Raw genomic sequence first — 57,671 nt, 5'->3', positions numbered from 1 at the left:
TCGGGAATTTGAAGATTGTGTGTTTAAAAATTGTGATTTTTCCAACAGCAATTTCAATTCTAATACTTTCCTTGACTGCGAATTTATTGACTGCAATTTATCTATGACCAGTTTGGCTGGAACGAGCTTAAAAAATGTAACCTTTAAAAACTGTAAACTTCTCGGAATCGCTTTTAATGAATGTGACGATTTTTTATTTCAAGTATATTTTGAAGATTGTGTTCTGGATTATGCTCTTTTTTCGAATAAAAAAATGCCTAAAACCAAGTTCATCAATTCTTCTGTGCGCGAAGTAACTTTCATCGGAACCAATTTAACGAGTTCTGTCTTTGACAATTGCAATCTTGACGGTGCTATTTTTAACGAAACTCAACTAGCTGGAGTTAACTTTAAAACCGCATACAATTACAAAATTGATCCTGAGTTTAATCCGATGAAAAAAGCACAATTTTCTACTGAAGGAATTGTTGGATTATTAGATAAATATGACATTAAAATCATTTGATTATGAATGCAGATCAATCTTACCTAGAAAGTGTCAAAAAGCAATTTTTATATTATAAAATGCTTGGAGAAAAAGCCATAGATCAACTCGAACCATCACAGCTTTTTGTTTCTTTTAATGACGACACCAACAGTATAGCGACAATCATAAAACATATTTCTGGCAATATGCTTTCTCGTTGGACAGATTTTTTAACTTCTGACGGCGAGAAAGAATGGCGAAACCGTGATTCCGAATTTGAAAACGATTTACAATCTAAAGAAGAAGTTTTGGAAGTTTGGAATAAAGGCTGGAATTGTCTTGAAAATGCTTTGGAAAGCTTAAAACCCGAACAGCTTTCAAATATCATTTACATTAGAAATGAAGGTCATACGGTTATTGAAGCCATAAATCGTCAATTAGCACACTATCCTTATCATGTCGGACAGATTGTTTTTTATGCTAAACAATTGAAAAACAGCGAATGGAATAGCTTATCGATTCCGAAGAATAAATCGAGAAATTATAATGCCGAAAAGTTTGCCAAAGAAAAAGAAATCAAGAACTTTACTGATGATGAATTAAAGAAATTGAAATGATAAAAGCTATAGGCTTAAAGCATAAAAAAATGAAAAAAATACTATTCTTATTACCGATTCTGGCTTTAGTGTCTTGTTATAATACCGAACACAATTGCAAGGATTTTAAAACTGGAAAATTCAAATTTGAAACAGAAGTCAATGGCGTAAAAAAAACAACTTATTTTGAGCGCAAAGACGATATTGAAATCGAAACATTTGAAGGAAAAACAGATACCGCGACCATTCGCTGGGTAAGTGACTGCGAATATGTGCTGCAGAAAAAGCATCCAAAAAATATGGCTGAAGAAAAAGCTATCAGCATGAAGATTCTAACAACTTCTAAAGATTCTTATACTTTTGAATTTGGCTTGGTTGGTTCTGAAGAAAAACAGCGAGGCACAGTTTATAAAGTAGATTAAAATAATTAAACTTTTTTGCCGCAAAGGCACAAAGACTCCAAGGACTTATTTCTTTGCGACTTTGTGCCTTTGTGGCAAATTATTATAATGTGTTTCTTTTACATTTCTATTTTAAATAGTACATTAGGGCTTTAATCTAACCAAATGAAAAATACCATTTCGCAAAGAGTAGCTGACTTTTTAAAAGGATATCCGCCGTTTAATTTTTTGCATCAGAGAGATTTAGAAAAACTGTCTGAGCAGATTTCAATTATATATAAAGAAAAAGATGCTGTGATTTTTGCTGAAAATGACAAAACTCACGACTCTTTTTATGTGGTTCATAAAGGTGCAGTAGCTTTGAAAAAAAGCACTAAAAATACGGTTTTAGACATGTGTGATGAAGGGGATATTTTTGGACTTCGTCCGCTTTTGGCGCAAGAAAATTATATTATGGAAGCTGTGGCGCATGAAGAAACCATTCTATATGCCATTCCGATTGCCATTTTTAAACCCTATGCGCTTGAGAATAGAAATGTTGGTAATTTCCTGATTGAGAGTTATGCTTCGAATACTCGAAATCCGTATTCAGATATCCATAAAGATAAATTATATGGTGATGATCAGCTGAATGAAAATTTGCATTCCAGCAATCATTCTTTCGATTTAGCCCCTATCAAATATTCTAAAAAAATCGTAACCTGCAGTCCGTCAACAACTGTTAAGGACATTGCGAAAATCATGAATAAGAAAAAAGTCGGTGCCATTTTGATTGTAGATGAAATGCTTCCGATTGGTATTTTGACGGATAAAGATCTTCGAAACAAAATTGTTACTGGAGATTTTCCTATAACGACAACTGCAGAAACGATAATGACAAAACCGGTTATTACGTATCCGAAAAAAATGACGGTTACCGAGGCGCAAATGGCGATGATGAAAAGCAATATCAGCCATTTATGTTTAACAAAAGACGGAACTGTAAACACCAAAGCGGTTGGAATTTTGTCAAAACACGACGTTATGGTGGCGCTCGGAAATAATCCAGCCGTTTTAATAAAAGCGTTGAAACGTGCTAAAAAAGTCAAAGAAATAAAGCCAATCCGAAACCGAATTATGCAATTGCTACAGGGTTATTTGGATCAAAACATTCCGATGACTCTGATTACCAAAATCATAACTGAATTGAATGAAGCGTGCATAACTCGAGTTATCGAAATTTGTATCGAAAAAATGAGCAGTCCCCCACCTGTAAAATTTGCTTGGCTGGCACTTGGAAGTCAGGGACGTGGTGAACAGATGCTGCATACGGATCAGGATAATGCTATTGTATACGAAAATGTCAATGAAGTTTTCAGAGATGAAACTAAAATCTATTTCTTAAAATTTGCTGGGCTTGTCAATAAAGGTCTTTTTGAAATTGGTTACGATTATTGTCCTGCCGAAATGATGGCTTCGAATCCAAAATGGTGCATGAGTTTGGATGAATGGAAAAGTCATGTGCACCATTGGATTACCAATCCTGGTAAAAATGAGGTCTTATTGTCGTTTATTTTCTTTGATTACAGCTTAACTTACGGAGATAGCGAAGTGGCAAATCAATTGTCCGATTATATTTTTGAAGATTTAAAAGCAAATCCGATTTTTTATATGCATTTGGTGAGTGGTGCTTTGCAAAGTCCTTCTCCTACTGGTTTCTTTAGACAGTTTTTAGTAGAGCAAGACGGAGCTAACAAGGATAACTTTGACATTAAACGAAGAGCTTTAATGCCTTTAACCGACGCAGCACGTGTTTTAATTTTATCTCATTCGGTAAAAGGAATCAGTAATACGGCAGAGCGTTTTGAGAAACTGGCAGAATTGGAACCAAACAATAGAGAGCTATATTTATCATGTTCGTATTCGTTTAAAGCGTTATTAAAATTCAGAACGAAACAAGGATTGTTGCATCATGATTCGGGTCAGTTTATCGAATTGGAATCTTTAACCAAAATGGAAAAAATTAAACTGAAACGTACTTTTAAAACTATAAAAGAACTTCAGGAACTTATTTCAGTACGTTTTAACATCTCAAATCTGGTATAATAATGAGTTTATTCAATTTTTGGAAGAAAGAAGAAAACAATTTATTCGACGAAAATATTACGATCGAAGAAACTCGTTTTGTGGTTTTAGATACCGAAACTACTGGATTTGATTATGATAATGACCGTATTTTGTGTATTGGTGCACTGGTTCTTCAAAACGGAATTATTAATGTTCAGGAAAGTTTTGAGGTTTATTTGGAACAAGACCATTATGATAAATCGACCGCTCAGATTCATGGTATTTTAAAAGATCTGCTTGTTAAACGCCCGACTGAACTAGAAGCTTTACAACAGTTTTTAGATTTTTTAGGAGATTCTATAATTATTGCACATCATACCATTTTTGATGTTACGATGATCAATAGAGCTTTAGAGCGCAATGAACTTCCGCAATTGCAAAACAAAACTTTAGATACGGCTTATTTGTATAAAAAGACTTTGATTCAGTCGCATTTATTTGAACGAAAAGATCATTATACCTTAGATGATTTAGCCGATAAATTTGATATTTCAAAAAAAGATCGACATACCGCTTTGGGAGATGCTTATATAACAGCGATTGCTTTTCTTAAGATTGTGAAGAAGTTAAGAGAAAAAAAAGAGGTCAGCTTAAATCAGCTTTTTAAATATTAATTTTTTTTTATCAATCTTAAATTTACATTCAAAACCTTCAATTTACCATTTCATAATACAAGACTTAGATTTATTAGCATTAAGAAAAAATTAACATAACGTGTACTTTGTTTTAGAGAGATAGCTTTGCCTTAATCAAAAAAATAAAAAACACTTTATGAAAGCTAACTTTTTAAAATCAATTACCTTGCTTGGACTTGCAGGTTTTTCTGCAATAAGCTGTCAAAATGATGACAAAGATTCAAAAAACGATGTAAACGCAAGTATCGATTTTACTTCACATTCAAAAGTATCTCCTTTTGTGTATGCTCAAACAGGTTTTGAAAACTTAAAAATCAGTACTTTACTTACAAGTGCAGATGCACTTCCAAATTCACCTTCTTTTGTTTACGGAGCGCAGCCAGACGGAGCTGGATTAATGAAAGATCCAAATGGTGATGGATACATTATGATTACCAACCACGAAATTATACAATCTGTATCAAGAGTATATCTAGATAAAACATTCAAACCTGTAAAAGGAGATTATATTGTTGATGGCGTTGGAGGTCTTACTCGTTTATGTTCTGCTACTCTAGCAACTCCAGAAATCCATGGGTTCGGACCAATCTTTTTAACTGCTGGAGAAAGCGGACAAGAAAGTATGGTTCACGGAATTAATCCTCTTGGATTGTCTACTGATAAAGCAAGAACTGACAGAGTGTTGCCAGCTTTAGGAAAAGCAAGTATGGAAAACGCGGTTCCACTTCCTAAAGAAGCTTATCCTGGAAAAACAGTTATTTTAATCGGTGAAGATCAGTCTTATGCAACTTCTCATGTAAGCGCCGGCCAGCTGATTATGTATGTAAGTACAGTTGGTGATTTATCTAACGGAAAATTATACGCTTTAAAAAGAACTGATGGAAATCAAGTTGAAACTACTATGACTTTAAACAATTCATACCCAGTTGAATTTGTTGAAATTCCAAATGCTAAAAACTTAACTGGTGCTGTAATCAATACAACGGTTAATGATTTAAAAGCAATTCGTTTTTCAAGAGTTGAAGACGTAGATTACAGAAAAGGAAGCGCAAGCAACAATAGAGAAATCTATTTTACTGCAACTGGTCAGGCAACTAACAATGCTCCTGTTGAAGGATATACCATGTGGGGAAGAGTTTATAAAGTGAAATTAGACGCAACAAACCCATTAAAAGGAACTTTAGAATTGGCTGTTGAAGGTGATAGTACTCCTGGAACTGGAATAATCAATCCTGATAATTTATGTGTGACTGAAAACTATGTATACATTCAGGAAGATGGCGACAGCTATTATGCAGATGCAAAACACGATTCATACATTTGGCAATACAATATTGCTACAAAACAAAATAAACCGTGGTTAAACATGAATCACAAAAGAACAGATACAGCTTGGAACACACTTTATAACCAAACCGGCGAAATGAGATTTGGAAGCTGGGAATTTGGAGCCATGCAAGACATTTCAGATATCATTGGTGTTCCAGATACTTTCACGATAAATATTCACCCTCATACTTGGCAGAGCGATGCATTTAAAAATGCAGACGGTTCAGGAACTCAAACTAACAAAGAAGGAGGGCAAACTGTAATTATTAGAAACGTGCAGCGCTAATAATTTCTAACAAAATCTTATTGACAACCCTTATTTTCCGATAAGGGTTGTTTCTATTACAACGCCACTATGAAATTAAAATATTTTACTTTTCTATTCCTAATGCTTTCTTTTTTCTTCTCATGTAAAAAAAGCGAAACATCAAAACCAACTGTTAAACAAGAACTGCTTGTCGATTTAAGTAAACTTAGCAATGAAATTACTCATTTTCAAAAGCTTGTAAAAAGCAATTCTTCACAGAAAGAAATTGTCGAACAATTTAAAAAATCACGTCTGGCATACAAAAAAGTCGAATGGGCAATTGAATATTTCATTCCTGAAACTGCCCGATTTATGAATGGTCCCGCTCTTGACGAAATGGAGTTGGAAGAAAACCGCTCTTTTGAACCTCATGGCTTTCAGGTTATGGAAGAAATGATTTATCCTGAATATAATCCCGAAAGTAAAGAAGATTTAGCGAGAGAATTGAATATTTTTCAATCGAATATAAAACAATTAGAAAGTACATTTGAAGCTATAACTGTAAGTGATGATTACGTTTTAGATGCTATACAGCAGAATGTTTTTAGAGTGATTGCCTTAGGAATTACGGGTTTTGATAGTCCGATTTTGCAATCTTCAATTCCAGAAGCCAGCCAGAGTTTAATCTCAATTCCAGAAACACTTGAAAAGATTGATGCTGATAACAAATCGGTATCTGAATTAAGAGAATTAACCAAAAACGCACAAAAGTACTGCACTGAAAATAATAACTTCAATTCTTTCAACCGTGCTGTTTTTATAACTGAATATTTGAATCCTATTTCGAAAAAACTGAAAACTTTTCAGAAAGAAGAAAACATTAAGAATGTAAAGAAAAGCAGTCCGCTAAAACCAACAATTGAAACTTTATTTGACAAAGATGCCTTTGATGTAAATGCTTTTGTGCTTTCTAAAGAATATAATTTTACTAAAGAAAAAGCGATTTTAGGCGAAAAATTGTTTTATGACACAAGTCTTTCCAAAAATAATGACAGAAGCTGTGCAACTTGCCATAATCCAGAAAAAGCTTTTACAGATGGTTTAAAAACTAATGTTTCATTAACGGGAAAGAATTTACCCCGAAACACTCCTACTCTAACCTATGCCTCTCTGCAAAATGCTCAATTTTGGGATATGCGTCAATTAGATTTAGAAAAACAAAGTGTAGATGTGATCCAGAATAAAGATGAAATGCACGGGTCTATGGAAAATATTCATGCTAAAATTCAGCTTGATAAAGAATATGTAAAACTATTCAAAAAATCCTTTCCAAAAACCTCAAAACCTGAAGCTTGGCAGATTCAAAATGCTATTGCGAGCTATGTGCGTTCTTTAAATTCTTTTGATTCTCGATTTGATGAATACATGAGAGGAAATAAAAATGTTCTGAACAATGAGGAAATCGAAGGAATGAACCTATTTATGGGAAAAGCAAAATGTGCCACCTGCCATTTTACACCTTTATTTAACGGAACGGTTCCGCCAAGTTATTCCAAAACAGAACATGAAGTTATCGGAACTCCAAATGAGCCTTCGGGAAAATCTTTAAGTTCAGATAAAGGCCGTTACATATACAATAAAATGCCACAATTGGTTGGTGCTTTTAAAACACCAACGGTTAGAAATTCGGCTGTTACAGCTCCGTACATGCATAACGGAGTTTTTAAAACGCTGGAAGAAGTGGTTTCTTTTTACAATAAAGGCGGCGGAATTGGTTTAGGCTATGAAGTAGAAAACCAGACACTTCCTTTTGACAAACTGAATTTAACTGTAAAAGAGGAAAAAGCTCTTGTTGCTTTTATGAAAACGCTCACGGACAAGAAATACCAGTAAAACCAAAATAAAACCCCAATTAAACAAAACCGCCGAAAAAGATTTTTTTCGGCGGTTTTTATTTTTTTATTCTTCAATGAAAAGTCGGTAAGGAAATACGTTTGATGATCTATTTTTTAAGTTCTTTATAAAACTTTCGCATAAATAATCCCATTCTGTAGCTGATAGATAATTTCTTTCTGTTGCATTTATTTTTAAATAAATATCTACCGTTCTACTAAAACCTGCTTTTACAGAAATTTCTTTTCGTGTTCCTTTCTCTATTCTAATATCTATTAGACAACTTTTAAAATGATTAAATCCAAACGCTTTTATATCCGCAAATGTTACAATTCTGCCACGAGTAAGTAAAGCATTTCTATAAGCCAAAATACGGTCTTTATTATTCTGCTTATTCATTCCGCCCACAGTATTAGTAACCAAAACTGCCTCTTTACTCACAAATAGCAAATCGTCTTTCGATTCTAAAACAGTTCCTGCTTTGATATCATTTCCTTCTTCTGCACAAGTTGACCAATAATGTATAGCAAAGGACTTTCCTAAAGATTCGTCAAACTTTGGCTTAATCATTATGTAAGGATCATTGTTTTTAGAAAAACTGCTTTCTCTTGCCTGTTGCTCTACAGAAGCTAAAAGCTGATTTATTTCACTGGCATTCCTGCAGGAAAACTTAAAGAAGAAGAGAAACAAAAACTAAATACTATTGAAGACGTTTTGAGAAAAAGGGTAATTGGCCAGGATCATTGTATTGCAACTGTTTCAGGATCTATTCTCGAATCACGTTCGGGATTAAGCAAAGCTGGACAGCCAATTGCATCATTTTTCTTTTTAGGACCAACAGGAACTGGAAAAACAGAATTAGCAAAAAGCTTAGCGGAATTTCTTTTTCAAGATGAAAATGCTATTATTCGTTTTGACATGTCTGAATTTAAAGAAGAACATTCTGCGGCTTTGTTGTACGGGGCACCTCCAGGCTATGTCGGGTATGAAGAGGGAGGTTTGTTAGTCAATAAAATTAGGCAAAAGCCCTACTCTATTGTTTTATTTGATGAAATTGAAAAAGCACATCCTTCTGTTTTTGATGTTTTTCTTCAGATTATGGACGAAGGAAAACTGCATGACCGTTTAGGCAAAGAAGGCGATTTTTCAAATGCCATTATTCTTTTTACCTCAAATATTGGTGCAGATCATATCGTCACTACTTTTAATAATGGTGAAATTCCTACTTCAAATTCTCTAATGGAAATTATGGCAAATTATTTCAGACCAGAATTTTTAGGACGTTTAACCGAAATTATACCTTTTGCGCCTATCAGCAAAGAAAATGCATTAAAGATTTTCGAGATACACCTCAAAAAAGAATTTACAGACTTATTGAAAAACATTAATATTAAAGTCGAAATTCCGATAGAAGCAAAACTCTATCTTGCAGAAAACGGCTATAATGCCAAATATGGAGCAAGACCAATTAAAACCATTATCAGAACGCATTTAAGAAGGCCTCTAGCTAAGAAAATAATTTCCGGAGAAGTCAAAGATGGTGATACTATTTCAGTAGTTATTGAAAACAACGAAGTAAAATGGATTAAAGAAGAAGCCCTTTCAATTTAAAATTAGATCTCAATAATTTATATAAAAAACGCTAAGAAATTAAGTAATCTCAGCGTTTTTTTTATTTTTATTCTAAAACTAGGCCTATTTGTCCATCGTCGTCTAATTCTGTTTCAACAGGATCATCTTCTGGAATTTCCGGTTTTTCCGGAACTTCTTCAATTGGTTCTTCATAAGGAAGCGGCTCTAATAAATTTACTTGTCTTAATTTATCAGTCGTCAATTGGTTTCCAAGAGCTTTGAAACCTTTTACGGCTATAAAGTCTTCTACATCAATATGAAGATCGTCTTTTTGAACACCTTTTACTTTGGCGAAAACCAATTGTGCCACTGGACGATAATCAGTCGAAACGATTTCTAACTGCGAATTTGGATGATCAGTAATGAAACTTTCTTCTTTTCCTTCATTTTCTACCAAGAAACGTTTCAAGAAATAACGTTCTTTTTCTCCATCATAATAGATTGCTGAAATTGGTTTTTTAGGATTCCATTTTTCCAATACAATCATATCTTCATCAAAATGTGTAGATAATTCTGGAATGATTACTTTCAATTTCCCTGATTGACTAATGACTAAGATTTTATCTGTTGGTTTAAACTCTCCTAATAATTCTCCTCTTGCATCAACATTTAAACGTTTTACGGTATCATCAAACCAAACTTTTCTTGGCAGTAAAGTCGAAATTCCTTTTTCTTTTAATTCGATTTTTTTGATTGGATATTTGGTTACTAAATTTCCTTTAGAACCACGCCCTTTAATAGCTAACTTAGCGAAATCAATATCGAATTTCAGTTTCTTAATCGTTCCAACCTGACGAAGCAAAATAGTCACAACCTCGGCTTCTCCATTAGGATTATGCGAAAAATACACTACCTGAGAACCGTTTGTTCCATTCGTTAAATCGTAGGCTTTATCACGGGTAACACCTGTAACATTAAAACGTTTTATATAAGACGGACCTGACTTACCATCACGATACATCATATTATAAATTGTACGTTTATCGTTTTTATCAAATACCGCTGCGTGTATAATATCTTTTCCGATAAAAGTCTTGGCATCAACTTTTGTAATCATCATGGTTCCATCTCGTAAAAACACGATAACATCGTCAATATCAGAACAGTCGCCTACGTATTCATCTTTCTTTAAACTAGTTCCTACGAAACCTTCTTCGCGGTTTACGTATAGTTTTGTGTTTCTTAAAACTACTTTTGTAGCTTCAACGTTATCAAATACGCGAAGTTCTGTTTTACGCTCTCGCCCTTTTCCATATTTCTCTTTCAGTTTGGTAAAGTAAGCAATGGCAAAATCGGTAAGATGCTCCAAATTGTATTCTACCTCTTTCATTTCCTCTTCTAATCTAGAGATTAATTCATCTGCTTTATCAGAGTCGAAACGAGTAATACGAATCATCGGAATTTGAGTCAGTCTTTGTAAATCGTCATCGTTGATTTCTCTAACAAATGATTTTTTGAAAGGCTCAAAACGGTCGTATAAATATTTGTAAAGTGATTCTCTATCTCCATATAATTTGAAGTCAATATACATTTCTTCACGAATGAAGATTTTTTCTAAAGTAGAGAAATGCCACTTATTTTTTAATTCTTCTAATTGAATTTCAAGTTCTTGTTTAAGCAAATCAACCGTTCTTTCAGTTGAAATCTTCAACATTTGTGAAACGCCAATAAATAACGGCTTATTATCTTCAATTACGCATCCTAAAGGTGCAATTGAAGTCTCACAGGCTGTAAACGCAAATAAAGCATCGATTGTTTTGTCTGGCGAAACTCCTGGGAAAAGATGAATTAAAATCTCAACATCAGCGGCGGTGTTATCCTCAATTTTCTTGATTTTGATTTTACCTTTTTCATTGGCTTTCAAAATACTATCAATCAAACTCGATGTATTGGTAGAAAACGGAATCTGCGTAATTACCAAAGTATTTTTGTCTAATTGCGAAATTTTAGCACGCACACGCACACGTCCGCCACGCATTCCGTCGTTGTAATTCGAAACGTCGGCAATACCAGCTGTGGCAAAATCTGGATAAAGCGTAAATGACTTCCCCTTTAAGATTTTAATCGACGCGTCAATTAATTCGTTAAAATTATGAGGAAGCACTTTTGTAGAAAGTCCAACCGCAATACCTTCTGCTCCTTGTGCTAAAAGCAATGGGAATTTTACAGGAAGATTAATTGGTTCAGCTTTTCTACCGTCATAAGATAGTCCCCATTCTGTAATTTTTGGAGAATATAAAACCTCCAAAGCAAATTTGGATAAACGTGCTTCAATATAACGGGGTGCTGCTGCACCATCACCGGTTAAGATATTTCCCCAGTTTCCTTGACAGTCAATCAATAAATCTTTCTGACCGATTTGTACCATGGCATCACCAATACTCGCATCTCCGTGTGGGTGATACTGCATGGTGTGACCAACAACATTGGCAACTTTATTATAACGACCATCATCCAACTCTTTTAAAGAGTGCATAATACGACGCTGAACAGGCTTGAATCCGTCTTCGATAGCAGGAACTGCACGTTCCAAAATTACGTACGAAGCATAATCCAAGAACCAGTCTTTATACATTCCCGTTACTTTAGTAATAACGTCTTCGCCTTCTTCTTCTTGATTTTCGTAAAAATGTGCACCTTCGAAATGTTTTCCTTCACCATCAATCACATCATCATCGCCATCCTGAATGTTATCCAGATTTTCCTCTGAATTATTCTCGTCGTCGTTTGGAATTATGTTATCGTCTTCTTCGTCTTTCATATATTTTGTTCAGTATAAATACTAAAAAATTCTTCTGTAATTCTTTTCTTTTTAAACCTCTTCAAGCTCATCAATCTCCACCTTAAGATTTTTGATAATAAAATCTTGTCTGTCTGGGGTATTTTTACCCATATAGAAAGATAACAGCTGCTCAATCGAAGTATGTTTATCCATCATAACTGGATCAAGGCGAATGGTGTCTCCGATAAAGTTTTTGAACTCATCTGGAGAAATCTCTCCTAAACCTTTGAATCGCGTGATTTCTGGTTTTGGCTTTAATTTCTCGATGGCATCTTTTCTTTCTTCTTCAGAATAACAATAAATGGTTTCTTTTTTATTTCGAACCCTGAAAAGTGGTGTCTGTAAGATATACAAATGCCCTTCTTTGATTAATTCAGGGAAAAACTGCAAAAAGAAAGTAATTAAAAGTAAACGAATGTGCATTCCGTCGACATCGGCATCGGTTGCGATTACGATGTTGTTGTAACGCAATTTTTCTAGTCCGTCTTCGATATCAAGCGCTGCTTGCAATAAGTTGAATTCTTCATTTTCATACACAATCTTTTTAGACATTCCGTATGAATTCAGAGGTTTACCACGTAAACTGAAAACTGCTTGTGTATTTACGTCGCGTGACTTTGTAATCGATCCAGAAGCCGAATCTCCCTCAGTAATAAAAAGCGTACTTTCTAAGTTTCTAGGGTTTTTGGTATCTGGAAGATGCGCTCGGCAGTCTCTTAATTTCTTATTGTGAAGATTGGCTTTTTTAGCACGATCTGTTGCTAATTTTCTAATTCCTGACAATTCTTTTCGCTCGCGTTCTGCCTGAAGAATTTTACGCAATAAAGCTTCGGCTGTTGGCGGATTTTTATGCAGGTAATTATCCAGTTTCGTTTTGATGAAATCGTTAACGAAAGTACGAACAGAAACCGCTGGTGTTCCGTCATCAGAACCCATATCGGTAGAACCTAATTTTGTTTTGGTCTGAGACTCAAAAACCGGTTCCATTACTTTAATGCTAATCGCACTTACAATCGATTTTCGAACATCTGACGCATCAAAATTCTTATTGTAAAACTCTCGAATTGTTTTTACAACCGCTTCACGATACGCCGCTAAGTGCGTTCCTCCTTGTGTTGTGTTCTGACCGTTTACAAAAGAGTGATATTCTTCGCTATATTGGGTTTTACTATGGGTCAATGCCACCTCAATATCGTGGTCTTTCAAATGGATAATTGGATATTCTAAATCTTCTTCACTGATAGTCTCTTCCAACAAATCGCGAAGTCCGTTTTCTGAATAGTATTTTTCTCCGTTGAAAATAATCGTCAAACCATTGTTTAGATAACAATAGTTTTTAACCATTTTCACTACATATTCTAAACGGAATTTAAAGTTTTTGAAAATCGTTTCGTCTGGCGTAAAAGTTACTTTCGTTCCTTTACGTTTTGTTGTTTCTATAATATCTTCTTCGGAAACTAAATTACCAGCTGAAAACTCTGCCGCTTTTTGTTTGTCATCACGAACCGATTCTACGCGGAAATAAGTCGAAAGTGCATTTACTGCTTTTGTTCCAACTCCATTCAAACCTACTGATTTCTGGAAAGCTTTTGTATCATACTTTCCTCCCGTATTCATCTTCGAAACTACATCGACCACTTTTCCTAAGGGAATACCTCGTCCGTAGTCACGAACGGTAACCGTCTTTTCTTTGATACTTACCTCAATAGTTTTTCCAGAGCCCATTACGAACTCATCGATACAGTTGTCTAAAACCTCTTTTAGAAGAATGTAAATACCATCATCCGGCGCAGATCCGTCTCCAAGTTTTCCGATATACATCCCAGGACGCATACGGATATGTTCTTTCCAATCAAGCGAACGAATATTATCTTCGGTATATTGATTTTGCTCTAGCATATATGATTTTGGGATTTTTTGCTAATGTACCATTTCTTAGCAAAAAATGAAAGCGTATTTTCTTTTTGTTATGAATAATAACAGTTTAAAATCTATTTAAATTGATTTTAAAGTAAAAAGGGCGCTGCAAGGATCTAAAAATTGCTTTTTCAGTAAAAATTATCATTTGATTCCTAGCACTTCTTTTGCTAAAGCAATCATTTCGGGTGTTCCCGTATTTTTATTTTTCTCGTCAGAAAGTTTCACAACACCCTGCCAATGTAGATTATCGGGTTTTGTATCGGTCAATTTTATAACCATATTCATTGCAGGAAGCCCAACATCATTAGTAAAATTTGTTCCGATTCCAAACGACATTTTTATTTTGTCCTGACAGAAATCGACAATCTTTTTTACTTTATCATAATTTAAGGAATCAGAAAAAACAATAGCTTTTGATTTTGGGTCAATTCCCATTTTTACGTAATGCGAAATCACTTTTTGAGCAAATTCAATCGGGTCACCACTATCATGTCGGACGCCATCAAAAAGTTTAGAATATTTTTTATCAAACTGATTGAAAAATATTTCGGTAGTATAAGTGTCTGTTAAAGCTATTCCGAGATCGCCGCCGTAAACTTGTGTCCAATGTTCCAAGCTTATCGAATTTGCCATTTTAAAGCCATATTGCGCAGCATGAAACATAAACCATTCGTGAGCATGCGTCCCTAGAGGTCTCCGATTATTGACCATTGCAAAATGTACATTGCTGGTTCCAATGAAACTTTGCCCACCATAAGTACGCAAAGTCTCATTTACAAGATTCTGCACATCATAAGAGTGGCGTCGTCTGGTTCCAAACTCTAAAATAGAAACTCCAAGTTTATTATAATTCTCTATTTTTTCTTTCGTAAGACTTTTTACCGCTTCATCATTTAAACGAATTAAGTGGTTGGATTTATAAAAAAGTTCCGAAATCAAAGCCATTAACGGTACTTCCCACAAAATGGTTCTGTACCAAAATCCTTCAACAGTAACTTTTATTTCTGATCCTTCTTGACTAATCTGAACTTCAGACGGATCAAAGCTATATCCTTGCAGAAAATCTAAATACGTAGGATCGAGATAGGGACAATAATGGGCAAGATAGTTCTTTTCTTCTTTTGTTAAACGAAGATCTGCCATTGCATCGACAGAATTTCGAAGTAAATCGGCAAAACCTTCCGGAAAAATATGTTTTCCGCGGTTTATAAAACCATACCGAACTTTTGCTTTTGGAAAAAGTTTAATTACAGCATGCTGCATTGTAAATTTGTAGAAATCATTGTCTAAGATTGATTTCAGAAAAGTTGTTTCCATAGCATTCAAATTCGGATCATTCTTGCTAAGATACGTCAATTTTAACAAAAGAAGAAAGATCTAAATCTAATCTTTTATTTTTAAACTATTTTAAAAGAAACGACACTATTTCCATCTACAAAAACAGTAATATAATCACCTATGTTACTATCTATTGGAATCTGAAATTCTAAACCTCCTCGCTTCTCTTTCGGATTTTGAACCTTAACAGCTTTATTGTATTTATTCAAATAAAAAACCTGATTCGATTTCGAAAGATTTTTGATTTCTACTGTAATTCTATCCCCATTTCGTGCTTCAATTATCCCAGAATCTGGAGATTTAATTTTATAATCTTTTTCGATTGTCGTATTATAAATCAAAGGTCCATTAAGAAAATCTTCTTTGCTTAATCTGTTTCCTAAATAAGAACCTGAATCTGGAAAGTGCTTCGCAAAAAAATAATCTGGATCAGTATCAAAATAAGCAGGATTAAAATCATTGACCATTCTGCCTTTACTGCTGTCATAATAGCCTTGTCCCCATGTTACATCTAGAAGACGCCATTTTTTATCAATCAAAACCATATTCCAAGCATGATTGGATGAAGTGGTTTTTCTTCCAATATCTCTTACTGAAATTTTAGAATCGCCACGAATGATTTCGCATTTAATTCCCATCAAGGAAGCCAAATGCTGATACAAAGCCGTAAAGCCTTCACAAACTGCTTTTTTAGATTTAAAAGCTTTCTGAATCAGGTTATCATTCAATTGTTTTATTTTTCGCTGTTTCTCTGCTTCTGACGAATAACTGAAACCCTGCACTCTTGGCGGATTCAAATAGGCATTGTAATCGTATCTTATATTGAAAGCAATCCAACTGTAAATAGCACGCGCACGATCATAATCCGAATCAAAATCTTTTTCGATTCTGTCGGCTAATTTTTCAGTGCTATCAAAGCTTTTTGGGTATTTTGCAACTATTTTATCAACTTCACTAATCTTTTGAGCAAAAGTAAAATTGATGAAAATACTATTTAATAAAAGGAAAACAAGGGCAATCTTTTTTTTTGGCATTTAAAAATTTGATTTAATAATATCTTTCAGTTCTTGATCTAATTCAGGATTAGAGATTTTATTTTCTTGTAAATCAAAATTCGAGCCAAATGCTGGTAATGAGAAACTTCCTTTGATTTCTGCACCATAACGAGGAAAAAGATTCTGTGCAATTCCTAAAACAGATGCACCACCTCTACCGCCAGGAGAAGTTGCCAACAATAACATTGGTTTGTGTTGAAAAACATCTTTTTCAATTCTAGAACTCCAATCGAAAACATTTTTGAAAGCAACAGAATAATTTCCGTTATTTTCCGCCATTGAAACCACTAGAATATCAGCTTCTTTAAGTTTGTTCAAGAATGCTTGCGCCACTTCATGCTGACCAATTTCTTTTTCAAGATCGACGCTAAAAACCGGCATTGCAAAATCATTAAGATCTAAAACTTCAACATCTGCATTTTCAAATAAACTAGATGCATAAGTTGCTAAATGTTTATTGATTGACTGCTTGCTGTTACTTCCTCCAAAAGCTACTATTTTCATATTTGTGGTATTTGTTGTTTTATAATTGGTTTAAGATTCTATTTCAAAAATCTCTTTTTGTATTTCTACAGAATAATCATTTGGTGAAATACTTCCGCCGAAAGCTTTTGCATAGACTTTAGTAAATTCTGCTCCAAAATATAAAATAATGGCCGAATAATATACCCAAACCAAAATTATAATTACAGAACCCGCCGCACCGTAAACGCTTGCAACAGTTGAATTTCCAAGGTAAACCCCAATCGCAAATTTACCTATCATAAACAAAATCGCAGTGCTTGAGGCTCCAATAAAAGCATCTTTCCATTTGATGATTCCATCAGGTAAAGTTCGGAATATAATAGCAAAAAGCAATGTTATACTGGCAAAAACAATTACCAAATTAACCACATAAAAAAAGTAAACTGTTGTGTCTGGAAAATACAGTTTTAAACGTGCATTTAAAACGTCGAGTGTAGCATTGACTATTAAACTGACCAGCATTAAAAATCCAACTGAAACAATCATGGAAAAAGACATCAATCTGTTTTGAATGAATTTTTTCAAACCTTTATTAGGTTTTGCGCGAAGCCCCCAAATATAATTGATAGAGCTCTGAATTTCTGCAAAAACCCCAGATGCCCCAATTAAAAGCATTACAATCCCAAATACGGTAACAAAGACATTACTGTCTGATAATTGAACATTCTTGATTGCCTCCTGAATCTGTACTGCAGCATTATTTCCAACCAATCGATTTATCTGACCATATAACTGACCTGTGACTGCCTCTTCCCCAAAAAAGAAGCCACAAATGGTAATTATAATAATCAATAAAGGAGGCAAAGCAAAAATGGTATAATAAGATAACGCCGCGCTTAACTTTATAGCATTGTCATCGTTGAATTCTAAAAATGTTGTTTTTAATAAATACCAAGTTTTTGAAAAGATATTATGATTTTTCATTTGCTGATTTTTTGATATTCACTCAAATTTAAGCATTAATGAAAATTGCGTACTTCTTGGATTTTTGTTGAGTTTTACATTTTTCCCATATTTTGATTTGGCACTTTCGCATATTCTTGATCATAACCTAACTTTTTAATTTTCAGAATATTTTTAAATTCTTTTTTAGTTGGTTTTATCAAATAAGAAAGTGAATCGAGCATTTTTGCCTTTATAGCAGTCACAGAATCTAATTTTCTTAAGTCTTCTGGTAAATAAATATTTTTAATTTTAAGAACATCATTTTCTAATGAAATGGTTTTTATATTCCAAAAAACAGAATCTCTTGTACTTAAAACTAACTGCCCGTTAATTCGTTTTAATTTCTGATTATATGACAATCTGAATAATGTGTCTGTATCTCTTTGAGACAATTCAATCGAGTCTCCTTTTTTAAGTATATCAAATGTTTCCTTTCTGTCTTTAGTAATTAATTTTCCATCAATGAGGTCGTATTCAGATTTTAAAGAATCTAATTTTTGCCTATCTACCTTGAATTTAAAATAATATTCTCTAAAAACTCCATTATCATCTATTCTTAAAAAAGTAGGATCTGAACTCATATACAACCCCCTAAATTTAGAAGGAAAACTGTTTAACTCAGAATCATCAATTGGTTGAGGATTTTCAAAGAAAAACATCAAACCTCCAAATTCTGCAGGTGCGTTTGCTTTTTTACAGGAAATAAAAAATACTATTATTGCCAAAATTAAAATCAGCTTTTTCATTTCACAAACTATTTATAGTGACAGAAAATCCCTTTATCATAAACCGTCCATAAACTTGCTTTTTGATTGGCTGCTTTTAAAGCATTATTTGCCCAAGTATTGCATGTATAAAAAAGACTGTAACTTCCTTTGGCTTCATAAAAAGCATCTTTTTTCCCGTAGCTGTGACCTTCAATCCATTGTGGATGAATTGGATCACTAAAACTATTGGAAATATAATTGACTAAGTTTTGATAATTTTCTTTTGAAACTAAAATTCGCTTACAATCTTCTCCTTCTCTTAATTGTTTAAAAAACGTTGCATGCACAGCAGAAGAACTAATTCCAAATGCGGCTTTGAACGCTGTACTTGCTTTTAAATCTGACCATTCTGGTGTTTCCAAATAAAAGCCCTTGTCTCCCCAACCAAAAGCAATATAATTCATCAACGAATCTTTTGATTGCGTCTGATTGAATTGAATTTCGTTTCTCCAATCTTTTATTTCATTTTTTACGGGAACTACAATATCGGTATGAACTCCATTTGAAAGAATGTAAATTGGAATTGCGTCTTGTTCTTCGACTTTTGCGATATCTGAGTTGACTGTAATTTTAGAAATAATCAAAACAGAAGAGATATAAAGGGCAAGAAAACTGAAAATTCCGAAAAGTGTCCAGCCCAGAATTTTGAATGATTTTTTTAGCATTTTAATTGGTTGATTTTAGATTAGTAATTGGTTATTTTTTCTGTAACCAATTTTTGAGCCAAAAAATTTACTTGCTAAAAATAGCACGCGGATTTTACTGATTCGCTTTCGCGAAAGCGCGGATTTAAACGGATTATCATTCTTGTTTTTGTCATCCTGAGGAACGAAGGATCACACTAGAATTTCCACAATCCAAATCGCCAATATTTGTAGAGTTTCGTGTGCGGTCCTTCGTTCCTCAGGATGACAAACTTGTGATTATTCATTTTAAACATAAAAAAACTGCTGAATCTCTCCAGCAGTTTTAGTCTTTATTCTTTTTTGTTTCTTCTATTTTCTATAAAAAGACTAAACATTAAAACGGAAATGCATTACATCACCATCTTTCACGATATATTCTTTTCCTTCCACTCTGAATTTTCCAGCTTCTTTCGCTTTAGCCTCAGAACCGTAATGAACGTAATCGTCATATGAAATCACCTCTGCACGGATAAATCCTTTTTCAAAATCAGTGTGGATAACTCCAGCTGCCTGTGGTGCAGTTGCTCCAATCGGAATAGTCCAAGCGCGAACTTCTTTTACACCAGCTGTAAAGTAAGTTTGCTGTTTTAATAATTTATAAGCTGCACGAATTAAAACTGAAGCTCCTGGCTCTTCTAATCCCATATCTTCAAGAAACACCTGACGCTCTTCGTAGCTTTCCAATTCTGTGATATCAGCCTCTGCTCCTACTGAAAGCACAATTACTTCAGCATCTTCATCTTTTACTAATTCACGAACTTGATCCACATATTTATTTCCGCTTACTGCAGAACTTTCGTCAACATTACAAACATACAAAACTGGTTTTGCTGTAATTAATTGGAAAGATTCCATCAGAACTTCTTCGTCATTATTTTGAGGAACCACTGTTCTAGCAGATTTTGCCTGCAAAAGAGCTTCTCTAATTCTGTTTAGCAAAGCTTCCTCTGCTTGAGCTTCTTTATTCCCTGTTTTTGCAGCACGTTTTACTTTTTCTAAACGCTTTTCGATGGTTTCTAAATCTTTTAACTGCAATTCAATATCGATAGTTTCTTTGTCACGAATTGGGTTTACGTTTCCGTCAACGTGTACAATATTATCATTGTCAAAACAACGCAAAACGTGAATGATAGCATTACACTCTCTAATGTTTCCTAAAAACTGGTTTCCAAGGCCTTCACCTTTACTCGCACCTTTCACTAAACCTGCAATATCAACGATATCAACAGTTGCCATTTGAACGCGCTCTGGTTTAACCAATTCCTCTAATTTGTTGATTCTTGGATCTGGAACGTTTACAACACCAATATTAGGTTCGATTGTACAAAACGGAAAGTTCGCACTCTGCGCTTTTGCATTAGATAAACAATTAAATAATGTTGATTTTCCAACATTTGGCAATCCTACAATTCCTGCTTTCATCTGTTTGTTTGTATTTATTTGATGTGAGCCTTCGATTTAGCTCTTCACATTAAACCCTGTGATTTAATGCCTTATGATTTACATGTTTTTATCATTTTCTGCCAAAATGCTATTTTTTGGCTCTAAAATTTTGCAAATATAAGATTTAATAGCTCTTGCACGAAGTAAAAATGTTCAATAATATAATTTTAGACATAAGCAATGAATTTTTTAAACATTTTATTAATATTTTGTTAAAAAAGACTACTTTTATAAAACTGATTAACAAAAAAACAAACCAAAAAACCACTTACCATGAAAAAGATTGCATTATTGTTATTTCTGCTGAATTCAGCATTTCTCTTTGCACAAAAAGAGGTCTCGGGTCTTGTAAAAGATAAATCGGGAAATCCGCTTCCGGGGGTTAATATTGTCGAAAAAGGAACTTCAAATGGAGTTTCTACTGATTTTGAGGGTAGCTTTAGAATAAAAGTAAAAGAAGGTGCAACTTTAGTTTTTAGTTATGTCGGTTTTACAACAGTTGAAAAAACAGCTTCTGGAGATAAAATAAACATTGTCTTAAGCGAAAACGATGGCCAAGTTTTGAATGACGTTGTTGTCGTGGGTTCTCGAAATGCAAAACGAACGGTTGTAAATTCGGCCGTTCCTATTGATGTAATCAATGTCAAAGATGTTACTACTCAAAGCGGAAAAATTGAAATTAATCAGCTTTTACAATATGTAGCTCCTTCATTTAATGCAAATAAACAATCTGGTTCTGATGGTGCAGACCACGTTGATCCTGCTTCTTTAAGAGGTATGGGACCAGATCAGACTTTGGTTTTGATTAATGGAAAAAGAAGACATCAATCGTCTCTAATCAATTTATTTGGAACACGCGGGCGTGGTAATACAGGAACAGATTTGAATGCAATTCCTGCCGCGTCAATTAAAAGAATTGAAATTCTGCGTGACGGTGCTTCCGCACAATATGGTTCTGATGCGATTGCAGGGGTTATTAATATTGTGACAAATGACAACGTTGACGAATTAACAGGTTCAGTTACGTACGGCGTTTTTAACACACATGCCAAAGGCGAATTCTTACCAGGAACTCCAAATACGAAAGGATTTAGATTAGATCAAAATGGAAATGGGAATTCGTACGGAAAAGATCAGGACTTTGACGGAGGTTCTGTAAGAGTGGCAGCTAATTATGGAACAGGAATTGGAAGCAAAGGCGGTTATGTAAATGTTACGGGAGAATTTTTAAGTAAAAACAAAACTCTTAGACCTGCTTACGATTTTAGAAAAGGGTTTGGCGATGCTGAAATGACAGGTGTTAACCTGTTCGCCAATTTAGCAATTCCTATTTCTGATAAAACCGAATTTTATGCTTTTGGAGGAAGCAATTTTAGAGATACCGACGCTTATGCTTTTACCAGAAATGACGGAGAAAGAGTTGTCGAATCTGTTTATCCAGGAGGTTATACTCCAAGAATTACTTCTAAAATTAATGATAATTCTATCGCAGCGGGAATTAGAACCGAATCTTCTGGCGGATGGAAATTTGATTTGAGCAATACTTTTGGTAAAAACAAATTCCAATATGATATTAAAGGAACTATAAATGCTTCTCTTGAAGAAAAATCTCCTCATGAATTTGATGCTGGAGGACACAGTTTACTTCAAAACACTACAAATTTTGATATTTCTAAAAACTACGAAAGTGTTTTAAGCGGTTTAAATATTGCTTTTGGAGCAGAATTTAGAGTGGAGCAATTTGAAATTTTTGCTGGCGAAGAAGATTCATACGCGACTTATGATACAGACGGAAAACCTATTACAGATCCAACAACGCAAAGCGCACCAATTGATCCTGTAACTGGAGAACCAAGACCTGGAGGTTCTCAAGGTTTCCCAGGATACAGCCCTGCAAATGAAGTCAATAAAGACAGAACCAATTTTTCTCTCTATACTGATGCCGAATTGGATGTTACCGAAGCTTGGATGGTAAGCGGAGCTTTACGTTTTGAAAATTACAGTGATTTCGGAAGTACATTAAATGGGAAACTAGCATCAAGACTTAAAATCACAGATCATATCAACGCTAGAGGATCGATAAGTACAGGTTTCCGCGCTCCTTCTTTAGCTCAAATTTATTATAATTTACGCTTTACCAACTTTAACGCAAGCGGGGCAACAGAAGTTTTATTGGCTCCAAACGATAGCCCAGTTACAAGAGCATTTGGAATTGAGAAATTAAATGAAGAAAAAGCGGTAAATGCTTCATTAGGATTTACTGCGTCTTTCGGTGATTTTACAGCTACCATTGACGGATATTACATTCAAGTAAAAGACCGTATTGTTTTGACAGGATATTTTGATGCCAGTTCTTTAAATCTAGGTGTTTCTGAAGCTCAATTTTTTGCGAATGGAGTGGACACAAGCACGCATGGTTTGGATTTGGTTTTCTCTTGGAAAAAGACATTTGATTTTGGTCAGTTTGGTGCAACTTTAGTTGGAAACATCAACGACATGAAAATTGACAAAGTAAAAAACGGAACTCTTGACGAAGCTATTTTCTTCGGAAAACGCGAAAAAGCATTTTTATTAGCTTCGGCTCCAGACAATAAATTTGGTTTAAACCTTACTTACGCAAAAAACAAATTTGATGCTGGTTTAGCTTTTACTCGTTTCAGCAAAGTAGTTCTGGTTGATTATGCAGACGAAGATGATGTTTACAACCCAAGATTGATTACCGATTTAACTGTTGGATATCAGTTCACTAAAAGCTTAAAACTGACTTTAGGAAGCAACAACTTATTTAATGTATATCCAACCAAACAAGACGAACAAGGAAATACAGAGGCAGGAGGTTATTGGGACGCTGTACAAATGGGTTTCAGCGGAGCTTATTACTACGCAAGGCTTGGTTTTAATTTTTAAGAAAGGGCTTCGACTCTGCCCAGTCTGACCAAACAAAAAATCCTGAGCGTTATGTTCAGGATTTTTCATTTCTATTTATAATTACAATTTAAACTCTAATGATGCGATGATTGCTTTTTCTTCGTCGGTTGCTGTAAATCCTGAAATATCCCAATAATTGGTCAAGATTTTGTTTTTCTTATTGAAAAGTGATTTTTCTTTAAAGACATCACTGTCGTTATAGGTGAAATTTTGTTTATTGAAACCTGTTGTTACAAAACTATTTCTTATCTGGACATTTTTAGTTTTATCCTTTAAAACAATATTATAACCAATTTCTTCATTCGAACTCAATACATAATAATCGGTTCCATCCCATCTATAATTTACTTTTACAAATGATTTTGTTAAGTTTTTTTCGCCTTCTTTTGTCTTTTCTTCCACTTTATCGAGAGTTGCAGGCGAAGTTGAAATCGTAAATTCTACAATAATTTTTTTCAAAGGATCATAAATGATTTCAAAATTATCAATTGCTTCTTTGGCCTTGTCCAACGGAACAACTGACATTACGTAGTAATCTTTGTTTTTCGAATGTCCTTTTATTGTAAAATCGTATGCTTTTTTTGACTTTGAATCTAATAATGGATCAAAATATTTAAAATTCGAATAATTCTCCATTATATTATTAAGGTTATAGCCCTTTAAATCAGCACTTACATCTGCTTCTAATAATCCGTAGGAGCGATTTTGTTCAACCAATAAAGTGGTTGCATTATTATTTTTATCAAATTGAAAATTTACCAATCCATCATTATAGTAGGTATACTGATTGTCAAGCATAAAAAACTCTCTAACATATACTTTTTGTCTATGAGAGATACTTATTTTCTTTATAGAATTGTTAACCAATTTCTGCAGTATTTTTTCAGGAGATTCCTTAGACAAAACTACTTCATCTAATTTATTGTTTTTACTCTTTAAATAAATAACAAATTTTTGCTCTCCATTTAAAGAAGTCCAGCGTACAGTCAAATCTTCATAATTAGTTTCAGAAACCTGAACGTTAGATCCGCCGGTCAGCATAAAAGTAACTTTTCCTTCTTCATTGCTCAATAAAATCTGTTGGGTTTTCATTATTTTAACCGTAGCATTTTGTATTGGCTCCAAAGTTTCTATATCCTTAACAATAATAGAATATTCTTCCTTTTGTGCAAAAACGCTTACATAGCTGAGCAAAACAACAAATAAAAGTAGCAATCTCTTCATAGGCATTGTTATTTTTTCAACTAAAGTATTATTTTTTTAACAATTAACCAATAGCCTAAAAATAAAACATTCACTATCAAGAAACTGACTTTTTAAAATACCTGAAATCAGGGTAAAAAAAAATCCTGAACCAAAAGGTTCAGGACTATATTTTAAATACAAAGAAAAATTATTCAGCATGCAAAAATGCTTGTCTCTGCAATAAAGTTTCTTCGTCTTCAACATGATTATCATCAGGAACGCAACAGTCAACAGGACAAACAGCAGCACATTGCGGCTCATCGTGAAAACCTTTACATTCTGTACATTTTCCTGGTACTATATAATAGATTTCGTCAGAAATTGGAGTCTGCGCATCATCTGCGTCAACTTCAGTTCCGTCAGGTAATACAATTTTTCCAGAAAGACTTGTTCCGTCTTTATATCTCCAATCATCTGCTCCTTCATATATTGCTGTATTTGGGCACTCTGGTTCGCAAGCCCCACAATTGATGCATTCGTCAGTTATAATAATTGCCATCTTTTTTAGTCTTAAAGTTTAAAAGTCACAAAGTATAAAGCCATAAAATCTGTCATAAAGTTTGAAAGTATTTAAAGTAAAAATATTAAAGTCTTTTCAACTTAGGACTTTCGACTTTCCACTTTTGTCTTTCGACTTAATTATGCTTATTTTTGTGCAAAATTACAATCAAAACAATTCATAAACAAACATTATGACATTAGAAACAAAAAAAAGTGTTTTTGTTGAATTAGGAAAATTTTTAAGTCAGTTTTCTGAAGGTGGTTCTGTCCAAAAATCTGACGTTTTATATAACGACATCTTTTTTGAAGATTTCGAAAATCTAATTCGCCTTTCACAATCTCATAATGGATGGTATACTCCAGAACAAGTATATTTCTCGATACAATCTTGGGCAGAAGCTTTAACAAAAGAAAATATAGACAAATGGCTTTCGGCTTATTCCTTCGACTCCGATCAGGATGACAAAAATGGAAAAACTGTTGCTCTGATTTTAGCTGGAAATATACCTTTGGTAGGTTTTCATGACTTTTTATCAGTTTTAATAACAGGAAATAAAGCTTTAATCAAAACTTCATCAAATGATCAGCATTTATTGCCCTTTTTGGCTAAATATTTAATTGCTGTTGATGAAAACCTAAAAGACAGCATCACTTTTGTAGAAGGGAAACTGGAAAACTTCGATGCTGTAATTGCCACTGGGAGCAACAATACTTCTCGTTATTTCGAATATTATTTTAAAGACAAACCGTCAATTATTCGTAAAAACAGAAATTCGGCTGCGATTTTAACTGGAAAAGAAACCAATGAAGATTTAGAAGCTCTTGGTGAAGATATTTTCAGATATTTTGGTTTAGGATGTCGAAATGTTTCAAAATTGTATATCCCAAAAGACTATTCTTTTGATGCATTTTTTCAAGCAATGTTCAAATATCAAGACGTTATTCACTATGAGAAATACGCTAATAATTACGATTATAATAAAGCTGTATTTTTAATGAGCAATTTCAAATTATTAGATAACGGATTTTTGACTTTAAAAGAAGATTCGAGTTATGCTTCGCCAATTTCGAGCGTTTTTTATGAATACTACGAAAACCTTGATGAGCTAGAAAAACGTCTTCAGGAAGACACAGATCAAATTCAATGCATTGTAAGCAATAATTTAACCCCAAACAGTATTGCATTTGGAGAAACCCAAAAACCTCAATTGTGGGATTACGCAGATAATGTCGATACTATAACGTTTTTGTTAACAACAAAGTAATAAATTGTTTAATTATTTCGAATATTTTAACGCTTTTTCGGCTCTTATTACCGAAATTTGCGTCTTTAAAATTTTCGACTATTAACAACAACCATGAAAAAACACAACTACAGCGCAGGACCAAGTATTTTACCTCAGGAAGTTTTTGAGAAGGCATCAAAAGCAATTTTAAATTTTAATGATTCAGGGTTATCTATCCTTGAAATCTCGCACCGAAGCAAAGATTTCGTTGCAGTTATGGAGGAAGCTCGTTCCCTTGCTTTAGAATTATTAGGACTTCAAGGAAAAGGTTATCAGGCTTTATTTTTACAAGGTGGTGCAAGTACAGCTTTCTTAATGGCACCATACAACCTAATGAAAGAAAACGGAAAAGCAGCTTATTTAGATTCAGGTACGTGGGCAACTGCGGCGATCAAAGAAGCGAAACTTTTCGGTGAAACTGTTGTCGTAGCTTCGTCAAAAGAAGACAATTATACTTATGTTCCAAAAGGTTACGAAATTCCAGCTGATGCTGATTATTTCCACTGCACAAGCAACAATACCATCTTTGGAACTCAAATGAAAGAATTCCCATCAACAAATATTCCTGTTGTATGCGATATGAGTTCTGATATTTTTTCACGCGAATTAGATTTTTCTAAATTCGATTTAATCTATGCTGGAGCTCAAAAAAATATGGGACCTGCTGGAACTACATTAGTGGTAGTTAAGGAAGAAATCTTAGGCAAAAACGGAAGAACAATTCCTAGCATGCTAGATTATAGCAAACACATCAAGGCAGAAAGTATGTACAATACTCCATCTGTATTTGCTGTTTATGTGTCTCTTTTAACCTTACAATGGATTAAAGAAAAAGGCGGAATTGCTGCTGTTGAAAAATTAAACAACGCAAAAGCAGAATTACTTTACGCTGAAATCGACAGAAATCCATTATTTAAAGGCGCTGCAAAAGTAGAAGACCGTTCAAATATGAACGTAACTTTCTTGTTGACAAACCCTGATCATACTGCAACTTTTGATACTTTATGGAAAGAAGCAGGAATTTCAGGATTACCTGGACACCGTTCTGTAGGTGGTTACAGAGCTTCAATCTACAACGCTATGCCAATTGAGAGCGTTCAGGTTTTAGTTGACGTAATGAAAGCATTAGAAACTAAAGTTTAATCTTTTTTCGGTTAATCGTTAATTTGCTTAACTGTTTAATCGTCAAAACACTTGCTTTAAAATATCAAAAAAAAGAAAAATCAAATAGTTGGTTATCGATTAAACAATTAAACGATGAACCAAACAAACAATAAACACAACAATGAAAGTATTAGCAAATGACGGAATTTCTAAAAGTGGAATTCTAGCCTTAGAAAAAGGCGGTTTTGAAGTTATCACTACAAAAGTAGCTCAAGAACAAGTAGCTAACTATATAAATGAAAACAACATTGACGTAATTTTAGTTCGTAGTGCGACTAAAGTTCGTAAAGATATCATCGATGCATGTCCTGGCATCAAAATCATCGGTCGTGGTGGTGTTGGTATGGACAATATCGATGTGGACTACGCAAAAAGTAAAGGAATCCATGTAATTAATACCCCTGCTTCATCTTCTGAGTCTGTTGCGGAATTGGTATTCGGACACTTATTTTCTGGTGTACGTTTTTTACATGATTCTAACAGAAATATGCCTCTTGAAGGAGATTCAAACTTCGAAGGTTTGAAAAAAGCATACGCTAACGGAACTGAATTAAGAGGAAAAACTTTAGGTATTGTTGGTATTGGCCGTATCGGGCAAGCTACTGCAAAAATGGCTCTTGGTCTTGGAATGAAAGTTATCGCTGCAGATAGTTTTATTCCTGAAGTAGACGTAAAAGTTGAATTTTTCGACGGACAGTCAATCACAACTACAATTGTTTCTCAATCTTTAGAGTCTTTATTTAAAGAAGCAGATTTCATCACATTGCACGTTCCTGCTCAAGATGGATACATCATTGGAGAAAAAGAACTTGCCATCATGAAAGACGGTGTTGGAATCGTAAACTGTGCTCGTGGTGGTGTTATTGATGAAGTAGCTTTAGTAAAAGCTTTAGATTCAGGAAAAGTTGCTTTTGCTGGTTTAGACGTTTTCGAAAGCGAACCAAAACCAGAAATGGCAATTTTAATGCATTCTAAAATCTCTTTAACTCCTCACATCGGAGCTGCGACAGGAGAAGCACAAGATAGAATTGGTACAGAATTAGCATCACAAATCATTACTTTGTTAAGCTAATTAACTATATTTAAATTACATAGAAGGGATTTATTAACACAGTTTAATAAATCCCTTTCTTTTTTTGTTTAAATTTGATTGATAATCTAAACCCTAAATATCATGTTTGAACAATTAACCCAATTAGTGCAGCAATACGGAGGCGATGCTGTGGTAAACAATAGCGCTGTCCCAAATGAACATAATGACGCCGTAATAAGCGAAACAAGCAATTCTATTTTTGAAGGATTAAAAAAGATTGTTTCTGAGGGAAACACAGATCAGATTGCCGGATTATTTAATGGAAATTCTCCAATAGACAGTTCAAATCCTGTTGTTCAGCAAATCCAACAGCAATTAAGCGGAAGTCTTGGAGAAAAATTTGGTTTAAGCAGTGCAGATTCAAATGGAGTTGCCTCCAATTTGATTCCACAGATATTAGGCTCTTTAGTCAATAAAGCAAAAGATCCAAACGATAGCAGTTTTCAAATTTCAGATATTATAAATTCCATTTCTGGTAACAGCGGACAAGCTTCTGGAATAATGGATACCATTTCTAAATACGGAATGCAATTTGGACTTGACCAAAACAACGACGGAAAAGTTGATGTGGCAGATGTTCTTGTAGTAACCAAAAGCAAAGGAGGAATTGCAGGTTTTATTGGAAAACTTTTTGGAAGTAAATAGTTAAGATACTAAGACCCTAAGTCTCTCAGATACTAAGTTTTTAAAGCTGTTTGCGAAGCAAACAGCTTTTTACTTTTATGCACACAACCAAAAAATAAAGCTTAGAAGCTTAGCACCTTAGAAACTTCAAAAGAATGTTAAACCTTTGTTACTTTGAGCCTTTGCCTCTTTTAACCTGAAAAAATATTCGTAAATTTATAAGATGAAAAAATGTATTTCCATATTAATTGTTTTACTTATAATTGTTGCATGTTCTACAACTTCGCAGAATATTGCGAGCGCTAATACTGCATCTACATCAAGTAAAAAAATAAGTGATACTGTTAGAATTGCAAACGACTCTCTTGAATATGAAGTAATAATTATCGATAATGGATTTAGCACTTGGCTTGCATCAAGAGCTTATCCAAGAAATTATTATTCATTACAATATCTTGAAAATAAAAACTATTTGTATGTAACCGAATGGAATAATCGTGTCCTACAACCGCAGCGTTACAATCCAAATTTATACGAAATGTCAATTAACTATCGTCCTGACATTCATTATGGCTATGAAGTAAATTACCTAATTTACAATTACATGATTTATTTCCAAAATACTTACAAACAAAAGCTTTGGGGTAACGTTCCTTCAAGATAATATACTATATTTGTAATCATTACAAATAGTATGGACAGATTAAAAAAACGCTGGGGAATCACCTCAAATTTACAAGCCGTTATTATATTTATCGTTTTTGCCATCACAGGATCGGCATCTGCTTGGCTGTCTAAACCTTTCTGCGTTTGGCTAGGAATTACCAAAGAAGATTTCGGAGGTTGGTTTACGCTTATTCGTCTTATTATTATCTTCCCAATTTATCAGGTTTTATTGGTTGCTATAGGAACTGTTTTTGGGCAATTTAAATTCTTTTGGAACTTCGAAAAGAAGATGCTTAAAAATATGGGACTTGGATTTCTATTTAAAGATTAGACTTTCTCAATTTTGCTTTGAGAAAAAATAAGTATAAATCCATGTCAAAGTAAAAGAAGGAATAACATCTGTAAAAGGAATAATCTCTTCCAGAAATGTCAAAACCCCAGCAACCTTCCCTACTCTCCCTTTGTACATTTTAGCCATAATTATACCTGCAATTGGCGCCCAAACAACATCTGAGAATTCACCCAAAAACGGAATCGAGAAAGAAATCATACCAATTCCGTCCAAAACCAATCCGATGATTAATTTTGACATTCTGTTATCTTCTACAACTTCTAAATCTTGCATAACACATTCGTTTTTAAGTTAATCGAAATTAAAAATAATTCCCTAAAGTGGTTTTACTTATTATTAAATTTAATTTCCAACATTCCCATATCAATTTACGTACCGATTTTAGATTTTAGATTTTAGATTTTAGATTTTAGATTTTAGATTTTAAAAATCGCTTCGCTCTTTTTAGAATTTGGCATTTATTTTGAAATTTCCACATTGAATTTTGATATTGACTTTTGATATTGACTTTTGATATTGACTTCTGATATTGATTTTTGTAATTTGATATTGATTATAATCTTCGTTTCTTTGTAAAAACAGTTTCAGTACATGATACACGCAAAAAACATACATAAATTCTACGACAAACTTGAAGTTCTAAAAGGAGTCGATCTACATATCAAAAAAGGTGAAATTGTTTCTATAGTTGGTGCTTCGGGTGCTGGTAAAACGACATTATTGCAGATTTTAGGAACTCTTGATAAACCAGACCATAATCCAGATTCATCTCTGACCATTAATGGTAAAAACGTTTTAGAGCTCCAAAATATTAAAAACGATAACTCTAACCAAGAAAAAGCATTTAAAATCATTACTTGGTTGGGAGCACTTTATTTTGTTTTATTGGCTGTGTTTTTATTGTTTTTTAGAAGTAAAATAGAAAACGATATTTTCGGTTACGGCACTTGGGCAGTAATCCTCACACCGACTTTACTATTGTTATTTTACTATAATCGCTACTTCAAAAAGAAAAGCAGACAAGACAAAGTTTTATCCGATTTTAGAAACCTAAACTTAGGTTTCATTTTTCAGTTTCACCAGCTTTTGCCTGAGTTTACAGCTTTAGAAAACGTTTGTATTCCAGCTCACATTGCAGGTAAAAAAACAGCCGAAACCGAAGAAGAAGCAAAAAAACTCCTTTCTTATCTCGGTCTTTCACATAGAATCAACCACAAACCTAACGAACTCTCAGGCGGTGAACAGCAGCGTGTAGCGGTTGCGAGAGCTTTAATCAATAAACCAGATGTCATTTTTGCTGATGAACCTTCAGGAAATCTGGACACACATTCTGCAGAAAACTTACATCAATTGTTTTTTCAGCTTCGAGATGAGTTCGGACAAACTTTTGTTATTGTAACCCACAACGAAGAATTGGCAAACATGGCTGACAGAAAATTAGTTATGGTTGACGGTCAAATTAGCAATTAAAATAATCAGGAGCTAATTCCTGCTGTCCGCTATATCTTTTCCTGGCTAAAGAAGCCAGAAAAAGGATGCCGCTCCCATCAGGGCTAGGGCACTCGAATACATTAGAAGATTTCATTTAAAATGAACCAAAAAGAACTCAAAGAATTTCTAGACGAAAAAGTCATTCAATATAACAATCAGGATTTTATAGAAAGTGATCCCGTACAGATTCCACATCTTTTTAGCAAAAAAGAAGATATCGAAATCGCTGGTTTTCTTAGCGCATCAATTGCTTGGGGAAACCGTAAAATGATCATTAAGAATTCGCATAAAATGATGGAACTAATGGGGAATACACCCTACGATTTCGTCATGTCGCATTCTGATGAAGATTTGGCAAGACTTGAAACTTTTGTTCACAGAACTTTCAATGGAAATGATTTTGCTGGTTTTATAAAAGGCTTAAAACATATCTACCAAAACCACAACGGACTAGAATCTGTTTTTGCCAAAAATCAAGAAAAAGACAGTTTGCAGAAAAGCATCAGCGAATTCAAAAAAATATTCTTCGAAACAGATCATTTAGTTCGAACTCAGAAACATATTTCAGATCCGTTAAACAATTCGGCGGCGAAGAGAATCAACATGTATCTGCGCTGGATGGTGCGCCAAGATGCAAAAGGAGTCGATTTAGGAATCTGGAAAAGCATTTCACCCTCTGTTTTATCTTGTCCGCTAGACGTTCATTCTGGAAATGTAGCGCGCAAACTGGGAATTCTTTCGCGTAAGCAAAATGATGCAAAAGCTTTATTGGAATTAGACACTAAATTAAGAGAAATGGATGCGCAAGATCCTGTAAAATACGATTTTGCTTTGTTTGGACTAGGGGTTTTTGAAGGCTTTTAATCTTTTAAGATCTAAAAATATACAACTGTCAGGCTGAGCGGAGTCGAAGCCCATGCTCCAATCGTTGCGCTCTTCTCCCGAAGCCTCGGGATCGCCCAGAGTGACATTCAAAGTGGCAATACGATATCAAAAATTACAAATTCAACAAAAAACCACGAATTTAACGTACATTTGCACAAAAATTAAAGCAAATGAGCACTTTCGAAAAATTTAATCTTCCAAAATCATTACAAAAAGCAGTTGACGAATTAGGATTTGTTACGCCTACTCCTATTCAAGAAAAATCTTTTTCTGTAATCATGTCTGGACGTGATATGATGGGAATTGCACAAACGGGAACCGGTAAAACATTTGCTTATTTATTACCTCTTTTAAAGCTTTATAAATTCACTCATACCAATACGCCAAAAATTGTAATTCTAGTTCCAACACGCGAATTAGTAGTTCAAGTGGTTGAAGAAGTAGAAAAACTGACGAAATATATGTCGGTTAAAACTCTAGGAATTTATGGAGGCGTAAACATCAATACACAGAAAAAAGCCGTTTACGAAGGTGTTGACATTTTAGTTGGAACTCCTGGACGTACAATGGATTTAGCTCTTGATGCTGTTGTTCGTTTTGACGAAACACAAAAACTGGTTATCGACGAGTTTGACGAAATGCTGAATTTAGGTTTCAGACCACAGCTGACTTCGCTTTTTGCGATGATGAAACCTAAACGTCAAAACATTCTGTTCTCTGCAACGATGACAGACGAAGTTGATGATTTATTAAATGATTATTTTGATTTTCCTGAAGAAGTGACATTAGCACCATCAGGAACGCCTCTTGAGAAAATTACGCAACTTACTTATAATGTTCCAAATTTCAATACAAAAGTAAATCTGTTGAAACATTTATTGGAAACCGATGAAAGCATGAGCCGTATTTTGGTTTTCGTAAACAACAAAAAGATTTCAGATATGCTTTTCAATCGCATTGATGAACTTTTTGACGGGCAATTTGGTGTGATTCACTCCAACAAATCTCAAAATTATCGTTTGAGTACAATGGCTGAGTTTCAAGAAGGAAATCTTCGCGGCTTAATTACAACCGATGTTATGGCAAGAGGTTTGGATATTTCTAACATTACACACGTAATTAACTTCGAACTTCCAGAAGAACCTGAATTGTACATGCACAGAATTGGCCGTACAGGTCGTGCAGATGCAACAGGAACAGCCATTAGTTTTGTTACTCCTAGAGAAGAAGAATTCAAAATAGCAACGGAACTTTTAATGGATCAAGAGCTTGAAATAGCTGATTTTCCTGAAGAAGTTGAAATTTCAGAAAAACTTATTGAAGCTGAAAAAGATAAATTACCAAGAAAGTTTTTATTGAAAAAACCGAAGCTGGAAGGCGAAGGCGCTTTTCACGAAAAATCTAAAAAGAACCAGAAAGTCAATCTTGGAGGTCCTTCAAAAACCAAAAAGAAAACACATGGTTCGGTTAATCGAAATATGTTGAAAACAAGAAATGAAAAGAAGAAAAAAAAATAACATTTTTTTTTTTAGATGCTAAGCTACTAAGTTGCTAAGATTCTAAGTATTTTATATGACATTAAAAAAGGGTAAAGATTCGCTGAATCTTTACCCTTTTTTAAAGCTTAGAAGCTTAGTATCTTAGCAACTCAGAACCTTTTTTTACTATATTTTCGTAAACAACAATCCCACTGGCGAACACAACTGTATTCTTCTGCCAGTATCTACAATCTTTCCTGTTGCGATATCTCTTTTAAAAATAACTATATCATTAGTATATTGATGGCCTACTAAAAGGTAATTTCCTGTTGGATCAATTGCAAAATCACGTGGACCTTTTCCTAATGTGCTTTGCTGTTCTACTAATTCCAAACTTCCTGTTTTAGAGATTTTGTAAACCGAAATAGCATTTGCATCAACACGGTCTGAAACGTATAAAAAATTTCCATCAGGTGAAATTTTGATTGCAGCTGCACCCGTTCCGCCTTTAAAGTCTTTTGGAAGAATGCTTGTTTCAGCAACTACTTTTAAACTTCCAGTTTTATCCCAGCTTAGTGTTGTTAAAGTTCCATCCAATTCCTGAACTAAATACACAAATTTTCCGTCTTTACTGAAAGTTAAGTGTCTTGGTCCGCTTCCCGGTTTTACATCAACACTACTTTTTAAAGTCAGAATTTCATTTTTTGAAGTTGGGTTGTATTTATAAATAAACACTTTATCTAAACCTAAATCATTTGACAAAACAAACTTTTTGTCTGGAGAAAACATAACCATGTGCACATGCGCCTTTTCCTGACGAGCTGCATTTGGTCCTTTTCCTTCATGTTGAATAAGTTGTTGTTTTTCTGTAATGCTTCCATCTGGATTTTTCTTAAAAACAACAATGCTTCCACCAGAATAATTGGCAGCAATTACATTTTTATCATCATTAATTAAATGGCAAGGATCTGCTCCAAAAGAATCATTTTTATTTAAAAGATTGATTTTGCCCGTTTGCGAATCATATGAAAAAGAACTTACTGTACTTTGTGTCCCGTTTTCGTTTACAGCATAAATAAATTTATTATCTGCAGAAACTGATAAATAGCTCGGACTAACAACATTCTCTGAAGAACTTTTTAATTTATAATCACCTGTTGTAGCATCAAATTCATACACATAGATTCCGTTGCTTTGGCAAGTATTGGTATAAGTTCCAACCAGTAAGTTGAATTTATTCTGAGCTCTAACCGCGGTTATTGATAAAGCTGAAAATAATACTAGATACATTTTTTTCATAGTTTATTTTTTGTTTTTGTGAATTAGCTAAAATAAGTAATAATATTTGTTTGAAGGAGCTTCTAAGTTACAAAGAAATTACAAAAGTTACATTTTTTGATAGTTTTCTTGCTAGTCAAAACATTTTCAATTCATAATTGACAATTAACAATTCATAATTCTCCTACTTATATGGTTTAATAATTTTAATTTGTATTTTTGACCAGCATCTTCGCGAAAAACAAAACGTAGTGAAGTAAATTGAAGCCAGAATGCATTTTAAACATCCCGAAATTCTATACTTTCTGTTTTTATTGATCGTTCCAATTTTGGTACACTTATTTCAATTAAGACGATTCAAAACTTCCTATTTTACCAATGTACGCTTCTTAAAAGAACTTGCTATACAGACTCGTAAGAGTTCTAAAATCAAAAAACGTCTTTTATTGGCCACTCGTTTGCTGTTGCTTACCTGTGCCATTATCGCCTTTGCTCAGCCTTTTTTTGAAGCTGCCGACAGTAAGAACGCTTCAAATGAGATGTATATTGTACTGGATAATTCTTTCAGTATGCAAGCAAAAGGCAAAAAAGGAGAATTATTAAAAAGAGCCGTACAGGAATTGCTTGAAAACACTCCAGAAAACACACAATTTTCACTTTTAACCAACACTGAAAATTTTTGGAATACGGATATAAAATCTTCTAGAAGTGCTTTACAAAATTTAAAATACAGCGCTTCTCCTTTTGACATTTCAGCAATTACAGCTAAAATAAAAGCTCATAAATCGGCTCATAAAAAAGATATTGTCATTATTACTGATGCTGTCGGTTTAAAGGAAGCAGCTATTCAAAATATAGATTTCGAAGAAAAACCATACTTTATTGTTCCTGAAGCGGAGCAAAAAAACAATGTCTCAATAGACAGCGTTTACATCAATCAGACTTTAGAAAACTTTTACGAAATCGGAATTAATCTATCAGCTTATGGTGAAGATTTCAAACCTGTTTCAACGGCGCTTTACAATCAAAACAAACTGATTGCCAAAACTATTGTCAATTTCGACGCGAAGAAAAAGAAAATCAATTTTACCATTCCTAAAGAAGCTTTTCACGGATATGTAACAATTGAAGACAATGGTTTAACTTATGATAATAAATTGTTTTTCAGCATTTCAAAAAATAAAAAAACAAACGTTATCAGCATTGGTGAACCTGAAAAAAGCAATTTCTTATCCAGAATTTACACTTCCGCAGAATTCAATTATAACAATTATCCAATCGGTTCTTTAGATTATAATAGTTTAGAAAAACAAAATACTATTATTTTAAATGAACTGGTTGATATTCCGCAAGCATTACAAACCACTTTAAAGGCTTTTGTTTCTAAAGGAGGAAATTTAGTTGTGATTCCATCCGAGAAAACTTCTCTTTCAAGTTTAAACGCTTTATTGGGTAATTTTGGAAAAATACAATTCGGAAATTTAGAAACCAACAGTAAATTAATCACTAAAATTAATTTTGATCATCCTCTTTTTTCAGGCGTTTTCGAAAACAAAATAAGCAATTTCCAATACCCAAAAGTAAACAGTTCGTTTGCCGTGTCGAGTTCATATCCTGCTGTTCTTTCGTTTGAAGACCAGACTGCTTTTGTAACCGCTGTTCAAAATCAGGTTTCTGGAGTTACGGTTTTTACAGCTCCGATTAATAGTGCCAATTCTAATTTTCAGCAATCGCCTTTAATTGTCCCATTGTTTTATAAAATTGCTCAAAACAATCAGAAAACTGGCGTAAATGCTTTAACAATAGGAAACAATCAGCCTTATTTTGTTGATGTTCTTTTGACTAAAGATGCTATTTTGGAAGTAAAAGGAACAGAAGATTCGTTTATACCCGTTCAGCAGATTTTAAACAATAAAGTCAAATTAACCTTTAATGGTTTTCCTGAAACAGCAGGAAATTACAGTGTTTTTGACAAAAAAGAATGGGTAGAAAACATCAGTTTCAATTACAAAAGAACCGAAAGCGATTTAAGCCAAGTAAACACCAATGTAGTTTCTGATTTCAAAACTGCCGATACGATTTCGACCATTTTCAATACGTTACAAACTGAACGAACCGACAGCCAAATTTGGAAATGGTTTGTTATCTTTGCACTGTTATTTTTAGCATTAGAAATGGCAATCATAAAATTTGTAAAATAGGTTTCTCGTTTTCTAAAACGTCTTACTTTTTACAAAAATCATTTTACGACAAAAAATATCTACATATGAAACTAATCATCAAAAGCGCCAAAATTATCGACTCAAAAAGTCCGTTTCACAATCAGACCGTTGATCTTTTAATTGCAGATGGTGTAATAGAAAAAATAGGCGTTTCACTTCCAAACGATGACGCAGAAGTGGTACGATTTGATAATCTTCATGTTTCTCAAGGATGGTTTGACAGCAGTGTCTCGTTGGGAGAGCCTGGTTACGAAGACAGAGAAACCATTGCAAACGGGTTGAATGTTGCTGCCAAAAGCGGTTTTACGGCAATTGCATTACAGCCAAATTCGTTACCAATTATTGACAATCAATCTCAGGTAAATTTTGTAAAAAGCAAAGCAAATGGTTCTGCTACAGAAATTTTCCCGATTGGAGCTTTAACAAAAGCCAGTGAAGGAAAAGATATGGCAGAGCTTTTTGATATGAAAAATTCTGGAGCAATCGCTTTTGGAGATTATAACAAAAGTATTGACAATGCTAACATTCTAAAAATTGCTTTGCAATATGTACAAGATTTTGACGGATTGGTAATTGCTTACTCTCAAGACCCAAATATTAAAGGAAATGGTGTGGCAAACGAAGGAATTGTTTCAACAAGATTAGGTTTGAAAGGAATTCCAAATTTAGCTGAAGAACTGCAAATTTCAAGAAACTTATTTTTATTGGAATATACTGGTGGAAAACTTCACATTCCGACTATTTCTACAGCAAAATCGGTTGAATTAATTAGAGAAGCTAAAGCAAAAGGCTTAAACGTTACTGCAAGTGTTTCGGTGCATCATTTGGTTTTAACGGATGAAAAACTGGACGGATTTGACACTCGTTTTAAAGTGACGCCTCCATTAAGAACTGAGGTTGACCGACAAGCTTTACTAAACGGAATAGCTGACGGAACTATCGACATGATTACTTCAGATCACAATCCGATTGATATCGAATTCAAGAAAATGGAGTTTGATACTGCCAAAAATGGAACTATCGGATTAGAAAGTGCTTTTGGTGCTTTATTAACGGTTTTACCAGCAGAAACAATCGTAAAAAAATTAACTGCTGCGAGAAATGTTTTTGGTCTTGAAGATCTTACAATCAAAGAAGGTGCAAAAGCAAACTTAACTTTGTTTACAACAGAAGGAAAATCAACTTTTACGAAAGAAAACATCCTTTCAAAATCAAAAAATTCTGCTTTTTTAGGAACTGAACTTAAAGGTTCTGTTTACGGGATTTTCAATCAAAATCAATTAGTTACAAAATAATAAAATGAATAATTCAGTCGAAGAAGGAAAACCAATTGCTATAACTAGCTATATTCTAATTATTGGTGTTTTAATTGCCATGAGCATGAATTCTGAGAACAAAAATAGTTTTGCTTCTTTTCATATCCGCCAATCTTTAGGATTATCTTTAACCTTTATTTCTCTAGGTGCAATCATTAGTAATTTCGATAGTTTCTTCATTACTTTCCCAATGTGGATCTGCATTTCAATTTTATGGACTTTCGGTATTTTTAACGCCATTCAAGGACAAATGAGACCTATTCCTTTAGTTGGAAATTTATTTCAAAAATGGTTTAAAAAAATTGGTTAATTTTTAAATTTCCAATTTTTAAGTACCAAATTCCAAACTAAAAACGTCAAAACTTTGACAAAGTTAAGAACTGAAAACCGCGACTGAGACTGAGACCAAAAATTTACAATTCACAACTTACAATTCATAATTAAAAAATGAATCTATCTTTAGAATATAAAATAAGAGAACCAAAAGTAATTTTAGATAAAAATCCTTTATTGCTTTTATTGCACGGATACGGCAGCAACGAAGCCGATTTATTCTCTTTTGCTTCTGAACTTCCAGATAATTATTACATTATTTCTGCAAGAGCCCCTTACGATTTACAATATGGCGCTTATGCTTGGTATGCCATCAACTTTGATGCAGATCAAAATAAATTTTCAGATAACGAACAAGCCAAAACTTCAAGAGATTTAATTGCAAATTTTATTGATGAATTAGTGGCAAATTATCCTATTGATGCCAACAATGTTACTTTAATCGGCTTCAGTCAAGGCTCTATTTTAAGTTATGCAACGGCGCTTTCTTATCCTGAAAAAATTCAGAGAGTTGTCGCAATGAGCGGTTATTTCAACGAAGAAATCATCAAAGAAGGTTTTGAAAACAATGATTTCAAAAACTTAAAATTCTTCGCTTCACACGGAACTGTAGATCAAGTTATTCCAATTGAATGGGCAAGAAAAACACCTGCCGCTTTAGAAAAACTTAATATTCCGCTTACGTACAAGGAATATCCTGTTGGACATGGAGTTGCTCCTCAGAATTTCTTTGATTTCAAGAATTGGTTGATTAATTAGTACTCAGTCACAGTTTTAAGTCGCAGTTTACTCTAAATTCTTTATAAAATGAACACCAAAAAACTTGATAATCCTGCATTAATTTTAATTGATATTCAAAAAGGCTTTCATGATATTACCTATTGGGCGGCGACCGTAATAATGTTACAGCAGAAGAAAAAGCTGGCGAACTTCTGGAAATTTGGAGAAACAAAAAATTGCCTATTTTTCACATACAGCATTGTTCTTCAAATCCAAATTCGATTTTAAACGAAACAAACCCGGGAAATGAATTTCAAGATGTGGTAAAACCTCTTGAAGGAGAAATCATTATTAAAAAGAATGTCAACAGTGCTTTTATTGGAACTAATTTAAAAGAGCTTATTGATAATGCCGAAATAACTAATCTTGTTATTGTGGGTTTAACTACAGACCACTGTGTTTCTACCACGACAAGAATGGCTGGAAATTTCGGTTACAATGTTTACTTGGTTTCTGATGCAACGGCAACTTTCAATAAAAAAGGCTTAAACGGAGAAGAATTCTCTGCCGAATTAATACATCAGACTGCTTTAGCAAGTTTAAATGAAGAATTTGCCCAAGTCGTCGATTCTGAATTTATTAAAGAGATTATTTAGTATTCAGTCGCAGTCGCAGTCCCAGTTTTCAATCTAACTATAAAAAAAACTTTGTCAAAGTTCTAACTGAAAACCGAGACTGCGACTGTAAACTTTTATTCTCCAGTATAAAGAATCTTCTCTCCTTTTTTCAGAACATAACCTTTCCACGGAATCAACTGCCAGTCGCCGTTAATCCAAGAATCACCTTCTGATTTTCTTTCTAAAATGATGGATTCTTTTTGAGTATCTAGGAAAAGCTCTGCTTTATTTCCTTCAAAAATTACATAGGAAACGGTAGAATATGCTTTTCCATCTTCAGCATGATTTAGTCTTGTGCTGTTTTCAAAAACTCTAATACATTCTTTTTTCAAAACCGACCAAGTATAGCCTGCCGAAGCTTTGCATCCATGAGAGTCGGAATCTCCTCCAACGACAGCTTCCTTTTCAGGTTCTTTTGGAGTTGTGCTTGCATTTTCTTGAGAAACTTTTTTTCCGCAAGAAATTGCACTTGCCATAATCAAAAACAAAAACATCTTTTTCATAATCCTATTTATTTAAAAGTCAAAAAAAATAGGATTATAAAATCCTATTTTTGATATAACCAAGTTTGATTTACTTCAAAGGTAATATTATCATCATTATCAACAAAGTATTTTAACAAGACTTCTCCCCATAATTCTCCGTTACTGTAATCTGCAATGATCCATCTATGGTTTAAAATTTTTACTTTATTAATGATAAATTTGTTTGGCCCAATCTGATCTTGTCCCGTGTAAGGATTCCCTTTTGGATTAGAATTAAAGTCCAATAACTTTTCTGTCACAACCGGAATCAGTTTTTCGTATAAAATTACTTTTCCTCCAGAAGCGCTGTTATCGAAGTAGTTTTGCGCATTTTCGTTGTGTTCTAAAGAAAAATAATCTGCTTCTGCCAATTTATTTTTCATCAAACTAATGCTGTCTCTTAACTTCTTAGTGGTTTTATCATATCGCTCTTGTCCAAATTTCACTTCTCCGCTATAAAACGAATACGTAAAAACATTCATCAAAATGGCAAGAATAAAAAGATAAAGCATTAAAGATTTTTTCATTGGGTGGTATAATTAAATTGTAATTTCTAAATTGTCGTAAGCCAGAAAAACATTTTCAGGAAGCTGTTTCTGAACTTCCTCATGAAAACCTAAAACATGGCTGATATGGGTTAAATAAGCTCTTTCAGGTTTAACCAAATTAATAAAATCGAGTGCTTCTTGAAGATTAAAATGAGTATCGTGAGGTTCAACACGCAACGCATTTACAACCAGAACTTTTATTCCTTTCAGCTTCTCAACTTCAGCTTGTTCAATTGTTTTTACATCGGTCAAATAGGCAAAATCTTCTATTCGATAACCAAAAACCTGAAGATCGCCATGCATAGCGTTTATCGGAATTGCCATTTTATCTCCAACGGCAAAAGATGTATTATTTTGCACTTCGATTGTTTTTACGCTTGGAGCTCCTGGATATTTATTTACAGTCTCAAAAACATAATCGAAACGACGTCTTAGATTATCTAAAACGCGTTTATGTCCGTAAATCGGAATTTCTCCTTGTCTGAAATTAAACGGACGAATATCATCTAAACCAGCAGTGTGATCAGAATGTTCGTGGGTAAAAAGAATTGCATCGAGCTTTCGGCACCCGCATGAAAGCATCTGCTGTCGGAAATCAGGACCGCAATCTATCACATACGAATGCTCCTCCCATGTTATCCAAATGGACACACGAAGCCTTTTATCCTTAGCATCAGTGCTTTTACAAACTGGATGATCGATTCCGATAATTGGAATGCCTTGAGAAGTGCCTGTACCTAAAAAATAAACCTTCAATTGAACTTAATTTTTTTACAAAAATAGATTATTTCTCTTTCATTAGACTGCTAATTTACTAACTTTGTAACAAATCTATTTAAAACAAAATGGGTACAGAAATAAAACTCAAAGGTGACAAGGTCATCGAACAGATTCCTTCTATAAAAGACAAAGCGTTACGCATTAATTTAAACGAAAATATTTACGGAACATTTGCTGAGATTGGCGCTGGACAGGAAACTGTTAGACACTTTTTCAGATCGGGAGGTTCGTCGGGAACTATTGCAAAAGCCATGTCTGCCTATGATAAAGATTTCAGTGATGCTGTTTATGGAGCTGAAAGCGACGGAAGATATGTTACCGAAGAGCGATTAAAAAAAATGCTTACCCATGAAGGACAAATCATCGAAGAGCGTTTAAGCCGAGAAAAACACCCAACAAAACTTTTTTTCAGTTATGCCAATACCGTTGCGACAATAGATTTTGCTAAACAATTTAAAGGTCACGGATGGGTTGGAATTCGATACCAAATTGAACCAGACGAAGCTTATAACGAAATTATTCTTCACATTCGTTTTAAAGAAACTGATGCTAGATTACAGCAAGAAACACTTGGTATTTTAGGAGTTAACTTAATTTACGGTGCTTTTTACAAATACAACGATCCAAAACGATTACTTCGTTACTTATACGATCACTTAGATAAAGATCAATTAGAGATCGATACCATTAACTTTTCTGGACCGCGTTTTGCCGATGTAGACAATCGTCTGATGAGTTTGCAATTGGTTAAAAACGGAATGACAGATGCTGTAATGTTTAACCCAGAGGGGAAAAACATTCTGCCGGCTGCTATCTTATACAAAAAGAATCTTTTGGCTTTAAGAGGAAGTTTCCGTCCTGTTACGAAAGTAAACATGGATATGTATGAGAAATCATTAAAAATGTTCCTTGAAGAAAATAAGGTTGAAAAAAACAATACGCTTGTTATTTTTGAAATCACACTTTCGAATTTACGTTCTGATGGTGAAATTGACGAACGTGACTTTATGGACAGAGCCGAATTACTTTGCTCTCTTGGCCAAACGGTTATGATTTCAAATTTCCAAGAATACTATAAAGTCGTAGAATACTTCGCCAATTATACTAAAGCCCGTATGGGATTGGCAATGGGTGTAAACAACCTTGTCGATATTTTTGACGAGAAATACTATCGCCACTTAAGCGGAGGAATATTAGAAGCTTTTGGAAAATTATTCTACCGCGATATGAAAGTTTTCTTATACCCAATGTTAGATGAAGATGGAACTTTAATGAATTCAAATAACTTAAAAGTTCATCCGAGAATGAAAGAATTGTACAAATTCTTTAAATTCAACGGAAAAGTGGTTGATATTGAAGATTACGATCCAAATATCTTAGATGTATTCTCTAGAGAAGTTTTAAAAATGATCAACCAAGGCAAAAAAGGATGGGAACCAATGCTTCCTTCCGGTATTGCAGAATTAATCAAGGAACATCATCTTTTTGGATACCATCCACAGAAAGAATTAGAACAAAATACGTAATATAAAAGTCCCTTATCGGGACTTTTTTTTTAGTTTTCAGTCTCAGTTTTCAGTCACAGTGAGCACTGAAAACTGAGACTGCGACTTAAAACTATTTCAAAATCTGAGAAGCATGTTCTTTTGTTTTTACATTCTCAAGTACTTCTTCGATAGTTCCTTTTTCGTCGATTACAAAAGTAGTTCTGTGAATCCCGTCGTATTCTTTTCCCATAAATTTCTTCGGTCCCCAAACTCCAAAAGCATTGATAACCGATTTGTCTTCATCTGCGATTAACGGGAAAGGCAATTCGTATTTTTCTTTGAATTTTACTTGCGCTTTTGCACTGTCAGCGCTTACTCCTAAAAGTTCGTAATTATTGGCTTGAAAACGGTGAAAATTATCTCTTAAATCGCAAGCCTCGGCTGTGCATCCTGGCGTACTTGCTTTTGGATAAAAGAAAACAACTAATTTTTTACCTGCATAATCTACCAGTTTATGTGTTTTTCCGTCTTGATCTGTTCCCGAAAAGTTTGGCGCTTTATCTCCTGCTTTTAGTGTTGTCATATATTTTTATTTTAGATTGTTGATTTTAGATATTAGATTAAAAAACAAAGATAACTGATAACTATTTACCGAGCTAATAACTCATAACTCATAATTCATAACTTATTTGCCCCAGATTGAAGTGAAAACCCCGGAATTATGATAGCTTACATTTTTTGTATTTAAAAAGCGACCGAAGGAAGCTCTTTTAAATACTTAAAAATGTTGCTAGCATAATGAGGAGTTGAAACGGAAAGCTGGATTAGGCACATCATTAAAATTATACTATTTTTACAGCATTAAAAATACGGAAATGAATAAAGAAGCTCGCGTACAATTTGTTATCGACACCTTAAAAGAACTCTACCCTACTATACCTGTTCCGCTTGACCATAAAGACCCTTACACGCTTTTAATTGCAGTTTTATTATCTGCTCAATGCACAGATGTTCGCGTGAATCAGATTACGCCACTTTTGTTCGCTAAAGCTGATAATCCGTACGATATGGTCAAAATGTCTATTGAGGAAATCAAAGAAATTATACGCCCATGCGGTTTGTCTCCAATGAAATCAAAAGGAATTCATGGTTTATCTGAAATTTTGATTGAAAAACATAATGGAGAGGTTCCGCAAAGTTTTGAAGCCCTAGAAGCTTTACCTGCAGTTGGTCATAAAACGGCAAGTGTTGTCATGTCACAAGCCTTTGGTGTTCCAGCTTTTCCTGTAGACACACATATTCATAGATTGATGTACCGATGGAATTTATCTAATGGAAAAAATGTTGCGCAGACCGAAAAAGATGCGAAGAGATTATTCCCGAGAGAATTATGGAACGACTTACATTTGCAGATTATTTGGTACGGCCGAGAATATTCTCCTGCGCGCGGATGGAATTTAGAGAAAGATATCATCACGAGAACTGTCGGAAAAAAATCTCTAATTGAAGAATTGCAAAAAACAGCATCAAAAAAATAAGGCACAAAGATAAAAATCTCTGCACCTTTGTTACTTTGCAACTTTGTGCCTTTTAACAGGAAACTACATTCCCGCTTTCAAGGCATTATATTCTGCTGTCATATCAAGCGATCTGTAAACACCTAACAGCGTTTTTGTTGCATCTTGATTTTTTGGTTCAAGCGTAAGCACTTTTTTCAGATACGGAATTGCACTTCTTGTGATGTCGTCTTTTCTGGCATTCAGCTTATCATACTTCTGCATCTCAGCTGGCGAAGTTCCCAGTGATGAAATTTCATCGGCTAAATCTTTCTTTATTTGCAATTTCAAATAAGCCAAATTGATATAAGCATCTATATAATTCGGATCTAATTCTAAAACATAATTATAAATGGATTCCGCTTTCGAATAATCCTTTTTCTCAAGATATGCATAAGCCAAATTGTTGTTCACTTCTATTTTTTTAGAAGGCACAGATTCTGTTCTTGGCTTTTCATAAAGACCTTGCTGTATAGCCGATTCTCGAGCTTTTGGCGAAATGAAAACATCTTCTTCCTTTGTTTTCTTATTTGTAGCGTAATACAAAACACCTTTTCCTGAATAATTAATCTTTTTTAGAAGCTCATAATAAGTCACAGCGGCATTGTAATCTTTTGCATTAATAGAAGAAGAGGCCGCATTGTACAAGTTTAAAGTATCTTTCTTGTCGAATAAATATACCTTATAACTTTTCTCGGCACTTTCTTTATATTTTCCAGCATTAAAATCTGCCATAGCTCCATTTACAAGACTGGCTTTCATGTCTTTTAAAGCCATATTAGCTTTAACAGTCCATTTAAATTTTCCTGATTCGTTCTCGTACAAAAATACATCTTGATATGATTGCGATGCCAATGTAAAATTATTTGCTGCATCTATATTTTTTACAGCCAAATCTTTTAAAACGTTCCCTTTTAAGAAGTAGTAATCAGATTTGTCTTCATCAGATGCGTTAAGAATAAGATATTCTGTCTTAGTTAAAATCGCTAAAGCTTCCTGGCTATTTCCTTTATCAAATAAAGACTGTGCTTCCTTAATTTTGTCTTTTTGGGCAAATGCGCCAATACTTATCATCAATAAGCATGACAACACTTTAATGTTCTCTTTCATTTTGCGGTTAAGTTTTGGTGATTAAATGATTTTCTTAGTTTGTTTTGAGGTACAGTAATAAGAGATAATTAAACTGGATTGAAAATTACCTTTATTACTATTTTATGAGAAACATTTGCTGGTCCAAATTGTCACTCAATAATCAAATGGGCATCAAACTTAACAAAATAAAGCAGGGTAGTTTTTCTTCATAAACAATCTGTTTTGGGGTTAAATATTTAATTCTTAATGTATTGTTTTTCTAATTTTTAACTTAAACTGAATTTTCAATGCGAATAATCCTTTACAAAAGCATTTATACCGAATAAAAAATTAGTTTTTTAACTAAAATAGAATTAAAAATAAAACAAACACATAAAATCCAATCAAAATATTAAATTTTAACAAATTAAGGAGAAAAATGCTGTAAAACCTTATACTTTTTTTACACAAAAAAAAAATTAAAACAAAAAAAACTCACTACTTGTATATAGAATATACAAACAGTGAGCTCTTAAACCAAAACGACCATTTGGTTTGTTTTTTTATAAACATCCGACAGGAGCAGTGGGCTGTTTAGTTAGCTATAATCTCAAAATTTTTATCGTCGATCTTAACAACAGTCAAGGCTTTCGAGTAATTCAATAAAAAAGAAACGACTTCTTTTTTAGGTTTAAGATTTTTAGAAGCTAGTGCTTTTTTTGAGTAAATTTTCCCCATACTATCAAAATGTTTTATACTAGTATAACGGGCTAATTATCAAAATAGTATTAGTTGGTTAAAATAATTTGATGTTTATCTATTATTTTTCTCAAATTCATCAGTGCATAACGCATTCTTCCAAGCGCCGTATTGATGCTTACGCCAGTTACTTCTGAGATTTCCTTAAAACTCATATCTTGGTACATACGCATTACAAGCACCTCTTTTTGATCTTCTGGAAGTTCTTGGATTAGTTTTTTTAAATCAAGTTCTACTTGATCTACAATCATTTTGCCTTCAATTGTAAGCGCATCATCTGACATAATAGAGAAGATAGAAAATTCTTCTGTTTCTCTGTACATTGGCATCTTCTTAGTTTTTCTAAAATGATCCACGATTAGGTTATGAGAAATACGCATTACCCAAGGCAAAAATTTACCTTCTTCGTTATACGAATTGCTTTTTAAAGTTTTAATTACTTTAATAAATGTGTCTTGAAAAATATCATTTGAAATATCTCTATCAGCGATCTTAGAATATATAAAACCATATATCTTAGATTCGTGCCTTTTTATTAATGTTGCCAGCGCAGCTTCGCTACCGTCAACATAACTTTTTACTAATAGAGCGTCTGGAGTATGCAGATCAGCCATAATAACTACTTTTTTAGTTTTATTTTAAAATTTGGAGTATTTTCTAAAAAGTAGTTTTTTTATATAGGCGTATCTTTTTTGGTTATGTTAATATTGTGACCAAATTTAACAAATTTTACTTTTAAAAAGCAAATAAAATCATTAATTATTATTAGTAAAACTTTTATTAATGTATAATAAACATAAAATTTACGTAAAAAGAGCTAAAAATCCGTAAAACAAAAGCGCTCAAAAAGTGTTAAAAAACAAACGTAAATACCTTACAATTAACAAAATAAAGTTTAATCACTGCACTAAATTCAAATTTAAATTACAATTTTTCCTGAAATAAATCGACAAATTCTCGATAATTTTCTAAAAAAGACTTTAAACTACATCTTTTCGTATTTGAAAAACAGATTTTTTTTGGCAAAAGATTTCATTGGAAAGCATTTTATTATGATAAAATAGTTAAGATTTGGAACTAAATCCTTAACTAAATCCAATTCAAAATTGATTACTTTTGTAAAAATTGACTTTTTTATGCAAATTGACCTTTCTAAAATAGATCCAAAATCAAATATTATAATTAAAGGAGCACAAGTACATAATCTAAAAAATGTAGATGTTGTTATTCCAAGAAATAAACTGGTTGTCATTACAGGTCTTTCAGGATCAGGGAAATCGAGTTTAGCTTTCGACACTTTATATGCCGAAGGACAAAGACGATACGTAGAAAGTTTATCTTCTTATGCTCGTCAGTTTTTAGGTCGTTTAGACAAACCTAAAGTAGAATATATTAAAGGTATTGCTCCTGCAATTGCTATTGAGCAAAAAGTAAATACTACCAATGCCCGTTCGACTGTTGGGACTTCTACAGAAATATACGACTACATCAAACTTTTGTTTGCTAGAATCGGACGCACATACTCTCCTATCTCTGGACAGGAAGTCAAAAAAAATACGGTAACGGATGTTATTTCTGATGTCAAAAGCCTTCCTCTAGACAGCAGATGGCTTCTCCTTGCTCCTATTCATTTAGAAGAAGGAAGACAGCTTGAAGATAAACTAAAAGTACTTTTACAGCAAGGTTTTGCCCGTATTTTGGTTGATAATGAAATGATTCGTTTAGATGAATTTTCAGCCTCAGATTTACATCAATTTGACAATAAAGATATTTTATTGATTATTGATCGTATTGTTGTAAAGGAAGAAGAAGAATTTTACAATCGTCTGGCCGATGCAGTTCAGACTGCTTTTTTTGAGGGAAAAGGAATTTGTTTTCTTCAGGAATTAAACGGTGAGAAGAGATTTTCTTATTCAAATAATTTTGAACTTGACGGAATAACTTTTCTTGAGCCAAACGTTCATTTATTCAGTTTCAACAATCCATATGGAGCCTGTCCTGTTTGTGAAGGTTACGGAAACATCATAGGAATTGATGCTGATCTGGTTGTTCCAAACACTTCTTTATCAGTTTACGAAAGTGCTATTTATCCGTGGCGTGGTGAAAGCATGAGCTGGTATAAAGATGAATTGGTAAAACATGCTTATAAATTTGACTTCCCAATTCATAAACCCTATTTTCAATTAACTGAAGAACAAAAGGATTTAATTTGGACGGGAAATCAATATTTTCAAGGTCTGAATGATTTCTTCAGGGAATTGGAAGAAAAAAATTATAAGATTCAAAATCGTGTAATGCTATCACGCTATCGTGGTAAAACGAAATGTCATGCGTGTAAAGGCAAACGCTTGCGCGAAGAAGCCTCTTATGTAAAAATCAACGGTAAAACGGTTTCTGATCTGGTTGATTTACCAATTAAACATTTGGTAACTTTCTTCAAAAACATAGAATTAAATCAATACGAACAGCAGATTGCAAAACGATTAATGATTGAAATTAATAATCGTTTGTCTTTTTTATCTGAAGTTGGTTTAGATTACCTTACTCTAAATAGAAATTCTGCAACTCTTTCTGGAGGGGAATCACAGCGAATTAATCTGGCAACTTCTCTTGGAAGCAGCTTGGTTGGATCGATGTATATTCTCGACGAACCAAGTATTGGTCTGCATCCTAAAGATTCTGAAAGATTAATCAAAGTATTGCTTTCTCTTCGTGATCTTGGCAACACTGTAATTGTGGTTGAACATGACGAAGACATTATGAAAGCGGCCGATATGATTATTGATATTGGCCCCGAAGCTGGAACTTTTGGAGGAAAATTGGTTGCTCAAGGAACTTATGACGAAATTTTAAAGTCAGATTCTTTGACTGCAAAATATTTAAATGGCGATTTAGAGATTTCTGTTCCGAAAAGAAGAAGAAAATACAAAAATCATATAGATATCATCGGTGCACGCGAAAACAACTTAAAAAATATTGATGTCACTTTTCCTTTAGATGTTCTAACGGTTGTTACAGGTGTTTCTGGAAGTGGGAAAAGTACCTTAATAAAGAAAATTTTGTTTCCAGCCGTACAGAAAAAACTAGAAAGCGCTGCCGAAAAAGCAGGACAATTTTCTGAGATTTCAGGATCATTTTCTCAGATTAAGCATATTGAATACGTAGATCAAAATCCGATTGGAAGAAGCTCTAGATCAAACCCTGTAACGTATATCAAAGCGTATGATGATATTCGTGATTTGTATGCCAAAGAAAAATTGTCAAAGATAAGAGGTTATCAGGCCAAACATTTCTCTTTTAATGTTGACGGAGGTCGATGCGAAACTTGTAAAGGAGAAGGCTCTATAAATGTCGAAATGGTTTTCATGGCCGATGTTTCATTGCCTTGTGAAACTTGTGGAGGAAAACGATTTAAAAAAGAAATTTTAGAAGTAACTTTTGACAATCAAAATATCAATGATATTCTTACCATGACGATTGATGATGCGATTGCTTTTTTCGAAAAAAATAAGCAGTCCAAAATCACTCAAAAACTACAGCCTTTACAAGATGTCGGTTTAGGATATGCTCAATTAGGGCAATCTTCTTCTACTCTTTCTGGTGGAGAAGCACAGCGTATTAAATTGGCTTCTTTTCTAGTAAAAGGCGCCACAAAAGAAAAAGCATTATTTGTTTTTGACGAACCTACCACGGGTCTTCACTTTCATGACATTAAAAAGCTTTTGGCTTCGTTTGATGCTTTAATAGAAAAAGGACATTCGATAATTGTAATTGAACATAATCTGGATCTTATTAAATGTGCGGACTGGATACTTGATTTAGGACCAGAAGGAGGAGAAAACGGAGGGCACTTGCTTGCATCTGGAACTCCAGAAGATATTGTAAAAGTAAAAGAATCTGTAACAGGAGTTTATTTAAAAGACAAATTGTAACATATACCTTTTTCAATAACAAAAGCCATAAATACAATTGATTAGTTTGTATTTATGGCTTTATAATTTATTTCTCTTTTTAATGTTCTTAAGCTACTAAACATCTTTCTTCAAAAGGAAGACCATCTTCGTCAATAGCTACTAAAATCTTTTTCTGTTTTGAAGCCTCAAAAGTGAGATAAAGCCACGCAAATGACCACAAACCTAGAGTTAAACAGAAAATCATAAAATTTAAACTGTGGTTAACCACTTTTCCTCCTTTAGATAAAACTGCAAAAAGCAATTCATCGTTTCTTTCTTCTAAAGTAAATCCATTATGAACCTTGTTTGATATCATATTAGAAAATACTTGCATGCTTTGTTCATGGCTGAGATGATTGTACTTCATAATTACTAATCTACAATTAATTCTGGTTACACTTTTATTTGTAATTTCCTGCAAAAATATTCAATTCTAAAAAATAAAAAAATACCTACATTTAATCGTTTTGTTAGAAAAAAAACTGCGTTTTGAGCAAAGTACTGCTAAACATTCATGATAAAGTTAATTTTTATTCAATTAATTACAAAGTATTCAAGTGTTAAAGTTTCAAATTCAATCACTCGTTATCAATTATTTAACCTTTGTTCTTAATATTAAAAACAGGAGATTCATAATCTTCTTTTAAATAATTTGGCGGAATCGTTGTGGTGTTTCCATCTCGTAAAGCATTGTAGTGAGGCGACATGATCTCGATTCCAGCCGCATTAAAAGAGTCTTGAATATTCTGATGAAGCGAAGAATAAATTCGTGGCTGTTTTGTTGGTTCCTTAGTATAAACATTGATTTGATATGACACATAAAAATCATCTAAACTGGTTTGCAGTACAAACGGTGCAGGTTCTTTTTCTGTCATTTCTGTTTTTAAAGCCGCATCAATCAAAGCGGCATGAATGTCTTTCCAAGGAACATCATATCCAATTGTTACAGTGGTATGAATCAATAATCCATTAGTCGCTTGATTTGTATTAGCTGAATAATTTGTTGAAGTACTCGACAAAACAGTCGCATTTGGAATCGTTATATCTTCAAATTTTGGTGTTCTTATTCTGGTTACCAAAGCTGTTTTTTCAATTACTTCTCCGCTTACATCTCCAATTTTAATATAATCGCCAATTTTAAACGGGCGCATGTAGGTAATAACCAAACCAGCTACCATATTGGCAATTGCATTGGAAGAACCAAGTGAAAACAAAACTCCTACAAATACCGAAACTCCTTTGAAAATTGGAGAATCTGAACCTGGCAAATATGGAAAAATAATTACCAGCATAAAAGCATACATCAAAAGACGAATGACATTGAAAGTTGGCAATGCCCAATCGCTATAAAAACCATTAATCTTAATGTTTTCTGATTTTATTTCATAAAAGAAAAACTTAATTATTTTAAGCGAATATTTAAAAATAATAATGATTACAATTATAGTAAACAAGCTCGGAAGAAAACCAACAAAGCCCATAAAAGCAGATTTTGCAGGAGTTAAAATCCATCTCAACAAGGTTGTGGTGTAATCTTTTGTAGCCGGAAAAATACTAAATAATACAGGAAGAGAAAGGTAAACGATTAAAATAAGCGTGATTATTTTTATAACGCTGAAGATTCTAAGCAATAAAATCAGCTGCTTCTCTGGTGATAATATTTTAATGGAATTATAATGCACTCCTTTAAAATACTTCGCTCTATTTTTTACAACATAGTTTTTGATGAAGTTAAAAATTTTGGCAGTCAAAAATAAAATCAGACCGATTATTAAAACTAATAACGCTGTATAGCCTATTCGTTTTGGCAATTGCGAGTAATTTTCATTCTGATATATTATCGCACTTTTAATCTTCGCCAGATTACGATTAGCAATATTGGCCATTGTTGAATTTTCTGCTTTCGCATCAGCATCCAAAACAGACATGATAACAAAATCGTTTTGGTAAACAATATCCATAGAAACGTCTGACGGCACAATTTTAATAGAATCTTTTTCAAAAAAAGATTCATTGTAAAGTCTTTTGATTTTATTGGAAATATATTCTGCCCGTTCTTTCGCAGAAAAAGAACCCACATTATGGTAAACAAAAAAAAGTGTGTCCTTAAAAGGTTTTACTGGGTAACCTTTTAGTTTTATTGCTGTAGAATCTTTTTCAGAGTTTTTCAGATTATTTTTCTGAGCCATTACTGAAAAAGAAAACAAGACAAAAAAGAAAGCTAATAACCTAAGTACTTTTATTTTCATATTTAATTAGAAATAAATTAGTTATCCTTTCTAACAAATATAGAAACAAAAAAGTTACGATTTTTTTAAATTGCTTTCTTTTTTTACAGAAAAATCAGATCAAATTTTAAAGCCCAACTTTTTGAAAATTGAATCAATTACATTGTTAATATCAGGAGATATCTTGAATTTATAATTCAGATACAGATATACAATAGTTACTAATATTGATTTCAGAGCAATACTGATTAATTGAAAAAATGGAAATTCCCAGAAATAAAACAGTAAAAACAATGCAAATGTTAGCACCATCGAATGAATCGTCTGTTTGGTAAAAGGATACAAATCAAGCTTCTTAACTACAAAAAGCAATTTAGCCAAACTGTATAAAGTAATAGACAAAAGTGTCGCAAATGCTGAACCCATAATTCCGAAATGAGGAATAAACAGCATGTTTAAAATCACAGTTAAAACAACCAGCATCAATCCTAAATATAATACCATTCGGTAATATTTGGTGTTAAAAATAATGGCATTGTTGTTTCCTAAAATCAAGTCAAAATATTTAGAAAGACCAATCATAAATACAACTGAGATACCGCCGCTATATTCCTTTGGAACTAATTCGTACAATTGGTTAATATTGACAAAAATACATAACATTACAAATCCGCCTACAATCTGCAAGTTAATAGACGTTTTCTTGTACAGCTGATTCAATTCGTCGTGTTTATTTTCGTGCATCAATTTAGCAGTAATTGGATACACGATTTGATGCATAGCACGGCTTGGTACCGAAATAACCAAAGCAATATAAGTAGCTACAGAATAATAAGCAATATTTTCAATCTTCATGTATTGATTAAGCATCAACTTATCGCCGTCTAGAAGCAAATTGGCAACGCTTCCTGAAAGAATAATATAAAAAGTATATTCCATTACTGCTTTTACATTCTCAGGTATTGTAATCTGGAAATTCGGCTTTTTGATATAGAATGCATAAAACATCGTAATCAGAAATGCAAAAAAATAGATTCCTGCTGTTATGTACACAAATCCAACCAGTGAAATCCAATTGAAATATAATCCGATTAAAGCAAAAGTTGAGAGCAATCTTAAGCCAACTTCTTTGATAAAATTTCCGAAAACGGAATGCATATGCACTCGCGCCCAAGCGTAAAAAATTTCAAAATAAGCCATACAGATTCCGATAAACGGAATAAGAAGCATAAATTCACGAACAACTGGGTTTTCTTTGGAAACAAAATCGGTTATATCGTCATAGAAGAAGATTCCGATAAGTCCTAACGGAATACACATTAAAATTGGAAACAGCGCTGTAAAGGACAGAAACTGCTCTCTTTCTTCCTCTGTTTTGTACTGCGAATAAAATTTTACGAGCGTATTTTGCATTCCAATCGCAAACAAAGGCATAATTACGTTTGCAGCAGAAGTAATGTAATTGGTTAATGCGTAATATGTTGCTCCAAGAAAAACGGGATAAAGATATAAGGTATTAATGGCTCCGATACCAAAACCAATGTATGTAATTATAGTGTTTTTAAAAGACTGATTTAAGACAATACCCATTTTTTGAGTTTAGATTGTATGTGATTTTTAAATGATTATCCTTTAATCAGCTGTGCTAATTGTTTGGTTAGATTTTTTCTTGAATATTGCTGTAAACCAATCCCATGCGACTGCAATTTCCCTTCTAAAAACTGATTAAAAAAGTCCAAAATTACACTTTTTAATTTCGCTTTTTCAGAATAATCAAAAAATACTCCTGTATTGGTCTGTGTAACGATGTCGGCAAAGTCAGAACCTTGAGGTCCAATGGCAATTATTGGACGGTTTGAGACCATATATTCGAATAATTTCCCTGGAATAATGCTTTTCGTATCTTCAGAATTAATCTCTATTAAAAGCAATACTTGAGATTTTCTTTGGTGCGCTACAGCTTCTTTATGAGAAACGTAACCCACTAAATTTAAATAGTCATTTAATTGATGTTCTTGAATAGCATCTAGAACTTCTTGACTTACAGCTCCAATTAATTTTATTTCTAAATGGGTTTTAAATTCTGGAACTTCTTGCAGCAATTCAACCAAAACTTCCCACAAAAATGGCGGATTTCGATCAGACAAGAAAGAACCAATATGAGCTAAAGTAAATTTAGTATCTAAAGTCTGTTTTTCTACAGTTTCAACATCGTAACCGTTTGTAATTACCGTAATTGGTTTGTTGGTAATAGCCTCAAATTCAGATTTTGTGGTTTTGCTGGTCACAATGATTTCGTCTGCTGCATTAAGCACTTTATGCTCTAAATTTTTATGTTTTTTTTCAGCATAAGAAGATAAACGAAGTGCTTTATGATATCCGATCGTTGTCCAAGGATCGCGAAAATCGGCAAACCATTTTACTTTTAATTTCTGCTGTAATTCTAATCCGATTAAATGCAAACTATGTGGCGGTCCAGAAGTTACGATCGTATCGATATTATTTTCTTTAATGTATTTTTCTAAATAAGAAACTGACGGTTTTACCCAAAATACACGCGCATCTGGAATAAAAAGATTTCCACGTACCCAAAGAAAGGTCTTATCCAAAAAGGTTTGCTTTTTCTTTTGCGGAAAAATTCCAGAACTGATTTTCTTGGTTTTATTTTTCGAAAAAACAGAAGCCAATTGATAAGGCTCCCAAATTTTATTCTTTAAAACAATTACTTTATCTGATATTTCGCTTACCAAACCTTTATCTACAATTGGATAAGTAGGGTTTTCTGGAACATAAACTATGGGCTGAACATCAAATTCAGGAAGATATTTTACAAATTTCAACCAGCGTTGTACTCCTGGCCCTCCAGCGGGTGGAAAATAATAGGTAATTATTAAAAGTTTTTTTTGTTCCAAGGAAAATGAGTTTAAAAGTGCAAAGGTAAATTTTATTTTAATGCTAATTTCCTATATATTTTATACATAATATAAAGTAAAAACACAGCATTTAGAACAATCCAAAAATTATAAAATCCCCAAACAATTTTGTGTTCCATTTTCATGCTTGAAAAACTAAAATAATCTCCTTGAGTCTCAGAATAAGAATCATCATAGCCCATCATGAAAGTACCACAAAAAATGAAAACGAATAAATCAAGAATAGCCAAGAAAACTATTGTAATAATTTTTGAGAATTTCATTTAAGAATTTAATCTTTCAGTTCACTTTTTGAATTATTTTTTCTGCTTTCAAAATAAATTCCTGCCCCTAAAAGCAACAACATTCCAATTGAACTTATTAAAGTAATTGTCCCTCCAGTTTTAATAATCTGAGGTTCAAATTTAAATTCAATAGTGTGTTTTCCAGCAGGAATTTCCATGGCTCTTAAAACATAATCGACTGGGAAATGATCTGTTAGTTTGCCATCAATATAAGCGTTCCAACCATTTTTATAATACATTTCAGAGAAAACAGCTAAACCGTCTCCTTTATTTTCTGATTTATATTTGATATAATTTGGCTTATATGTAACAACTTTAATAGTTCCTGTTGTATCAAAAGCTTTCTTCAATCTTGCATTTTGGAACTTGCTTTCATGTTCGTGAACATTGAAAACCGCTACTTTTTTAGTATCCAAAGTGTTCAAAGCTTTCATTACATCGTCTGGCTTGTTTACCAGTTTTACAGATTCTACAAACCAAGCGTTTCCGTTTGCATCTGGATTAACGCTCGGAATCTGATTTC

At 33.5% G+C, this 57,671-nt stretch carries 49 protein-coding genes and 3 pseudogenes (2 of these 52 running past the window's edge); 27 read left to right on the top strand and 25 right to left on the bottom strand.

The annotated features are described in order from the left end of the window. From FF52_RS02300 to FF52_RS02270, 7 genes are all read left to right on the top strand, one after another. Nucleotides 1-505, top strand: partial view of a pentapeptide repeat-containing protein gene (locus tag FF52_RS02300; RefSeq protein WP_008462597.1) — the 3' portion only. It extends 68 nt beyond the left edge of the window; 505 of the gene's 573 nt are visible here — the last part of the coding sequence; its start codon lies off the left edge, out of view; the stop codon is at nucleotides 503-505. Between the two features lie 2 nt (nucleotides 506-507). Continuing rightward, the gene (locus tag FF52_RS02295; RefSeq protein WP_008462595.1) at nucleotides 508-1,083 is read left to right on the top strand and encodes a DUF1572 family protein; all 576 of its coding nucleotides are present in this window, start codon (nucleotides 508-510) and stop codon (nucleotides 1,081-1,083) included. 29 nt (nucleotides 1,084-1,112) lie between these two features. Further along, a complete protein-coding gene (locus tag FF52_RS02290; protein WP_035690664.1) occupies nucleotides 1,113-1,484 on the top strand; it encodes a hypothetical protein in 372 nt (123 codons plus the stop codon). 144 nt (nucleotides 1,485-1,628) lie between these two features. Next, nucleotides 1,629-3,548 (top strand): DUF294 nucleotidyltransferase-like domain-containing protein, encoded by a 1,920-nt coding sequence (locus FF52_RS02285; RefSeq protein ID WP_008462588.1) that lies wholly within the window; start codon nucleotides 1,629-1,631, stop codon nucleotides 3,546-3,548. Nucleotides 3,549-3,550: 2 nt separating this feature from the next. Next, nucleotides 3,551-4,183, top strand: coding sequence for a PolC-type DNA polymerase III (locus tag FF52_RS02280; protein WP_008462585.1), 633 nt, complete (start codon nucleotides 3,551-3,553; stop codon nucleotides 4,181-4,183). A 157-nt stretch (nucleotides 4,184-4,340) separates the two neighbouring features. Further along, on the top strand, nucleotides 4,341-5,819 hold the full coding sequence (locus tag FF52_RS02275; protein WP_008462584.1) for a hypothetical protein: 1,479 nt from the start codon (nucleotides 4,341-4,343) through the stop codon (nucleotides 5,817-5,819). A 69-nt stretch (nucleotides 5,820-5,888) separates the two neighbouring features. Further along, complete coding sequence (locus FF52_RS02270) at nucleotides 5,889-7,673, top strand: cytochrome-c peroxidase (protein WP_157498491.1); 1,785 nt, start codon at nucleotides 5,889-5,891, stop codon at nucleotides 7,671-7,673. Nucleotides 7,674-7,739: 66 nt separating this feature from the next. On the opposite strand, the gene FF52_RS02265 is transcribed toward FF52_RS02270, so the two are convergent. Further along, nucleotides 7,740-8,363, bottom strand: a complete 624-nt coding sequence (locus FF52_RS02265) for a hypothetical protein (protein ID WP_035690600.1) — start codon at nucleotides 8,361-8,363, stop codon at nucleotides 7,740-7,742. Between FF52_RS02265 and FF52_RS02260 the strand changes: the two are divergent. After that, nucleotides 8,322-9,284: pseudogene (locus FF52_RS02260) on the top strand (AAA family ATPase); the annotation flags it as partial. The gene FF52_RS02265 and the pseudogene FF52_RS02260 sit on opposite strands and share 42 nt — an antisense overlap. Before the next feature lie 67 nt (nucleotides 9,285-9,351). Here FF52_RS02260 and FF52_RS02255 read toward each other — a convergent pair. From FF52_RS02255 to ychF, 9 genes are all read right to left on the bottom strand, one after another. Beyond that, on the bottom strand, nucleotides 9,352-12,066 hold the full coding sequence (locus FF52_RS02255; protein ID WP_008462578.1) for a DNA gyrase/topoisomerase IV subunit A: 2,715 nt from the start codon (nucleotides 12,064-12,066) through the stop codon (nucleotides 9,352-9,354). A 51-nt stretch (nucleotides 12,067-12,117) separates the two neighbouring features. Beyond that, nucleotides 12,118-13,986: a DNA topoisomerase IV subunit B gene (locus FF52_RS02250; RefSeq protein ID WP_008462577.1), complete on the bottom strand. Its 1,869-nt coding sequence runs from the start codon at nucleotides 13,984-13,986 to the stop codon at nucleotides 12,118-12,120. 162 nt (nucleotides 13,987-14,148) lie between these two features. After that, nucleotides 14,149-15,324: a nicotinate phosphoribosyltransferase gene (gene pncB, locus FF52_RS02245; protein ID WP_008462576.1), complete on the bottom strand. Its 1,176-nt coding sequence runs from the start codon at nucleotides 15,322-15,324 to the stop codon at nucleotides 14,149-14,151. 80 nt (nucleotides 15,325-15,404) lie between these two features. After that, the gene (locus FF52_RS02240) at nucleotides 15,405-16,379 is read right to left on the bottom strand and encodes a transglutaminase domain-containing protein (RefSeq protein ID WP_008462575.1); all 975 of its coding nucleotides are present in this window, start codon (nucleotides 16,377-16,379) and stop codon (nucleotides 15,405-15,407) included. Beyond that, on the bottom strand, nucleotides 16,380-16,904 hold the full coding sequence (locus FF52_RS02235; RefSeq protein WP_008462574.1) for an NADPH-dependent FMN reductase: 525 nt from the start codon (nucleotides 16,902-16,904) through the stop codon (nucleotides 16,380-16,382). Between the two features lie 30 nt (nucleotides 16,905-16,934). Beyond that, on the bottom strand, nucleotides 16,935-17,849 hold the full coding sequence (locus FF52_RS02230; RefSeq protein ID WP_008462571.1) for a YihY/virulence factor BrkB family protein: 915 nt from the start codon (nucleotides 17,847-17,849) through the stop codon (nucleotides 16,935-16,937). 74 nt (nucleotides 17,850-17,923) lie between these two features. Beyond that, nucleotides 17,924-18,616: a hypothetical protein gene (locus FF52_RS02225; protein ID WP_008462570.1), complete on the bottom strand. Its 693-nt coding sequence runs from the start codon at nucleotides 18,614-18,616 to the stop codon at nucleotides 17,924-17,926. Nucleotides 18,617-18,624: 8 nt separating this feature from the next. Then, on the bottom strand, nucleotides 18,625-19,302 hold the full coding sequence (locus FF52_RS02220) for a TIGR02117 family protein (RefSeq protein WP_008462569.1): 678 nt from the start codon (nucleotides 19,300-19,302) through the stop codon (nucleotides 18,625-18,627). A 348-nt stretch (nucleotides 19,303-19,650) separates the two neighbouring features. Continuing rightward, entirely contained in the window at nucleotides 19,651-20,745 is a 1,095-nt protein-coding gene (gene ychF, locus FF52_RS02215) for a redox-regulated ATPase YchF (RefSeq protein ID WP_008462567.1), read from the bottom strand. Between the two features lie 294 nt (nucleotides 20,746-21,039). Between ychF and FF52_RS02210 the strand changes: the two genes are divergently transcribed. Then, nucleotides 21,040-23,673: a TonB-dependent receptor gene (locus FF52_RS02210; RefSeq protein WP_008462563.1), complete on the top strand. Its 2,634-nt coding sequence runs from the start codon at nucleotides 21,040-21,042 to the stop codon at nucleotides 23,671-23,673. A gap of 81 nt (nucleotides 23,674-23,754) precedes the next feature. On the opposite strand, the gene FF52_RS02205 is transcribed toward FF52_RS02210, so the two are convergent. After that, nucleotides 23,755-24,918, bottom strand: coding sequence for a hypothetical protein (locus FF52_RS02205; protein WP_035690656.1), 1,164 nt, complete (start codon nucleotides 24,916-24,918; stop codon nucleotides 23,755-23,757). Nucleotides 24,919-25,087: 169 nt separating this feature from the next. Then, nucleotides 25,088-25,438, bottom strand: a complete 351-nt coding sequence (locus FF52_RS02200; RefSeq protein ID WP_008462559.1) for a 4Fe-4S dicluster domain-containing protein — start codon at nucleotides 25,436-25,438, stop codon at nucleotides 25,088-25,090. Between the two features lie 193 nt (nucleotides 25,439-25,631). On the opposite strand from FF52_RS02200, the gene FF52_RS02195 reads away from it, so the two are divergent. From FF52_RS02195 to FF52_RS02170, 6 genes are all read left to right on the top strand, one after another. Continuing rightward, nucleotides 25,632-26,705: an acyl-CoA reductase gene (locus FF52_RS02195; RefSeq protein WP_008462557.1), complete on the top strand. Its 1,074-nt coding sequence runs from the start codon at nucleotides 25,632-25,634 to the stop codon at nucleotides 26,703-26,705. Between the two features lie 93 nt (nucleotides 26,706-26,798). Continuing rightward, a complete protein-coding gene (serC, locus tag FF52_RS02190; protein WP_008462556.1) occupies nucleotides 26,799-27,869 on the top strand; it encodes a 3-phosphoserine/phosphohydroxythreonine transaminase in 1,071 nt (356 codons plus the stop codon). 142 nt (nucleotides 27,870-28,011) lie between these two features. Continuing rightward, nucleotides 28,012-28,962, top strand: a complete 951-nt coding sequence (locus FF52_RS02185) for a D-2-hydroxyacid dehydrogenase (protein WP_008462554.1) — start codon at nucleotides 28,012-28,014, stop codon at nucleotides 28,960-28,962. Nucleotides 28,963-29,064: 102 nt separating this feature from the next. Next, nucleotides 29,065-29,628: a DUF937 domain-containing protein gene (locus tag FF52_RS02180; RefSeq protein ID WP_008462553.1), complete on the top strand. Its 564-nt coding sequence runs from the start codon at nucleotides 29,065-29,067 to the stop codon at nucleotides 29,626-29,628. A gap of 202 nt (nucleotides 29,629-29,830) precedes the next feature. Next, nucleotides 29,831-30,271 (top strand): DUF6146 family protein, encoded by a 441-nt coding sequence (locus FF52_RS02175; RefSeq protein ID WP_008462552.1) that lies wholly within the window; start codon nucleotides 29,831-29,833, stop codon nucleotides 30,269-30,271. A gap of 30 nt (nucleotides 30,272-30,301) precedes the next feature. Beyond that, nucleotides 30,302-30,604, top strand: coding sequence for a DUF6787 family protein (locus FF52_RS02170; RefSeq protein ID WP_008462551.1), 303 nt, complete (start codon nucleotides 30,302-30,304; stop codon nucleotides 30,602-30,604). 6 nt (nucleotides 30,605-30,610) lie between these two features. Here FF52_RS02170 and FF52_RS02165 read toward each other — a convergent pair whose 3' ends face one another. Further along, nucleotides 30,611-30,898, bottom strand: a complete 288-nt coding sequence (locus FF52_RS02165; protein ID WP_008462550.1) for a hypothetical protein — start codon at nucleotides 30,896-30,898, stop codon at nucleotides 30,611-30,613. A gap of 318 nt (nucleotides 30,899-31,216) precedes the next feature. On the opposite strand from FF52_RS02165, the pseudogene FF52_RS23840 reads away from it, so the two are divergent. From FF52_RS23840 to FF52_RS02150, 4 genes and pseudogenes are all read left to right on the top strand, one after another. Then, a pseudogene (locus FF52_RS23840) lies at nucleotides 31,217-31,429 on the top strand (ATP-binding cassette domain-containing protein); the annotation flags it as partial. A 216-nt stretch (nucleotides 31,430-31,645) separates the two neighbouring features. Continuing rightward, nucleotides 31,646-32,095, top strand: a pseudogene (locus tag FF52_RS23835) (ABC transporter ATP-binding protein); the annotation flags it as partial. 120 nt (nucleotides 32,096-32,215) lie between these two features. Then, nucleotides 32,216-32,980: a TIGR02757 family protein gene (locus FF52_RS02155; RefSeq protein WP_008462548.1), complete on the top strand. Its 765-nt coding sequence runs from the start codon at nucleotides 32,216-32,218 to the stop codon at nucleotides 32,978-32,980. Between the two features lie 191 nt (nucleotides 32,981-33,171). Next, nucleotides 33,172-34,518 (top strand): DEAD/DEAH box helicase, encoded by a 1,347-nt coding sequence (locus FF52_RS02150; protein ID WP_008462547.1) that lies wholly within the window; start codon nucleotides 33,172-33,174, stop codon nucleotides 34,516-34,518. Nucleotides 34,519-34,665: 147 nt separating this feature from the next. Here FF52_RS02150 and FF52_RS02145 read toward each other — a convergent pair whose 3' ends face one another. Beyond that, entirely contained in the window at nucleotides 34,666-35,778 is a 1,113-nt protein-coding gene (locus FF52_RS02145; protein WP_008462546.1) for a lactonase family protein, read from the bottom strand. Between the two features lie 251 nt (nucleotides 35,779-36,029). Here FF52_RS02145 and FF52_RS02140 point away from each other — a divergent pair, with 251 nt between their 5' ends. The 5 genes from FF52_RS02140 to FF52_RS02120 all read left to right on the top strand — a co-directional run bounded on the left by FF52_RS02140 (nucleotide 36,030) and on the right by FF52_RS02120 (nucleotide 41,004). After that, on the top strand, nucleotides 36,030-37,958 hold the full coding sequence (locus FF52_RS02140) for a vWA domain-containing protein (protein ID WP_035690595.1): 1,929 nt from the start codon (nucleotides 36,030-36,032) through the stop codon (nucleotides 37,956-37,958). Between the two features lie 65 nt (nucleotides 37,959-38,023). Next, on the top strand, nucleotides 38,024-39,274 hold the full coding sequence (locus FF52_RS02135) for a dihydroorotase (protein ID WP_008462544.1): 1,251 nt from the start codon (nucleotides 38,024-38,026) through the stop codon (nucleotides 39,272-39,274). 4 nt (nucleotides 39,275-39,278) lie between these two features. Then, nucleotides 39,279-39,605 (top strand): membrane protein, encoded by a 327-nt coding sequence (locus FF52_RS02130; RefSeq protein WP_008462543.1) that lies wholly within the window; start codon nucleotides 39,279-39,281, stop codon nucleotides 39,603-39,605. A 137-nt stretch (nucleotides 39,606-39,742) separates the two neighbouring features. After that, nucleotides 39,743-40,387 (top strand): alpha/beta hydrolase, encoded by a 645-nt coding sequence (locus FF52_RS02125; RefSeq protein ID WP_008462542.1) that lies wholly within the window; start codon nucleotides 39,743-39,745, stop codon nucleotides 40,385-40,387. Between the two features lie 122 nt (nucleotides 40,388-40,509). After that, nucleotides 40,510-41,004 (top strand): cysteine hydrolase family protein, encoded by a 495-nt coding sequence (locus tag FF52_RS02120; RefSeq protein WP_008462541.1) that lies wholly within the window; start codon nucleotides 40,510-40,512, stop codon nucleotides 41,002-41,004. A gap of 95 nt (nucleotides 41,005-41,099) precedes the next feature. Here FF52_RS02120 and FF52_RS02115 read toward each other — a convergent pair whose 3' ends face one another. From FF52_RS02115 to FF52_RS02105, 3 genes are read right to left on the bottom strand one after another with little or no spacing between them, the layout of a single operon-like run. Continuing rightward, the gene (locus FF52_RS02115; RefSeq protein ID WP_237718512.1) at nucleotides 41,100-41,528 is read right to left on the bottom strand and encodes a hypothetical protein; all 429 of its coding nucleotides are present in this window, start codon (nucleotides 41,526-41,528) and stop codon (nucleotides 41,100-41,102) included. Between the two features lie 44 nt (nucleotides 41,529-41,572). Next, nucleotides 41,573-42,076: a hypothetical protein gene (locus tag FF52_RS02110; protein ID WP_035690590.1), complete on the bottom strand. Its 504-nt coding sequence runs from the start codon at nucleotides 42,074-42,076 to the stop codon at nucleotides 41,573-41,575. Nucleotides 42,077-42,088: 12 nt separating this feature from the next. Next, a complete protein-coding gene (locus FF52_RS02105; RefSeq protein ID WP_008462538.1) occupies nucleotides 42,089-42,853 on the bottom strand; it encodes an MBL fold metallo-hydrolase in 765 nt (254 codons plus the stop codon). A gap of 89 nt (nucleotides 42,854-42,942) precedes the next feature. Between FF52_RS02105 and FF52_RS02100 the strand changes: the two genes are divergently transcribed. Continuing rightward, nucleotides 42,943-44,403, top strand: coding sequence for a TonB-dependent receptor (locus tag FF52_RS02100; protein ID WP_008462537.1), 1,461 nt, complete (start codon nucleotides 42,943-42,945; stop codon nucleotides 44,401-44,403). Between the two features lie 91 nt (nucleotides 44,404-44,494). Here FF52_RS02100 and bcp read toward each other — a convergent pair whose 3' ends face one another. Continuing rightward, a complete protein-coding gene (gene bcp / locus FF52_RS02095) occupies nucleotides 44,495-44,947 on the bottom strand; it encodes a thioredoxin-dependent thiol peroxidase (protein WP_008462536.1) in 453 nt (150 codons plus the stop codon). A 292-nt stretch (nucleotides 44,948-45,239) separates the two neighbouring features. On the opposite strand from bcp, the gene FF52_RS02090 reads away from it, so the two are divergent. Then, nucleotides 45,240-45,902, top strand: a complete 663-nt coding sequence (locus FF52_RS02090; protein ID WP_008462535.1) for an endonuclease III domain-containing protein — start codon at nucleotides 45,240-45,242, stop codon at nucleotides 45,900-45,902. 63 nt (nucleotides 45,903-45,965) lie between these two features. Here the strand turns inward: FF52_RS02090 and FF52_RS02085 are convergent, their stop codons facing one another. Beyond that, on the bottom strand, nucleotides 45,966-47,030 hold the full coding sequence (locus FF52_RS02085; RefSeq protein ID WP_008462534.1) for a tetratricopeptide repeat protein: 1,065 nt from the start codon (nucleotides 47,028-47,030) through the stop codon (nucleotides 45,966-45,968). 749 nt (nucleotides 47,031-47,779) lie between these two features. Next, the gene (locus tag FF52_RS02080) at nucleotides 47,780-48,364 is read right to left on the bottom strand and encodes an RNA polymerase sigma factor (RefSeq protein ID WP_008462532.1); all 585 of its coding nucleotides are present in this window, start codon (nucleotides 48,362-48,364) and stop codon (nucleotides 47,780-47,782) included. A 522-nt stretch (nucleotides 48,365-48,886) separates the two neighbouring features. Between FF52_RS02080 and uvrA the strand changes: the two genes are divergently transcribed. Further along, nucleotides 48,887-51,682 carry an excinuclease ABC subunit UvrA gene (gene uvrA / locus FF52_RS02075; protein ID WP_008462531.1) on the top strand — a complete coding sequence of 932 codons (2,796 nt, stop codon included), beginning with the start codon at nucleotides 48,887-48,889 and terminating at the stop codon, nucleotides 51,680-51,682. Nucleotides 51,683-51,770: 88 nt separating this feature from the next. On the opposite strand, the gene FF52_RS02070 is transcribed toward uvrA, so the two are convergent. The 5 genes from FF52_RS02070 to FF52_RS02050 all read right to left on the bottom strand — a co-directional run. After that, nucleotides 51,771-52,019 (bottom strand): hypothetical protein, encoded by a 249-nt coding sequence (locus FF52_RS02070; RefSeq protein ID WP_236940403.1) that lies wholly within the window; start codon nucleotides 52,017-52,019, stop codon nucleotides 51,771-51,773. A gap of 280 nt (nucleotides 52,020-52,299) precedes the next feature. Next, nucleotides 52,300-53,952 (bottom strand): mechanosensitive ion channel family protein, encoded by a 1,653-nt coding sequence (locus FF52_RS02065; RefSeq protein WP_008462529.1) that lies wholly within the window; start codon nucleotides 53,950-53,952, stop codon nucleotides 52,300-52,302. A gap of 99 nt (nucleotides 53,953-54,051) precedes the next feature. Further along, nucleotides 54,052-55,521, bottom strand: a complete 1,470-nt coding sequence (locus FF52_RS02060; RefSeq protein ID WP_008462528.1) for a polysaccharide biosynthesis C-terminal domain-containing protein — start codon at nucleotides 55,519-55,521, stop codon at nucleotides 54,052-54,054. A gap of 35 nt (nucleotides 55,522-55,556) precedes the next feature. Beyond that, on the bottom strand, nucleotides 55,557-56,843 hold the full coding sequence (locus FF52_RS02055) for a glycosyltransferase family 4 protein (RefSeq protein ID WP_008462527.1): 1,287 nt from the start codon (nucleotides 56,841-56,843) through the stop codon (nucleotides 55,557-55,559). A 292-nt stretch (nucleotides 56,844-57,135) separates the two neighbouring features. Next, nucleotides 57,136-57,671, bottom strand: the final stretch of a protein-coding gene (locus FF52_RS02050; protein WP_008462525.1) for a YfhO family protein. It continues 1,909 nt past the right edge of the window; 536 of the gene's 2,445 nt are visible here — the last part of the coding sequence; its start codon lies beyond the right edge, outside the window — the gene reads right to left on this strand; it ends in the stop codon at nucleotides 57,136-57,138.

The organism is Flavobacterium sp. F52 (genome assembly GCF_000278705.1).
Taxonomy (GTDB): Bacteria; Bacteroidota; Bacteroidia; order Flavobacteriales; family Flavobacteriaceae; genus Flavobacterium; species Flavobacterium anhuiense.
Note: the sequence above shows the minus strand (reverse complement) of the source record. Positions and strands in the feature narration are given on the sequence as shown.

Excerpts from the sequence above, each read along its gene's own strand:
- FF52_RS02225 (WP_008462570.1), bottom strand. The coding sequence starts at position 18,616 with ATGAAAAAGCTGATTTTAATTTTGGCAATAATAGTATTTTTTATTTCC.
- FF52_RS02065 (WP_008462529.1), bottom strand. The coding sequence starts at position 53,952 with ATGAAAATAAAAGTACTTAGGTTATTAGCTTTCTTTTTTGTCTTGTTT.
- FF52_RS02270 (WP_157498491.1), top strand. The coding sequence starts at position 5,889 with ATGAAATTAAAATATTTTACTTTTCTATTCCTAATGCTTTCTTTTTTC.
- FF52_RS02205 (WP_035690656.1), bottom strand. The coding sequence starts at position 24,918 with ATGAAGAGATTGCTACTTTTATTTGTTGTTTTGCTCAGCTATGTAAGC.
- FF52_RS02115 (WP_237718512.1), bottom strand. The coding sequence starts at position 41,528 with ATGAAAAAGATGTTTTTGTTTTTGATTATGGCAAGTGCAATTTCTTGC.
- FF52_RS02165 (WP_008462550.1), bottom strand. The coding sequence starts at position 30,898 with ATGCAAGATTTAGAAGTTGTAGAAGATAACAGAATGTCAAAATTAATC.
- FF52_RS02210 (WP_008462563.1), top strand. The coding sequence starts at position 21,040 with ATGAAAAAGATTGCATTATTGTTATTTCTGCTGAATTCAGCATTTCTC.
- FF52_RS02275 (WP_008462584.1), top strand. The coding sequence starts at position 4,341 with ATGAAAGCTAACTTTTTAAAATCAATTACCTTGCTTGGACTTGCAGGT.
- ychF (WP_008462567.1), bottom strand. The coding sequence starts at position 20,745 with ATGAAAGCAGGAATTGTAGGATTGCCAAATGTTGGAAAATCAACATTA.
- FF52_RS02155 (WP_008462548.1), top strand. The coding sequence starts at position 32,216 with ATGAACCAAAAAGAACTCAAAGAATTTCTAGACGAAAAAGTCATTCAA.
- FF52_RS02235 (WP_008462574.1), bottom strand. The coding sequence starts at position 16,904 with ATGAAAATAGTAGCTTTTGGAGGAAGTAACAGCAAGCAGTCAATCAAT.
- FF52_RS02255 (WP_008462578.1), bottom strand. The coding sequence starts at position 12,066 with ATGAAAGACGAAGAAGACGATAACATAATTCCAAACGACGACGAGAAT.
- FF52_RS02285 (WP_008462588.1), top strand. The coding sequence starts at position 1,629 with ATGAAAAATACCATTTCGCAAAGAGTAGCTGACTTTTTAAAAGGATAT.
- FF52_RS02110 (WP_035690590.1), bottom strand. The coding sequence starts at position 42,076 with ATGAAAAAATCTTTAATGCTTTATCTTTTTATTCTTGCCATTTTGATG.
- FF52_RS02250 (WP_008462577.1), bottom strand. The coding sequence starts at position 13,986 with ATGCTAGAGCAAAATCAATATACCGAAGATAATATTCGTTCGCTTGAT.
- FF52_RS02060 (WP_008462528.1), bottom strand. The coding sequence starts at position 55,521 with ATGGGTATTGTCTTAAATCAGTCTTTTAAAAACACTATAATTACATAC.
- FF52_RS02175 (WP_008462552.1), top strand. The coding sequence starts at position 29,831 with ATGAAAAAATGTATTTCCATATTAATTGTTTTACTTATAATTGTTGCA.
- FF52_RS02070 (WP_236940403.1), bottom strand. The coding sequence starts at position 52,019 with ATGATATCAAACAAGGTTCATAATGGATTTACTTTAGAAGAAAGAAAC.
- FF52_RS02100 (WP_008462537.1), top strand. The coding sequence starts at position 42,943 with ATGGGTACAGAAATAAAACTCAAAGGTGACAAGGTCATCGAACAGATT.
- uvrA (WP_008462531.1), top strand. The coding sequence starts at position 48,887 with ATGCAAATTGACCTTTCTAAAATAGATCCAAAATCAAATATTATAATT.
- FF52_RS02170 (WP_008462551.1), top strand. The coding sequence starts at position 30,302 with ATGGACAGATTAAAAAAACGCTGGGGAATCACCTCAAATTTACAAGCC.
- FF52_RS02130 (WP_008462543.1), top strand. The coding sequence starts at position 39,279 with ATGAATAATTCAGTCGAAGAAGGAAAACCAATTGCTATAACTAGCTAT.
- FF52_RS02295 (WP_008462595.1), top strand. The coding sequence starts at position 508 with ATGAATGCAGATCAATCTTACCTAGAAAGTGTCAAAAAGCAATTTTTA.
- FF52_RS02135 (WP_008462544.1), top strand. The coding sequence starts at position 38,024 with ATGAAACTAATCATCAAAAGCGCCAAAATTATCGACTCAAAAAGTCCG.
- FF52_RS02290 (WP_035690664.1), top strand. The coding sequence starts at position 1,113 with ATGAAAAAAATACTATTCTTATTACCGATTCTGGCTTTAGTGTCTTGT.
- FF52_RS02200 (WP_008462559.1), bottom strand. The coding sequence starts at position 25,438 with ATGGCAATTATTATAACTGACGAATGCATCAATTGTGGGGCTTGCGAA.
- FF52_RS02195 (WP_008462557.1), top strand. The coding sequence starts at position 25,632 with ATGACATTAGAAACAAAAAAAAGTGTTTTTGTTGAATTAGGAAAATTT.
- FF52_RS02125 (WP_008462542.1), top strand. The coding sequence starts at position 39,743 with ATGAATCTATCTTTAGAATATAAAATAAGAGAACCAAAAGTAATTTTA.
- FF52_RS02220 (WP_008462569.1), bottom strand. The coding sequence starts at position 19,302 with ATGCTAAAAAAATCATTCAAAATTCTGGGCTGGACACTTTTCGGAATT.
- FF52_RS02090 (WP_008462535.1), top strand. The coding sequence starts at position 45,240 with ATGAATAAAGAAGCTCGCGTACAATTTGTTATCGACACCTTAAAAGAA.
- FF52_RS02085 (WP_008462534.1), bottom strand. The coding sequence starts at position 47,030 with ATGAAAGAGAACATTAAAGTGTTGTCATGCTTATTGATGATAAGTATT.
- FF52_RS02230 (WP_008462571.1), bottom strand. The coding sequence starts at position 17,849 with ATGAAAAATCATAATATCTTTTCAAAAACTTGGTATTTATTAAAAACA.
- FF52_RS02240 (WP_008462575.1), bottom strand. The coding sequence starts at position 16,379 with ATGCCAAAAAAAAAGATTGCCCTTGTTTTCCTTTTATTAAATAGTATT.
- FF52_RS02145 (WP_008462546.1), bottom strand. The coding sequence starts at position 35,778 with ATGAAAAAAATGTATCTAGTATTATTTTCAGCTTTATCAATAACCGCG.
- FF52_RS02185 (WP_008462554.1), top strand. The coding sequence starts at position 28,012 with ATGAAAGTATTAGCAAATGACGGAATTTCTAAAAGTGGAATTCTAGCC.
- serC (WP_008462556.1), top strand. The coding sequence starts at position 26,799 with ATGAAAAAACACAACTACAGCGCAGGACCAAGTATTTTACCTCAGGAA.
- FF52_RS02180 (WP_008462553.1), top strand. The coding sequence starts at position 29,065 with ATGTTTGAACAATTAACCCAATTAGTGCAGCAATACGGAGGCGATGCT.
- FF52_RS02150 (WP_008462547.1), top strand. The coding sequence starts at position 33,172 with ATGAGCACTTTCGAAAAATTTAATCTTCCAAAATCATTACAAAAAGCA.
- FF52_RS02080 (WP_008462532.1), bottom strand. The coding sequence starts at position 48,364 with ATGGCTGATCTGCATACTCCAGACGCTCTATTAGTAAAAAGTTATGTT.
- FF52_RS02280 (WP_008462585.1), top strand. The coding sequence starts at position 3,551 with ATGAGTTTATTCAATTTTTGGAAGAAAGAAGAAAACAATTTATTCGAC.
- bcp (WP_008462536.1), bottom strand. The coding sequence starts at position 44,947 with ATGACAACACTAAAAGCAGGAGATAAAGCGCCAAACTTTTCGGGAACA.
- FF52_RS02140 (WP_035690595.1), top strand. The coding sequence starts at position 36,030 with ATGCATTTTAAACATCCCGAAATTCTATACTTTCTGTTTTTATTGATC.
- pncB (WP_008462576.1), bottom strand. The coding sequence starts at position 15,324 with ATGGAAACAACTTTTCTGAAATCAATCTTAGACAATGATTTCTACAAA.